Source organism: Streptococcus sp. NSSLK0004 (genome assembly GCF_059039125.1).
On record NZ_CM180142.1, the window covers coordinates 1,700,707 to 1,757,524 of the forward strand.

Here is a 56,818-nt window from a genome sequence, read left to right on the forward strand (position 1 = left end):
CCATGCTTACGAGCAATCGTTTTAACAACCAGTTTGAAAATTTGAATATTGTCACAAGCCTTAAGAACATCTGCATATTTGAAGTCGATTTCATGTTGCCCTACAGCAACTTCATGGTGACTAGCCTCTACTTCAAAGCCCATTTCTGTCAAGACGTTCACAATCTCACGGCGAGTATTATCGGCTAAGTCAGTTGGAGCTAGGTCAAAATAGCCTCCCTTATCATTAACTTCCAAAGTTGGGTTCCCAGATTCGTCCATTTTGAAAAGGAAGAACTCTGGTTCTGGTCCCAAATTGAAAGAAGAGAATCCTACAGCTTCCATGTGGCGCAAAGCCTTTTTCAAGTTCCCACGAGGATCTCCTGCAAAAGGTTCACCTTCAGTAGTGTAAATATCACAAATCAAACCAGCAACACGACCATTTTCATCACCCCAAGGGAAAATAGTCCATGTATCTAAATCCGGATAAAGATACATATCTGATTCATTGATTCGAACAAATCCTTCAATAGATGATCCGTCAAACATTGCCTTATTTGACAAGACTTTATCTACTTGTTCCTCAGTCGCCGGAATTTCAACGTTTTTCATAACTCCTAAAATATCAGTAAACATTAAACGAATAAACGTTACGTTTTTTTCTTGAATGTCGCGTTTGATATCCGCTACTGTATTGGCCATTGTATCTCCTTTTGTCTATTCCTAAAGTCAGTTGACTGACTAGCGAAAAATACTACTACTTGGACTAGAAAAGCGTCCTTGATTACGAAGCTCATCCTGGAGAATGCGTCGCACATCTTCATCCGTCAAAGTCTTTTCTTGCTCCTGCTTCAACTTGCGATTAGCATATTCCTTCTTGATTGCTGCAATATTTAAGCCTTCATCTAGAAAATCCTTTATCTCCAATAAAAGATCCATGTCATTCAAAGAGTAGAGACGCCGATTCCCCTCATTACGATTGGGATAAATCAGCCCATGTTCCTCATAATAGCGAATTTGACGAGCTGTCAAATCCGTTAATTTCATAACACTACCAATTGGAAAGACAGCCAACGATCTACGAAACTCTTTTTCTCTCATAGGAAGCTCCTTTCTGATTTCTATTATAGGCTATTTTTTTTCATCCGTCAATCATCGATGTCATGTTTTCTGACATGTTCTTGCCTTTGGAAGCGTTTTTTTAACTTATCAATGTCATAATTAACTAAAATCGCAACAAAAACACCAACGAAAGTTTCAAACACTCGCACAAATACATATTCTATGGCATTACCTGACGGGATAGATAAGGTGATAATCAGCATCGCCGATACACCTCCGATAATTCCTGCCTTATTGTTCATTGCCACATTGGTCATAATAGTCAGCATGACACAAATCGGTACACAGAATAAAGCTACCAGATAATGATTAGCAAACAGACCGTCAATAATGAAGAACAGCAGAGCATATAAGCCTCCTATGGAGTTACCCAATATGCGTGATGTACCAAAGTGTACACTTTGGTCAAAATCTTCCCGTAAGCTAAAAACAGCTGTCAAAGCTGCAATCTGAATTCCTTGCCAGCCAAACAGGCCGAAGAGCAAGATAACAAAAAAAACAGCTAGACCAGATTTGAGGGTTCGCATTCCCAATTTAAATTCTTTTGGATTAAATCGATATTTCTTAAACATATTTCTATTCTAACATGAATTAAATAAATCTCCGAAAATTTATCTGTTTTTATGATAAAAAAAAGGCACCTGACGGCACCTTCACATTTATAGAATTATTTTTCAGTCAAAGCTGCGAGACCTGGCAATACTTTACCTTCAAGAAGTTCCATAGATGCGCCACCACCAGTTGAGATCCATGAGAACTTGTCTGCACGGCCAAGGTTGATAGCTGCTGCAGCTGAGTCACCACCACCGATGATTGATTTCACGCCTGGTTGTTTCACGATAGCGTCCATTACACCGATTGTACCAGCTTGGAAATCTGGGTTTTCAAACACACCCATAGGACCGTTCCAAACAACTGTCTTCGCACCAGTCAATTCTGCATCGAATTTAGCGATTGACTTAGGACCGATGTCAAGACCAAGGAAGCCTTCAGAAACTGCTTCACCTTCTGTATCACGAACTTCAGTGTAACCTGCAAATGCGTTCGCTTCTTTTGAGTCAACTGGCAAGATCAATTTACCGTTAGCTTTTTCAAGAAGAGCTTTTGCAACATCCAATTTATCTTCTTCTACAAGTGAGTTACCGATTTCGATACCTTGAGCTTTGTAGAATGTGTAAGTCATACCACCACCGATAAGGACTTTGTCAGCTTTTTCAAGAAGGTTCTCGATAACACCAATCTTATCAGATACTTTTGAACCACCAAGGATTGCGATGAATGGGCGTTCTGGAGTTTCAACAGCTTCTTGGATGTAAGCAATTTCGTTTTCCAAAAGGAAACCAGCTACTGCTTTTTCAACGTTTGCTGAAATACCAACGTTTGATGCGTGTGCACGGTGAGCTGTACCAAATGCATCGTTAACGAAGATTCCATCGCCAAGTGAAGCCCAGTATTTTCCAAGTTCTTCGTCGTTTTTAGATTCTTTCTTACCATCAACATCTTCGAAACGAGTGTTTTCAACAAGGAGAACTTGTCCATCTTCCAAAGCATTGATAGCAGCTTCCAATTCAGCACCACGAGTAGCACCAGCGATGAAAGCAACATCTTGACCCAATTTAGCTGCCAAGTCAGCTGCTACAGGTGCCAATGATTTACCTTCTTTATCTGCTTCTTCTTTCACACGTCCAAGGTGAGAGAAAAGAATTGCACGTCCACCTTGCTCAAGAATATACTTGATCGTTGGAAGAGCTGCTGTAATACGGTTATCGTTAGTGATAACGCCATCTTTCAAAGGCACGTTGAAGTCCACACGGACAAGAACTTTTTTGCCTTTCAATTCTACATCTTTAACAGTCAATTTTGCCATTAGATAAGAACTCCTTAATTTAAATTTACCCTACCATTGTACCATATTTTCTGTATTTTTTCTTGTATAAAGATATTTTTTTCACAAATCTGCAAAAAGAACGAATGAAAAAAAGAGGCCGAAGCCTCTTCGATTTTCACTAAGGATTATTTAGCGATTTTTGCGAAGTACTCAAGAGTACGAACAAGTTGTGAAGTGTAAGACATTTCGTTGTCATACCATGAAACAACTTTCACCAATTGTTTGCCGTCAACGTCAAGAACTTTAGTTTGAGTTGCGTCGAACAATGAACCGAATGAGATACCTACGATATCTGAAGAAACGATTTGGTCTTCAGTGTAACCATAAGATTCGTTTGAAGCAGCTTTCATTGCAGCGTTAACTTCTTCAGCAGTAACATTTTTGTCAAGTACTGCTACCAATTCAGTTACAGAACCTGTTGGAACTGGAACACGTTGTGCAGCACCATCCAATTTACCGTTCAATTCTGGGATTACCAAGCCGATAGCTTTAGCAGCACCAGTTGAGTTAGGAACGATGTTTGCAGCAGCAGCACGAGCACGACGAAGGTCACCACCACGGTGTGGTCCGTCAAGAACCATTTGGTCACCAGTGTAACCGTGGATTGTAGTCATCAAACCTTCAACGATACCGAAGTTGTCATGAAGAGCTTTAGCCATTGGAGCCAAACAGTTTGTAGTACATGAAGCACCTGAGATAACTGTTTCAGTACCATCAAGGATGTCGTGGTTAGTGTTAAATACAACAGTCTTAACATCGTTACCACCAGGAGCAGTGATAACAACTTTTTTAGCACCGTTAGCGTGGATGTGTTGTTCAGCTTTTTCTTTAGAAGCAAAGAAACCTGTTGCTTCCAAAACGATATCTACACCGTCAGTAGCCCAGTCAATGTTTCCTGGCTCACGCTCAGCAGAAACTTTAACGAATTTACCGTTAACTTCAAAACCACCATCTTTAACTTCAACAGTACCGTCGAAACGACCTTGAGTTGTGTCATATTTCAACAAGTGTGCAAGCATTGCTGGATCTGTAAGGTCGTTGATACGAGTAACTTCAACACCTTCTACGTTTTGGATACGACGGAAAGCAAGACGACCGATACGTCCAAAACCGTTAATACCAACTTTAACTACCATGAATGATTTCCTCCTTATGAAAATCGAGTTCTATATTTTAAAAGGCAAGCCTTTTAATCCTTTTGTGAAAATTTTAACTTGTAAGCATACAGGTTACTTTTTCAACATTTTCATTATATAACTTATCCGCCAAAATAGCAAGACCTAGCTACTCTTTTTATAGAAAAAGGACCGGAAAATCCAGTCCTTAGGGGCAATTAAGCATTACCGCCGTTTTTCTTAATGATTTCATCTTGTACAGATTTTGGTACATCTTCGTAGTGGTCAAATACCATCATGAAGGTACCGCGACCTTGTGTTGCTGAACGAAGAACAGTTGCGTAACCGAACATTTCAGCAAGTGGTACATAAGCACGAACGATTTGTGTGTTACCACGAGCTTCCATACCATCAACGCGACCACGACGTGCAGTAACGTGACCCATAACGTCACCAAGGTTATCTTCTGGTGCAGTGATTGTTACGAGCATCATTGGCTCAAGGATAGTTGGTTGAGCTGACTTAGCCGCTTCTTTAAGGGCAAGAGATGCTGCCACTTTGAAGGCTGTTTCAGATGAGTCGACATCGTGGTATGAACCATCGTAAAGCTTCGCTTTAACGTCAACGATTGGGTAACCAGCAAGAACACCGTTAGCCATAGATTCTACGAGACCTTTTTCAACCGCTGGGATGAATTCACGTGGAACCACACCACCGACGATAGCGTTCTCGAACTCGAAACCTTTACCTTCTTCGTTTGGTGTGAATTCAATCCAAACATCACCGAATTGACCTTTACCACCAGACTGGCGTTTGAAGAAACCACGAGCTTGTGTAGAAGCGCGGAATGTTTCACGGTATGATACTTGAGGAGCACCTACGTTTGCTTCAACCTTGAATTCACGACGCATACGGTCAACAAGGACATCCAAGTGCAACTCACCCATACCAGAGATAACTGTTTCACCAGTTTCAACGTTTGTTTCAACACGGAATGTTGGATCTTCTTCAGCCAATTTAGACAGGGCGATACCCATCTTGTCTTGGTCAGCTTTAGACTTAGGCTCAACCATCAATTGGATAACTGGTTCTGGAACGTGGATTGACTCAAGGATTACTTTAGCTTTTTCATCTGTCAATGAGTCACCAGTTGTTGTATCTTTCAAACCAACCGCAGCGGCGATGTCACCAGCGTAAACAGTTTCAATTTCTTGACGGCTGTTTGCGTGCATTTGAAGGATACGTCCGATACGCTCGCGTTTACCTTTTGAAGTATTCAATACGTATGAACCGCTGTTAAGAACACCTGAGTACACACGGAAGAATGTCAAACGACCTACGAATGGGTCAGTCATGATCTTGAAGGCAAGAGCTGCAAATGGCTCTTCATCAGAAGCATGACGCTCTTCTTCAGCATCTGTATCTGGGTTAATCCCCTTGATAGCTGGGATGTCAACTGGGCTTGGAAGGTAGTCGATAACCGCATCAAGCATCAATTGAACACCTTTGTTTTTGAAGGCAGAACCACACAATACTGGGAAGAATTCAACGTTGATAGTTGCTTTACGGATAGCAGCTTTCAATTCTTCGTTAGCGATTTCTTCACCTTCAAGGTATTTCATCATCAATTCTTCATCAGTTTCAGCAACTGCTTCAACCAATTTTTCACGGTATTCTTCAGCTTGCTCAAGGTATTCAGCAGGAATATCTTCTTCAAGAATATCTGTACCAAGGTCGTTAGTATAGATTTCAGCTTTCATCTTGATCAAGTCGATGATTCCACGGAACTCATCTTCAGAACCGATTGGCAATTGAATTGGGTGAGCATTTGCTTGAAGACGCTCATGAAGTGTGCTTACTGAGTAAAGGAAGTCAGCACCGATTTTATCCATTTTGTTAGCAAATACGATACGTGGAACTCCGTACTCAGTTGCTTGACGCCAAACTGTTTCAGTTTGAGGCTCAACACCTGATTGTGAGTCAAGAACGGTTACCGCACCATCAAGAACGCGAAGTGAACGCTGTACTTCGATTGTGAAGTCCACGTGTCCTGGTGTGTCGATGATGTTTACACGGTGGTTGTTCCATTGAGCTGTTGTCGCAGCAGATGTGATAGTGATACCACGTTCTTGCTCTTGCTCCATCCAGTCCATTTGTGATGCACCTTCGTGAGTTTCACCGATCTTGTGGATTTTACCAGTGTAGTAAAGAATACGCTCAGTTGTCGTTGTTTTACCCGCGTCAACGTGCGCCATGATACCGATATTACGAGTTTTTTCTAATGAAAATTCGCGTGCCATGAGGTTTGTTCTCCTATATTTTTATTTTCTATTGTTTATTATACCACAGACCACATTTTAAGAAAAGCGAGTGGGCAAATCCCACCCGCTTAATTTCTTACTAATGGTGTGAAGTAGATGAGGAATTCTCAATCTTATTTGTGATGATTAAACAAAGTTCATTCATCTTAGATTAAATTCAGTTAACTTGCGTATATCCAATGTCGAACTGAACTCGAACGGCCTGCTGGCAACGAAAAAAGATAAATCTCATTGAATGCAAAAACATTTTGCTTCGATTTCCTATTTTTCGTCGGCAGGCACGTTCTCTGTATCTTAATCTTACCAGCGGAAGTGTGCGAATGCACGGTTCGCTTCTGCCATTTTGTGGGTGTCTTCACGTTTCTTAACTGCTGCACCAGTATTGTTTGCAGCATCCATGATTTCTTTCGCAAGGCGATCAACCATAGTGTGCTCACCACGGTTACGAGCGATTGTTACCAACCAACGAAGACCAAGTGTTGTACGACGCTCTGGACGAACTTCAACTGGAACTTGGTAGTTAGAACCACCAACACGACGTGCACGTACTTCAAGTACAGGCATGATGTTTTCCATTGCTGTTTCAAATACTTCAAGTGCATCGTTGCCAGTTGCTTCTTTGATTTGATCAAAAGCACCGTAAACGATTGATGCAGCAGTACCACGTTTGCCGTCCAACATAACACGGTTGATCAAACGAGTTACCAATTTTGAGTTATACAATGGATCTGGCAATACTTCGCGCTTAGGCGCTTGATTCTTACGACTCATTTATATTTCTCCCTTCTTACCCTTTTGGACGTTTTGTACCGTATTTAGAACGGCCTTGCTTACGGTCGTTTACACCTGCTGTATCAAGTGCACCACGAACGATATGGTAACGTACCCCTGGAAGGTCTTTTACACGTCCACCACGGATAAGCACAACACTGTGCTCTTGCAAGTTGTGGCCGATACCTGGGATATAAGCAGTAACTTCGATCAAGTTGCTCAAACGTACACGAGCGAATTTACGAAGGGCTGAGTTAGGTTTTTTAGGTGTCATTGTTCCGACACGAGTCGCTACACCACGTTTTTGTGGTGAAGAAACATTTGTTTGAACTTTTTTACGGCTGTTGTAACCAACGTTCAAAGCTGGTGAGTTAGATTTTTCTACTTTAGACTTACGTGGTTTACGTACCAACTGGTTAATTGTAGGCATCTACATTCTCCTGTATATTTTTTTATTTTTGGTGATAGGGCATTGGTGACAACCCCTATCTGTGTGTACTTTTGCAACATTTGTCAGCACGTCCCTGTACACTCTTGAGAGACCAAAAGTAAAAAGTACCGTTTATCATAATACCATAGACACGTATATTTGTCAAATAGATATGACTTTTTTGTATTTTTAATTTGCAGGGTCTTTTAAAACACTTTCTTGACTCTCTATTTTACTCCGCTCATTTTCTACCGCCATATCTGTTCGCTTCCAATCAAAATGGGTTCCGTTTACACTATAGGCATTGTAGCCCTTCCTATTTAGATAAGCTGCTGCTTGATTGGCATAGGTACAAAACAAACCTCTACAATAAAGAATAATAGGTTTATCGTACTGCAACTTTTCTAACTGCTCTTCTAATTGATTGAAGGGGATGTTCAGCGCACCGTCCACATGCTCTAATTCAAACTCACTCACAGAGCGTAAATCTACCAGTTGAGCCTGACTTGTAAAAACCTTGTTCTTTGCTTCATCTAACCCAATTGTCTGAATAGCTTCGTCCTGATTAAGATAACTTTTTTCAATCCAGTCCAGCATAGGAGATTGTTCTTCGCTAATGGAGTGAATATTGTACAGTAATTTCTCTACAGTCGGAGTAGAAATACTGTACCAAATATATTTTCCGTCTTTTTCAATCGTGACTAACGAGGCTTCTTTCAAAACTTGCAAATGTCTCGAAGTATTAGCTGTTGTCATATCTGTCATTTTTGTTAATTGCTCTACAGTCTTTGGTCCATGAATCAAGCGATGAAGAATCTCTAACCGCTTCTCACTTGAAAGAGCTTTGGCAATCCGAACATACTCTAAAAACACTTGATCCATATAATGACGTTCTTGGGTCATGCTTACTCCTTGTTGAAACTTTCTGCCTTTCATTATAGCACATATCAAAAATACTCTGCCAGTCAGAACTAGCAAAGTATTTTCAGGATGAAATTAGATATTCACTTTCTTGGCAACCATGTTCCCTAGCACACCTCCTGCTACGAGGACGACTAGGAAAATCCAACCCGACAAGGAATAATTAGCAATCGGAGTAAAGAGTGCTCCTACATTACAACCATTGGACAAGCGCGTTCCAAATCCCATCAATAGTCCACCTAAAGCGAAAAAGAAAGCTTGTTTGGGAGTGATTTTCAACTCAGACTTAGTTGCTTTACTAAATGTACCCGAGGTCAATAGGAAGATAATTGTCCCAAGCATGATTCCGAAATTTTGTGTGCTAATAGGATGTTCAAAGAATGGGGTTGAAAAAGCACCTTCTGGCATGAGACTAAACTCCGCTAAGCTACTAGCGTCAACTCCAAACAGCATCAAAAATTGGCCGAACCAGAGGCCATAAGGTGTACTTGCTCCCCAACCAGCTTTTGTTACCCCCATTAAAAGCGTGAAAAGTATCGCAAGAATCACCGCTGCCTTACGCAAGGACCAAGCTTTTACAAATAGGCGGTCATACCAATTAGTTTCTCCTGTCGGATCCGCCAGAGACTCCGCCACTTCCATGTCCTGAATTTTCTCACCAAAGTGACCTGTGTATGTGTCCGCCTGCTTCCGATGATTTTCGTATCGATAGGAGAACCAAATAACAATTCCACAGAGGAGACCTGTAAGAAGCAATGCCCCTAAATAACCATCTAAACCATCAAATTTGAACAAATCTGGAAGATAGACACCTCCATATAGTTTAGAACCAACTTCCGTTGTAAACCAAGATTTTGTAATCCAGCTAGCTGAATTCTGAATTGGAAAACCAACAAAAACACCAAAACAGAAAAATACTAAAGTAATCAACCCGCGGGGCAAAGCTGTAACTAAGTCTGTCAACACTCCGGAGGCACAACAGGAGGAGAAGGTCATCCCAAATCCAAATAGAACCCCTCCTAAAAGGAGGCCTAAATTAATTGGATTCACCCACAAATCATACGATGTTGCATCTGCATTAAACAAGAAAGCTGTACTTAGCAGAGTTGTAATAAAGAACATCATCATCATTGTACGCATCAGTCGTGTAGAACCTGTTCTATAAGCTCGATTGACACTACCCGCAAAGCCCGTATATCCTCGACTAAGTGTGTAGCCCAAGGCTACTCCTATAATAAGGCGGAAAAACAACATATTAGATGATAGCAATTTTGGTCCCAAGACCAGAATAGCTGCTACTAATAGAAAACCGCTATAACGTTCCACTTGTTTCATAAAAACTCCTTTTTATTGTGTTTATTCTTCGTAAAATGAAAATAAAGAAATCCTAAACCAATCCAAATTCCCAAAATCCCAAATGAATAGGGAGACAGCTGGCTCGGTGAATTGGGAAAGACGAGTAAGATGACAAATGCAATCCCTACCAGCATTCCCAGTAAACTTTGATATTGCTGCATCCGATTTCTAGCAAGCTTACTACTAATATAGCAAACATAAGCATAGGTTACTGCAGCCATCAAACTGGACAAATCAACAATATATAAAATCACACTTCTCCCCAATAAGGGCATAAGAACACTGATAAATGTTACAAATCGTAAGGCGTTTGTCGGTACCTGGTAGTGATTTTCTTTGGCAAAGTAAGCAGGAAGCAGGTTGTGAGTTGCCAGGGAGGACAGTACTCGGCTACTCCCAACCAGAAATCCGTTAATCCCACCAACTACTGCTGCAAAAAGTGCAATACATAAGCCAGAAAAACCAATCCAACCTGCATACTCCAGAATAGCACTTCCTGACGCCCAGACAAACTTAGTTGCCTGAATTGGAGAATAAGCCAACGCAGTAATCACATTTAACATATTGTAGATTAGCATTCCGACTATCGTTGCTAAAACTGTCATTTTTGTCGCAAAGCGATGTGGAAAACCAAGATCCGTCAAAACCTGAGGTACAATATCAAATCCCACAAAAAGGAACGGAATAATTGCTAATACTTTCAAAATCGCTGCGCTGTCAATATGAACATCTTCTACATAACTGCTTATGAATTGACCTCTGTTTCCAAAGAAAATCATATAAATAAAGCCGATGACAACGATGACTACAAGACTTGTAATCAATATCTTCTGTAAGTGCATAGACAGAGAAATTCCTTGTAGGTTAATCCAATAAAATACTAGAATGACCACTGTCGTAATCAACAAATCTGTCATATAAACAGGATAAGAAGCAACTGTGTAGAGATATCCATAGGAAACGCCTCCAACTAATTGTTTCAACACTAGAACAATCGCAGTAGCATTCAAAGGAATTAAGGTCAGATAACAAAAAGATAACGCCCATCCAACCAAAAAACCATGTCCACGCCCCATATGTGCAAGTACATAGGAAAACTCTCCGCCCCGCTCATGATGGTGCTCCATCATAACATGGTAGCCCATCTGAATAAAATAAATCAACACAGCTCCTAATAAGAAGGCAAGCGCTGTGTTAACAACCCCAGCTTCTGGTAGAAATTTATTTCCTGGGAGATAAAAAGCACCCCAACCAATAACAGAACCAATTACCAATGAAATAACATCTAATTTCGATAAAGTCTGTCTGGCATTATTCAAAATTATACCCCGTTACAATTGGTGTTCGATTGGTTGTCATATCCTTGAAATACTCATAATAACTCAAGGCCAAGAAAGATCCTTGAACATTGATAATATTTTCAAAACCATAACCTTTCAAAGCACGTATAGCATAGTAGCTGTTCCAAGAAGTCCGACAATGAATGTAAACTGGTCTGTCTTTCGGAATTTCATCTACTCGTTCGCGGATTTCATCTAAAGGAATATTCACCGCGCCGACAACATGAGACTTGTTAAAGGCTTCTCTGCCGCGAACATCCAAAATAAATGCACCTTCATCTACTAACCGACGCACACTCGTAACAGAGACTTGCTTGTAATCTCCATTGAGGTAATTTAGACCAACAATTCCAGCGAAATTAACCACGTCTTTTGCCGTTGAAAACGCAGGGGCGTAACACAATTCTAAGTCTTTCAAATCCTCAAGATAACCGCCAAAACTGATTACTGTTGCAATTACATTAATATTCTTAACAGGATTACCCTTGCTAATAGCTTGAGCTCCCAATATCTTTCCAGTTGGATACTGATACAATAATTTGAAATGCATTGGCGTAGCATCTGGCATTAAACCAACACGGTCATTTGGAATTACTAAAGCTACTCGATAATCTATGGCAGCTTTCTGGCAATCTTTTTCATTCAATCCTGTATTTGCGGCATTTAAGCCAAAGACACGAATACAAGACGAGCCAATTACACCACGATTCCGATTTTGTTTTCCTGAAATAGCATCTGCCACATTACGAGCTTGCTTTTGAGCCGGACCTGCGAGAGGTAATCTTGTTTTTTGTCCTGTGATGTGGTGTACTACTTCAATTGCATCACCGACTGCATAAACGTCTGGTAAGTTTGTTTGATAGCGATAATCCACTTCAATCGCGCCAGTTTCTCCTAACTGTATACCAGAATTGACAGCAAAATCAACGTCTGGTGTTACCCCAATGGCTAACACAACTGCTTGTGCAGGCAAACGGTCCCCACTACGTAGAACAACTTCCTCATTGGTAATTTCCACAACACTGTCTTCCAAAACAAGTCGAACACCATTATCGTACAATTCCTTATGGAGCATCTGGACCATGTCATCATCAAAAGGTGTCATAATTTGTGAACTAGCTTCAACAAGACTCACTTCCTTACCAGAATGACGTAAACATTCAACAGCTTCAACACCAATAAAACCTCCACCAATCACTACTATCTGTTCTACACTTGAATCATTGAGATAGTGATCAAGATTCCGCACATCCGACACATTTTTCAACGTAAAAACATGAGGAGCATCAATCCCCTTAATACTCGTTGGCCGAATCGCTTTGGCACCTGGTGACAGAATAAGGGCATCGTACCAGTCTTGAAATTCCTCGCCTGTATCAAGGTTTTTTACGACAACCTTGTGCTCATCTGCAAGAATTTCAAGAACTTCATGACGAGTCTTGGCATCTAGATTATAAGTTTTCTTAAAACTCTCGGAATTATAGAAAACTAAATCCTCTATATTTTCCACCTCACCACTAAAATAGTTTGGTAAGCAGCAATTAGAAAAAGAAATATCATAACCTTTATCGTAGATATGAATCTCACTTGTTTCATCAATTCTACGTAGACGAGCTGCAACAGATGCTCCTCCCGCGACGCCACCTACAACAATATATTTTTTTGCCATAGTTACCTCCTTTGTGATTTTTTTCTCAAACATATTCTATCACTCAATTGAATGTTTGTCAACGATTTCAAAATAAAAATGGCAGTCTCCCACCACTTGTTCACATAACTATTTTATTATTCTCCCAGTTGCCCAGGTAAGACCAATTTCTCCTTATAGGGAAAGGTTTTGTCGAAGTCTTCTAATGCCTCTTCATTCACTGCATAACCTGGCGGATCAGTAAACCACCAGTCCCTACCTTCTAGAGCTTCCGGCTGAAAGACCTTAACCAAGAAATAATCGGCTTCTGGATCCGCCTGATAGCGAATGCCAACTTCTTTTCCCTTGACAAAACCGAATCGACTGTAATAGTCCGGAAAACCAGTAATAGCCACCAATACCGCTCCGCTATTTTCCGCCAAAGCCAGCGAATGCTCTAAAAAAGCCTGACCATAACCACGGCCTTGCTGCTCTGGCAAAATGCTAAAGGGTCCAAAGGTCAGACTAGGAAGACTAGTATCATCTACTGTGATTTCTGACGCAACATAAAGAACATGCCCCATCAGCTTCAGCGACAAGATTGAGGTCCGACACCACATGACTCTGACCACGTAGCTGATGGACGATGAGGTGCTCCGTCGCACCGGGGTGGTAAACATTCCAAAAGGCCTCTCGAGTGAGTTCTTCAACCGCACGGCAATCCTTTTCTTCTTCTCTTCTAATGATGAGTGACATACTATCTCCTTATTAGCTATTCTATTTTTGAAATAGAGCAATATATTCCTCTAAGTAAAAAGAAAAGAGATTATCTCTCCTCTTTATTAACTGAAATAATAGCCAAGACTCCACTACCTGTATGAGTTGCGATAATTGGTCCCAATTCTGTCACAAGGACGTCTGTCACCTGTTCATCTTCTAGAAGACTAGTCTTGACTGCCTCAGCTGTCTCCAAGTCACCTGTGTAGGCTACCATGACAGTCGAATGGTCTAGGTTGGCAAGGGTCAAGCTCATCATTTCCTTGATACCTTTTTTGCGACCACGAACTTTTCCAATTGGTTCCAATTTCCCATCTGCATTAATAGATATTAAAGGTTTAATATTTACCAACCCACCAATAAGTGCAGCCGCTTTAGACAAACGACCACCACGCACCAAATGGTTGAGGTCATCAACTAAGAGATAGGTACGCAAACGTGGAACTAAATCTTCGATAAGCGCTTTGGTTTCTGCCAAACTCTTTCCCGCAGCACGTGCTTGAACAGCTTGCATGACCAAATAGCCTTCACCGATAGAAGCAGCCTTTGTATCAACAATCTCAATCACAGCATTTGGATAGTTGTCCAAAACCATCTCACGCGCAATAGTTCCACTCTGATAGGTACCTGAAAGAGCTGAAGAGAAAGCGAGATAAAGCACCTCTTGACCTTCCTTGGCAGCGGCTTCAAATACTTCTTCAAACTGACCAACGTTGACCTGACTAGTTGTCGGAAGGCCTCCAGTCTCCATTTTTTCAAGCAAGCTTGCGCTTGTCAAACGATTATCACCAACCGTTTCATAAGTTACACCATCTAGGTTAATGGTCAAACCAAGCACTGTTACCTCGTTTTCTTTTACCCAATTTACTGGCAAATCCGATGTTGAATCCGTTACAATTTTAAAAGTCACTCTTTCATTTCCTCCATCATTTCTTTTAAAGCTTGAAAATTTCCATCTGACCATGGATTAAGACGTGGGGTATAAAGCTCCACCTGGTCCACAAATTTGTCCAAGTCCTTCTTGATGACTCTGGTACGTTCTTCTAACTCACGCGCCGAAACCCGCAAAGCACCTTGCGAAAAAACAACCCATTGTTCGTTGAGGTCGCTGGTTGCGACTGAAACTTGCTTACGACGGTCACTATTAAGCTGAGCGCTGAGGCGCTCAATATAGCTATCAGCCGTTTCCTCCTCTTCAGTAAAAATAACCGAAACTCTAAACTCATCATACTGCTGACGAAGTCCTGGCACATGTTGGGCATCAAAGACACAGACAACCTCAATATTTTCAAAAGCTGCATAGTGGGACAAGAAGGTACGAAGCAAGGTCGTTCTTGCCGCGTCTAAATTTCCCTTCTTAAAATCCTGCTTGGTTGACTGCCAAAAGGCAATCATATTGTAGCCATCTACAATAAGCACTTTTTCTTTCATCTAAATCTTCTTCCGAAATACTTCGTACATGAGTACAGCCGCAGCCACACTGGCATTGAGAGACTGAACATGACCTTTCATGGGAATAGTAATCATCTCATCCACCTGCTTTTTGATATTACTGGAAATCCCTTTACCTTCGTTACCAATAATAAGAGCTAGTTTGCCAGCCGTATTCCACTTGTGGCTTGGGGTTCCGTTCATATCGGTACCAAATACCCAGAAACCAGCCTCCTTGAGCTTATCAAGGGTTTGGCTAAGATTGGTCACTCGGGCGATTGGCACATGGGCCACTGCACCTGTGGAGGTCTTAGCCACAACGGGCGTCACACCAACTGCTCGGTGCTTGGGAATGATAATGCCTGCCACCTGAGTCGCATCTGCGGTCCGTAAAATCGAGCCAAAGTTGTGGGGGTCTGTCAATCCGTCCAAGATGAGAATGAGAGGATTGTCTTCTGCTTCCGCCTTTTCTAAAATCACAGACAGGTCCTCATAAGCAAACTCGGATACCCGCAGGACAAATCCTTGGTGAACTGCACCTCCTGTCATATCTGACAAGGTCTTTTTGGGCGTCCAAGAAATCGACACCTTCTTTTCTGCCGCAAGTGCTTTTATTTTTTCAACATTTTTTCCGCGCAAATCATCCTGAATGTAGAGTTTGTTGCCTGTGTTGGCTTCCAAACTCTCCACTACAGCGTGCACGCCATATACGATATCATTTTGTTCCATGGATTTATTATAGCATATTCTTGCATAATCAAGTTATAAGTTTTCAAAAAAACAGACAAAGAGGACTCCTTGTCTGTCGCATCCTATTGTGAAACAAGCTGACTGAAATAATTTCTTAACTCAGCATTCGCCGTTTCTCTAAAATAGAGGGTTTGCTCTGGATTCCCTTGATTTTGCTCAGTTATCCATACTTGACCAAAACCATTGTGAATGGTAAAGAGATAAAGGTGTGAAGTTGGTGATGCTCCTACATTCTCTGTATCGGCATAAACAGCAACCAATGCGTAACGATTTGGGGATGAAAGGCCATTTTTTGACCAAACAAGATAGGGAGTTTCCCCGTTAAAATCCGGTTTCATCCCTTTAAATTGTGTACTATCTCCACTAGGATTTAAAAGAGAATTCGGAACTGTTACACCATAATAGTTTAGAGGCGTCTCTTCTGTATAACTCTGATACTTCTGATTCATTCGTGGCCCCCAATCACTGACGATATAATTGTAAAGTTGCTCACTCTTGCTTTGATTCCATAAAATCTCCTCTGCTACTGCACTTGGAGTCGTTTGGCTAGTAGACGAGGAACTGGAAGTTTGTGCAGAGTTTGAGGAAGATCTAGCAGTCACTTGGTCTGCAGATAAAATAATCGCAATCGTAGCCCCCTTCCTAACCTTGCTGCCACTACTTGGAGACGTCTGACTTACTAAACCGGACGTTACTGACGGATCTTCAATTTCTGAAATAGTGCCAATTTCTAAGCCTGCTTTTTCTAACTTAATCTTGGCCGCCTCCAAAGTCATATTAGAAACATCTGGCACTTCAATATTAGCAGATTGACTTGAGCTTGTGGTGGATTGCCTTGTCGAATTTTTAGAGACAGAAGACGTCACATCAGAAACAGAAGTCAATTCAGTTTCTATACTTCTCTGAGCAAAATAGGTAAAAATAAGGGGGAAGAGCGTTAGAACAGCAAAAACAGAAACTAATATAACTAATTTCCTACTCCTAGCCTTGTCTGAAAGTTCAACTTCCTGCGCCAATTCTCGCAGCATATCTTGCAACTCTTGATTTTGATTTTCTACCTGTTCTACATCGGTGTCCTCTCCGTTAGATTGTTCGGACTTTCTCCGTTCTTTTCGACTATACTGTGCGGAAGTAGTATCTTCAATAAGTTCATCCGGTGTATCATAAACTTGACTCGGTGCATACTTTCCAACTTCATAATCTAAAACGGATGATTCGTCCAGTTGTGACACCTGATTCTCCATCTGTTCAGAAGTCTCATCGGTTGTAGAATATACCTCTTGTTTCGCTCGAGGCATCGGTTTCTCCCAGTTACGTGTTCGACCTTTATATTTTCTATTAGATGGTTGCATACAATTCTCCTATTCAGCTAAAAGAAGGATATTTTTGTATATCCGTTGTAAATTGGCACGTTTCGTTGCTCCAAAACTTGTAAACACATCTACCCAGTACCAAATAACCAATAGGAGCATGCATAGGAGTACTGTAAGCATTATCCCAATACCTCCAGCAATCATAGAAGATTCACTGCCCAACGATGCAAACAAAGCTGGCAATAAAAGAAAGCTCGACAAATTGAAAAAGAAGAGCTTGGCAATTCCTGTAGCCACATCTCCGATATAGAATTTATCCAATCCTGTCCAACCTAAAAAAATCGCTAGTACCAGCGTGATAACAGGTGATTTTACCGGTACAGCCAATAGTGCATAGTGTTGTCGCTCAGGTAATAAATGTAATCTGTATCGTAACGTTTCTAATTCTGTTGTAGGAAGCGAGCTAGAATTGGCTGCAATAAAACTATCCACCGAACCTGTAAACATGTTTCATCTCCTTTTATAAGCTAAAAACCATATATAACATTATAACTCTTTTCCCAAGTAAAAACAATGTTCGCTGTGACATATATTCCTAGAAAATGAACTATTCTCTCTTTCTCAGCAAAATAAAAAATGACAGATAGTGACTCTGATAGCTGTCTAAAGTTTATACTCTTCTTAACCTCTCAACTTCCCCTCCCAATCAATCGCTCCAAGTTGATAGGCTTCTTGATGTAGGAGTTCTGCTATGGTTAACTTGTCTAATTCCGCATAGAAGGCATCTAGTCCTTTTTCAAGAACGGTCAAAATCTTACCCTCACTTTCTTGAACATGGGCTTGGTCATCAAAAATGCTATGGGAGAGGTGCTTGAACTGAATAGTATCTTCATGGAGTTTTAAGGCAAAAAAGACATCTTTTAGGCTAATCTCCTCAACAGACCTGCCCAGTTGATAGCCACCTGCCTTGCTGGCATTGGCAAGGACCAAGCCGGATTTAGATAGCTTCATCAGGATTTTCTTCAGATAAGAATCGGAAACTTGTAAGACCTGACTAAGGACATGGCTTTTGACAGGGCGGTGGTCTTCTTGTAAGGCTAGGATAATCAGTACATAGACTGCTTGTTCGACACTTTTGTTGATTTTCATTGGTCCTCCAAGGTGTGTTTGCCTGCTCTTAGAATGGTGGCATAGAGGGTTTTGGCCATTTTTCCTGCTAGGCGGTTGGCTAACTTTTGCCCGAATGGTGTGGGTACCTCAATCTCAATGGTCCAAGTCACCTTGGTTTGTCGCTCTGCTATTTTCTCAAAAGCAATCTCCGTGAAATCCTGACGGACAGCTGGGAATGAACGATTGACCTTGTAACAAATAGACTGGTTAGGCTTGACGGCAGTGATTTCTTCTCTATACCAACCTGCTATCATGATAATATCACGCTGGGAGCCTTTTGTCCACCTGTCACTTCCTCTCCACGCTGACCGAAATACAATGGGAGAGGCAATGAAATTTTCTGAATGTTAAAACCAAGTAAAGACTGTGTCTAAAGGGGCTGCAATATCTTGGCTAATGGTGACTCGTTCAACTGCCATTTACTTCACCATTTTGGAAACCAACTCGTCTGCCACTTCGGTCACCAAGACAGGTTTCATGTTTTTCACGAACAGACCAAAGAATTTGAAAATTGGAACCAGCTTGGCAAGAGTGTCATTTCGTCCATTGCCATAAACAACGGTCGGCTCAACCACTTCAGTGCGAATGCCGCTGGCACGGAGTTGGTCTGCGATGCGTTTTTTGCCGTCTAGGAAGGATTTTGGTCCCAAAAGACCACCAATAAAGCCCATAGCCTTGACTTTCTTGTCCTTGGCAATCTGCAACATAACCTGAGCTGGCTTGTCATTGACCGCTTCAAAGGCAGCTGGGTTGCTTTCTGGGCGACCAACAAAGTCCACGATGTAGTCAACCTGGTCTGGTAGGACAGCTGCCACTGCTTTATAATCTGACACATCAGCCGCAAGATTATGAATGCGAGCGTTGGCAAGCTGGTTTTTGCCAGAGCGTGAGATGACATAAAAGACAGCACTTGGGTCTTTTTTGAGCCATTTTTCTGTCACATTGCGACCGATATAGCCGTTCCCGCCGAGTAATACTACGCTTGTCATAATGACACCTCTTTCTTAGGAGTTTTATTATCCTTGGTTATCGGTATATATCCGAAGACTTTTTTTGTCAACGGTTTTGTTCAAAAAATTAGAAAAACATGATAAGCATCATTTGACAGTAGGTCTCCCCTATGGTATCCTTACGTCTATTAATTTGTCCGTACAAACGGAAAATAAAAGGAGATTATATGACACTTATTTTTGGAATTGTGGCAGGCCTGATCGCCTTTGCGATTGGTGGTTTGTGGTATGGTTTGATATTCCGTGATGCTTGGATTGAAGCCTCTGGCATTGATATGGCCAAGGTTGAAGCAGATCGTAAGACAGGAAAAAACGGTCAAAAGGAAATGGTGATTTCTTTGGCCATTGAAGTTGTGACTGCTGTCGTGACGATTTTCTTCATCAAAACTCTTGATGTTTCACCACTCCACGCAGCTGGCGGCATGGGCGTGATTGCAGTCCTTGCTTCATTGAAAAACTATGTCTTTGAGCAACGCCCTCTTAAACTCATCCTCATCAACGAAAGCTACAAATTGGTCTGCTACTTAGTAGTTGGAATCATTGCTCTATTTGCATAAACACAACCCTCCTAAAAGTAGGAGGGTTTTATGGTACAATAGAAGGAAGATTGATACAAAAGGAGCCTGTATGTCCCTCTCCCTACGAACTATTAAACTGATTTTTGCTACTGTCCTAGCTATTTACCTAGCGACTGCTCTAGGTTTGTCCTATGCCACAGCAGCTGGCATCATCGCCATTCTTAGTGTCCTAGACACCCGCAAGTCCAGCTTCAAAATGGCCCGCAACCGCCTCTTTTCTACCCTCCTGGCCCTCAGCATAGCCGTCCTCACCTTCGCCCTCTTTGGCTTTGGTATCTGGACCCTAGGCATCTACCTCGCCCTCTATGTCCCCTTGGCCTACCGTTTCAACTGGGAAGCTGGCATTGCACCTTCGACGGTCCTCGTCACCCACCTCTTGCTAGAGCAGGATATTTCTCTGACTTTTTTGGGAAATGAGCTGGCGCTTTTTCTGATTGGGGCGGGACTGGCACTTTTCTTTAACCTCTATATGCCCTCGCAGGATAAGAAAATCGAGGCCTATCACGACCAAGTTGAAGACCTGCTCAAACAAATTCTGCTCCGCTTTGAAGCCTTCTTGCTCAACGGCGATGGACGAAACGAGGCAGAATTAATTACGCAGCTGGATAAAATCTTGGATGAGGCCCTGAAAGTCGTCTATCTAGACCGTCACAATCAACTCTTCCAACAAACTAATTACCAAGTCCATTACTTTGAAATGCGGACCGCACAAAACAAAATCCTACGGACCATGGCAAGCAATATCAACAAGTGTTTACTAGAAGGGCGTGAAAACATCATCTTGGCCAGCCTCTTCGAACGAGCAGCTCAGCAACTTAGCCGCGAAAACTCTGCCAAGGAATTATTGCTAGATATTGAGCTGTTTCATGCAACCTTCCGCCAACGACCGCTACCTCAAACCCGAGAAGAATTTGAAACCCGTGCCACTCTCTTTCAACTCCTACATAACATGGAAGCCTTTATTCAACTTAAGGTCGAATTCTATGAGATTTATAATGAAGAAGAATCGTCAGTCTAACTTATGGTTCTTTTAGTTATTTATTTTTAGCAAAAACCGCCAGTTTTTGAACTGACGGCAGGTGTTTTATGAACAATTTTATACGATTGCTTGGCTTGTTTCATCATCAAAGAAGTGTGCTTTGTTGAGGTTAAAGGTCAAGCGAACTTTATCTCCTGGATTGTGGTAATCACGCGCATCTACACGAGATACAAATTCTGTATTTCCTACTTTAGAGTACAGCATTGTTTCTGCACCGAGAAGCTCTGATACAACCACTTCTGCTTCTACGATAGAAGATGGGTAAGTATCCAATTCCAACTGCGAAGCTTTAATATCTTCTGGACGGATACCAAGCGTGAATTTCTTACCAGCATAGCCTTTTTCTTCCAAGTGTTTACGACGGCCTTCTGGAAGATCTACCTTGAAACCATCTCCAACAAGTACACCATCTTGCAAGCTTACACTGAAGAAGTTCATTGCAGGACTACCGATGAAGCTAGCAACAAATTTGTTTACAGGTTTATTGTAAAGTTCTTCTGGGCTACCGATTTGTTCGATGCGACCAATTGTTCCTGTACCCGCTTCATTCTTAGTAGCAGACATGATAACGATACGATCTGCCAAAGTCATCGCTTCTGTTTGGTCGTGCGTTACATAGATAGTTGTTGCTCCGATACGCCGGTGAATTTTCGCAATCTCAGTACGCATAGAAACACGAAGTTTTGCATCTAAGTTTGACAATGGCTCGTCCATCAAGAAGACTTTAGCATCACGGACAATGGCACGTCCCATAGCAACACGTTGGCGTTGACCACCTGAAAGGTCAGCTGGTTTACGTTGCAAGAATTCAGTCAAGCCGAGAATTTGCGCTGCCTCTTCTACACGCTTTTTAATTTCATCTTTACTGTATTTACGCAATTTAAGACCGAAAGCCATGTTATCAAATACAGTCATGTGTGGATAAAGGGCATAGTTCTGGAATACCATGGCGATATCACGGTCTTTTGGAGCCACATCATTCATCAGAACGCCATCGATGTATGCTTCACCTTCTGTGATATCTTCCAAACCAGCAATCATACGAAGAGTTGTTGATTTACCACATCCTGAAGGACCTACGAATACGATAAATTCCTTATCCTTAATATCCAAGTTAAAGTCTTCCACAGAATAGTGCTCACTGTTTGGATATTTTTTATAAATGTTTTTTAAATTCAATTGAACCATGGTCAATCCTCACTTTCTTTGATGAATTCATTATAAATGAAAACGTTTTACTTTTCTATGTCAGATTGAACAAAAAGAAAACAATCTTTTGTACAAGTTGCACAAAAGACTGTTCTTGCTACTTCAATAGTTCGCTTTTCAAAAAGTTAACTAACCGTTCTGGATGTTCCGGTAAAAAAATCGCTGAAGCTAGTTTAGAACGGTGAGCTGTGTTCTCAAAAGCCACAACGCTTTTTCCCCTCTCTTTTGCCTTAGAAACAATATCGTAAACCTCCGCGTAATGGTTAATATCTAAATAGCAATCACAATAATTTAGTAATTTATCTACTCTAGCATCAATAATCTCTGGATAAACATGGACATTGTCATAATTCATTAAGGATTTTAGTTTAGGAGAAACCATAGTATAGGCTGCGATATGAAATTGAACCTCTGGCAAGTGGGTGATAATATAGTCTATCTGCTCCAACTGATCTGACTCAGTCAGAATAAAAGCATGTTTCTTATAGATTGTCATACCATCCATAGCCTCCTTAAAGCCAACAGTTTCCTGCCTTCTACCATCTAGTGAATTCAGGTCTAAACTAGAATAGTACCACCAGAGTTCTCTAAATCGTGCAACACTGTAGTCATTCCATGGCTTATCGGAGGTTAAAAAATGTACAATGGTAGGCGTCCAATCACCAATATTTTCATAAAGATAAGCTCTGTGATCATAACGGCTCACTACGTCATAGGTTTGATAATTGTACCGCTTATCCAATGCTATCCATTTATTTTCAGCAACTAGATTCAAGATGCTTTGATCTCCGTTTCTGACGGATGAAAATTTCTGCATTGCAACCTTGAGCAAGGTTTGTGTAAGCTCTTTACGACGCCATAGTTCAAGATTAAGCAACATAACTCCCGAATTAAAATTCCCTGCTTCATTCTTGTTAGGATCTTCAACTGCTGCTAGAAACATATCTTCCAAGTCTAACTCAAACAAGGTATCCAGCGGTCCATTAACAATAATATCTGAATCCAGGTAAAGCGCCTTTTGTTCTGCTACAAATTGCGGAATAAAAAAACGAAGCCAGGAACTAGACGGAAGAAAAGATTGAAGCGAGTTGACCGACTCATCAGCAATATAAACTGACTTTAAATTGGAACCTAGATGTTGCAATTGCTTGTTAACAAGTCTTACCCATTCAATCGGAACATCACCTTGATGGAATAAATAAAAATCAATATCTCGGTTATAAACAGATATAGACTTTATCGTTACTAATGCTTTTTCTAAGTAATTTTTATCCGTAGCTAAAACGATTGCTTTTCTCATAAGTAACTCCTATTAGACGTTCAAATCCATGATAACCATATAGCAAACAGCCAAATCTGTCAATTCCTTGAGCTGTAACCCCGTCCAATCAAACCACTTATCCAAGCGATACTGTAGTGTATTTCGGTGAATATAAAGAGACTGGGCTGCCTTGGTTATGACCGCACCTTCTTCCCAAAGGGCTTGAATTTCTTTTTCCAATTGCTGGTGAGCAATCAGGCTCGTTAACCCTTCTCCCAAAACAGGATAAAGTTGACCGGCCCAAAGATAAAGTTGACCAAAGGTAAGCAACCGTGATTGATGGTGGCTATTTCTCCAATGACGAAAGAGGGATTGTTCAGCTTCAATCAACTGTGGCCAAGAAGGTAACAATTTTGCAGGCCAAATTTGCCCCAAAAACAAGACAATTCTTAGACCAAAGTCAAACTCCATGGTGGCAAGGGTATCACGCAGGATTTCCTTAACATCCAAAAGGGGAGACTGGTGTAGGATAAACATATAATCTTGTCCATTTCCCGTATAATGCCCTTGAAGATTAGGTAGAAGTTTTGCCATCATATCAAGCCAAGCCAACTTCCCATCTTCATCAGATACATGGCCTATGTGTGCATGAATGACCTGCAGCTTTTCCAATGACTGAGGAAGTGGGCCTATTCCTTGAAAATAGCGCCCCCAAGGATGCCCCTGTTCTATACTTGGATCACTCAAGAGCATATCAATCAGTTCTAACTCCCGCTCTGTCAAATCTTTACGATCTAAAACAAACCAGGCATCATCGGCTAGGGGTAACTGTATACTAGCTACATTTTCTTTCTTTTCAAATGCAATTCTTCCCTTCGGAAAGAGGCGCTGCAATTGCTCTTTATTGGTCATCTGCCCCCCCCCTTTTTGTATTCTATACTTGTTGGCGCTATTGAAGGTCTTCCACTCGTTCAATACACCACTCTATTAACTCTTCCAACCGCTCAACTTGGTCTGTCATGTGTAAGTAGCCCAAAACAGCCTCAAAACCTGTTGACATTCGATAGGTCACCACATCTGCGTTCTTAGCCTTGGTGTGACTATGGCTATTTCTCCCCCGCTTGTAAATTTCTTCTTCTTTTTCGGTCAATAGCTGAGCTTCTAAGAGAGCTGAAATCAAACTTGCCTGTGCCTTGGCTGAGACATATTTGTTAGCCTCACCGTGTAATTTGTTGGGCTTGGTTAACCCTTTGAAAATCAAGTGCCGTCTGATATACATGGAATAGACAGCGTCCCCTTCAAAAGCAAGGGCAATACCGTTAATGAGATTGACATCTACTGCCTTAGTCACGTGTCCACCTCACACCGTCCTTGGTATCCAAGAGCTTGATGCCCTGAGCCGCCAATTCATCACGAATACGGTCAGCTGTCGCAAAGTCACGATTGGCACGCGCCACTTGGCGTTCTTCTATCAAAGCCTCAATCTCGCTGTCCAAAACTTCCTCTTCAAAGACAATGCCAAAAACTTCTAGCATTTTCCCAAAGGCTTCTTTGACAGCTTCATCATAGTTTCCAGAGTTAATCCATTTGGCAAAGTCAAAGATGGCTGTGATTCCATTTGCTGCATTAAAATCATCATCCATAGCTATCTCAAAAGCCGACAAGTGTTTAGCCAATCCTGTCTCATCTGATACACTCGATACTGGTTGGGTATAGGTATTTTTCAAGTATTTGAGATTGACTTCCGCATCCGAAATTGCCTTTTCTGTATAGTTGAGCGGACGACGGTAATGCTGAGTGGATAGGAAGAAACGCAAGACCTGTCCATCGATTTGTTCCAACATATCATGGGCTGTCAGGAAATTGCCCAAGGACTTGGACATCTTCTCATCGTTGATATTGAGCATGGCATTGTGCATCCAGTAGTTGGCAAAGGTTTGCCCTGTTTTGCACTCAGACTGGGCGATTTCATTGGTATGGTGAGGGAATTCCAAGTCCGCACCACCACCGTGAATATCAATGGTATCTCCTAAAATCTCAGTCGCCATAACCGAACACTCAATATGCCAACCTGGGCGACCAGCTCCCCATGGACTTTCCCAAGACACTTCGCCTGGCTTAGCTGATTTCCAAAGCGCAAAGTCAAAGGGATGTTCTTTCAGTTGACCTTCTCCCTCAACACGACCAGAAGCACCAGCCTCTAGGTCAGACAAGGTTTTATTGGCCAAACGAGCATAGTTTGCTGCCTTTTCCACACGGAAATAAACATCACCAGCCGCTTCATAGGCGTAACCTTTGTCAATCAAGACCTGCACAAAATCAATGATTTCATCCATATATTCGATGACACGTGGATTTTTTGTGGCAGGTTTAACACCCAATTTTGCCACATCTTCCTTGAAAGCTGCGATAAATTTATCTGACAGTTCCTTGGTTGTCATACCCGCTTCATTTGCCGCCTTGATAATCTTGTCGTCCACATCCGTAAAGTTAGAAATGTAAGTTACATCAAAACCACGGTATTCAAAATAGCGGCGGATGGTATCAAAAGCCACCACACTGCGGGCATTACCGATATGGATATAGTTGTAAACCGTTGGACCGCAGACATACATCTTAACTTTTCCTTCTTCCAAGGGCACAAAGTCACGCAAACTGCGGGTCATGGTATCGTAAATTTTAATCATGCTTTCTCCTACTTTTTCTTCCGCTTCATCCAAAGCAAGACCAGTCGGATTACCCAAAAGATTGCTAAGGCAACCCAGATATGACCAAGCCCATAGGAACCCCGACTATAATTTAAAACAGCCAACACAATGGCCAAAATCAGATTGACTGGATAGAGCCAGTCGCTTCCTTTAAATGTTTTCATTTGTTACTCCTTTTGCAATCGCCATGGCCACTTCAAAGAAGGTCATACTGTCAGCCGTCCGTTCTGCCCGACGGGCATCCCATTCATTCTTGTGGTGGTCCACATAGTCTGCCGTGTAGAAAAACTGATAGACCTTGGCCTGACGAAAGTTTGCCCAGGCCATGATAGCAGAAGCTTCCATATCGACCACCATGGCACCAGCGGCTAGGCGACGCTTGACCTTGGCAGCGGTTTCCCGAAAGAAAGCGTCCGTGGTCCAGGTCTTGGCCCGCACGTGCTCAATCCCTGCTTGGTCCAAGGCCTTTTCCATGGTTAATAGAGAAGCAGGGTCATAGCTGATTTCCTCGCTGGCAGGAGCGTAGTGGTAACTAGTTCCCTCGTCCCGAAGAGCAGAGCTAGGAAGGATAATCTTATCCGCAGCAAGCGACTTATCCAGCACACCGCAGGAACCAAGAACGATAAAATTCTCAAAACCACAGGCTTTCAGCTCTTCCAGATGACCAACTGCCATTGGAGCACCGATTACTGCCAACATGACCGCAACCTGCAGTCCATCTCTTTCCAAAATATACCAAGGATGACAACCATTTAGGGTCTGTAAATGACCACCCTCTCTGCTCTCAGCTAGCTGACTTACGCGGTCCACGATTTCCCCATTGAAGGAGAAAATCATGGTCTCACATACCTCACCGCCACCACGGATAGCCTTATCCGTCGGTTCAATGACTGCAGAAACCTCTTCAAATTCTTCTAGTAGCATATCAACCTTCTTTCGGGTCTAAGTAGACCACTTGAGTCTGCTTTGTAAAACCGATATTTTCATACAACCGTTTGGCGATGAGGTTGTCATCTTCGACGGCGATTTGAAAAAGGTTGTCGTTTTTCGTGATAAGGTCATTGATGACAGCTTTGACTAAGTAAGTGCCGTAACCTTTTTGTTGCTGGTCGGGTGCAATAGCTAAACCGTAAAGGTAGTTATCATCAGTCGAGATGTCTACTGTGCAAGACCCGATAACCGCTCCGCTATGTTCCAAAAGATAAAGCAAACTATCTGCATCCGCAATGGCTTCACGGGCGTAACGAAGCGCCACCTCGTAGTCACTATCAAAGACCTCTGCCTGGAAACGTGCAATATCGTCTGCATGGTGAGCTTGTGCCAAACTTACTGTGAGTCCAGCCTGTTGTGAGAACTGATAAGGCTCCCGCTCACGACCCATCCAAGTCTCAGTATCCGTATCTTCTACCAAGTCCCAGGCTATCGCAAGATCTGGGTGCTTGTCCAGAAAGACACGTTCGGTCTGAAAGGTCACACTAGCGATAGGATACTTAGCCGTCTTCGTCTGGTAGTTGGCATAGAGCTTTCGTGCTATCCCCTGTCTACGGTAGTCTGGATGCACGAGAATCGCCAGTTCCACATCCTCATCATCGGCATAAACAGTCAAAAGTCCTACCAACTGTTCACCTTGATAAGCCAAGAAAAAAGCTGGCATTTTAGGGTCAAAGTTGAGCATATTTGACAGGTAAGGGTCACGATAGGTGCCGTCATGGGATTGTACGGTGCTTATCAGAGTTTTTGCTGCGAATAACTGCTTGGGATTTAGAACATTAGTTGCTATTATCATGCTTACCTCTTATCTCTATAACTACTCACATAGGAAGGCTTTCCTACAAATGAGATGAATGGTGGCTGGCTTCTCTTAATTCTGCTAACTTGGTCGTGTAATGTTCACGGCCATCTTCCATGTCATGAATGACCTTCTCATCTTTTTGTCCATGTACACGGACGATTTTAGCCGGCATTCCGACAACTGTCACATCTGCTGGAACATCCGCTAGGACAACGGCAGCTGCACCCACTTTAGCATTCTCCCCAATCTCAATAGGGCCAATGATCTGGGCATGGGCAGAAACTAAGGCACCTCTTCGTACAGTTGGGTGGCGTTTTCCTGTATCTTTCCCCGTCCCTCCAAGAGTTACTCCATGGTAGAGCATGACGCCAGATTCGATAATGGAGGTTTCCCCAATGACTAGGCCTGCACCGTGGTCAATGAAAACTCCTGAAGCAATCTCGGCGCCTGGATGAATCTCAATATTGGTCCAAAAGCGCCAAAATTGACTGTGCATCCGAGCTAGTAATTTAAAGCCTTTCTTCCACATCCAATGGGACAGACGATGAGCAGCCAAGGCCTTAACACCTGGATAGGTCAAAAGGACTTCTAAGCTAGTCCGTGCTGCCGGATCTTTTTCTTTTACAATCTCAATGGTGTCCTTCCACCACCCCATAGTCACTCCTTCTAGCGAGAAGACAAGCCCACTAACGAACTTGTCTACTTACAAATTATTTTTTCTCTACTTTATGAAACTTAAATTCACCAAAGTTGTTATCTTTTTTCTCTTTATGGTCTTTGTGACGGCGTGGTTTATCTGAACGCTCCCGTTTTTCAGGCTCTACATAACCTTCTGGTTTTGGAAGAAGTGCCTTCATAGAAGCGTCAATACGTCCTTTATCATCAATCTTGATAACTTTGACATCGACAATATCGCCGATTTCAACTAGGTCTTCTGGTTTATTGACACGAGTCCAGGCCATTTCAGAAACGTGGACCAGAGCATCTGTCTTATCGAAGAGGTTGACAAAGGCACCGAATTTCTCCAAACGAACCACTTTTGCTTGGAAGACCTCGTCCACTTTTGCTTCACGAACAAGACCTGCGATGATTTCTTTGGTGCGCTCAATTGCAGCACGATCTGGTGAGAAGATAGCCACAAGACCGTCTTCGTCGATATCGATTTTCACGCCAGTTTCTGCAATAATCTTATCAATGGTTTCGCCACCCTTACCGATAACAATCTTGATTTTATCTACATCAATCTTGATAGTGTCAATCTTCGGTGCAGTTGGTGCCAAGTCAGGACGAACTTCTGGGATCGTCGCTTCAATCACATCAAGAATTTCAAAACGAGCTTTCTTAGCCTGTGCCAAGGCTTCTTCCAAGATTTGCGGCGTGATACCATCAATCTTGATGTCCATTTGAAGAGCTGTGATCCCGTCACGGGTACCAGCTACCTTGAAGTCCATGTCGCCGAAGTGGTCCTCAAGACCTTGAATATCGGTCAAGACAGTGTAGTTGGTACCGTCTGAAATCAGACCCATGGCAATCCCTGCAACTGGTGCCTTGATTGGCACACCACCAGCCATGAGGGCAAGGGTACCAGCTGTGATAGAAGCCTGTGATGAAGAACCGTTTGACTCCAAGACTTCTGCCACCAAGCGGATTGCGTAAGGGAAGTCTTCCAAGCTAGGCAATACCTGCTCAAGAGCACGCTCACCAAGGGCGCCGTGACCAATTTCACGACGACCTGGTGCACCGTAACGACCAGTTGAGCCAACTGAATATTGTGGGAAATTGTAGTGGTGCAAGAAGCGTTTCTTGTACTCATCATCCAAACCGTCGATGATTTGTGTTTCACCCATTGGAGCCAAGGTCAAGACAGAAAGAGCTTGCGTTTGACCACGGGTAAAGAGGCCTGAGCCGTGAACGTTTGGCAAGAAGTCCACTTCTGCATCTAGCGGACGAATTTCATCGACACGGCGACCGTCTGGGCGGACCTTGTCCTCTGTAATCAAACGACGAACCTCTGCGTGCTCCATGAGCTCCAAGATTTCATGAACGTCACGCATGATGCGGTCAAATTCTTCGTGTTCAGCGTATTTTTCTTCGTAAGCTGCGATGACGGTTTCACGCACCGCATTGGTCGCATCTTCACGGGCCAATTTTTCTTCAACCTGCACCGCTTTTTTCAAATCATCATTGTATGCTGCAACAATCTCAGCCTGCAATTCTGGATCCACTTGAAGAAGTTCCACATCTGCTTTTTCCTTGCCGACTGCTGCCACGATTTGGTTTTGGAAGTCAAGGAGTTCTTGAATGGCCGCATGACCTTTCAAAAGAGCTTCCAACATGATGTCTTCTGACAATTCTTTGGCACCAGATTCTACCATGTTGATGGCGTCTTTGTTACCAGCCACTGTCAAGTCGAGCAGTGACTCTTCCATCTGAGCCTTGTCAGGGTTGATGATGAGTTCACCATTGACATAGCCGACCTGCACACCTGCGATTGGACCGTTGAAAGGAATGTCTGAGATTGCCAATGCCAATGAAGAACCAAACATGGCTGCCATTGGAGCAGAAGCATCTGGATCGTAAGAAAGCACTGTGTTGATGACTTGGACTTCGTTACGGAATCCTTCCGCAAACATAGGGCGGATCGGACGGTCAATCAAACGAGCTGTCAAGGTCGCATCAGTTGACGGACGGCCTTCACGCTTCATCCAGCCACCTGGGAATTTCCCAGCAGCGTACATTTTCTCTTCATAGTTGACTTGGAGGGGGAAGAAGTCTCCCGTCGCCATTTTTTTGGACATAACCGCCGCAGTCAAGACTGTGGAGTCCCCATAGCGAACGACAACCGCACCGTTAGCTTGTTTGGCAACTTGACCTGTTTCAACGAACAATTTTTTGCCAGCAAAAACCGTTTCAAATACTTGTTTTGACATGAATTGTCTCCTATTTTCCTGAAAATTTTTTCTTGCGTGTTTTCTACAAAAGACAATCAAACAGACTTGTTTCACTCTCTTTTGCACAAAATCACGCATAATTCTTATTTTATCATATTTTAGGTAGAAATAAAGGCCTGAAACTATTTTTGACAAGAAAACATACTCATGATAAACTATTCAAAATAGTTGGAGGTAGAAAATGGAAACTTGCCATCTTGTAGTTCCTAGTTTAAAATGGAAGAATCAAATCTTAGCCTATAAAGAAGCATTTAGCAATGAACATCTTCATGGTGGTAGCAAACTGCAACAATTTGAAACAGTTGAGGAATGGCTAGAACACATTAAAGCTGTGTCATCTTATAGGACAAGTCATACAGAACGTTCTCCTTCTTCTACATTTCTTTGTATTCGTGAAATAGATCAACAGATGGTTGGCATTTGCACTATTCGCCACGATCTTAATCACGAGCATTTAAAGAATTATATTGGTCATATCGGCTATTCTATTCACCCAGAAGAGCGAAGAAAAGGCTATGCGACTGAACAACTACGACTTGCCCTACTGGAAGCTAAGAAATTGGAAATTGCCCAAGTCTTAATCACCGCTGCAGATTGGAATATTGCCTCTCAAAAAACCATCCTTGCAAATCGTGGTGTTTATGAGGATACCCGTATTGACCCTAATAGTAGCGAGCGTATGCTCCGATATTGGATTGAAAATTTGTAATATAAAAACCTCCAATGATACTAAATCGTTTGGAGGTTTTTTAAGTTACCGATTATTGAACTCTCAGACCAAATACTCGTTTTATATAAAGGTAAAATGAAATGGGTGTTTCACAAAATCCAACAAAGGGACATCGCTTTCATGGACATAGCCAACAACCATTTGGCGGTCGTCCTGAGGCAAGTCGACCAAACAAATTTCTAGTTCTGATTGATAGCGAAGAAACTGTTCATTAGCAAGAACAATATCTCCTCGTTTCCGATGTTTTGCTGGCCCTTGAATTGCATACCCTTTTAACTGATTCCTTGAATGGCTAGCACGTATGACATAGTCGCTAGCATCAATTCTATTTTCAAAATGCATTTCCTTCAATTGCTTTGGAACCTGTGCTGATAGAGCTATTATGCCTTTTGTCAGATATGAAAATCGTTCTAAGGAAGCACTTGATAAGGCATTATCCCCAATACATACATAATCACTTTCACAATACATCATACAATCGAGCGCAGATTGAATTGGATGAGATGCTCTATGTTCTTCAACGGTTGGAAGCCCTTCAAAAAGTGGAAATCGCTTGTTATCCCCAGGAATAAATGTGATGACCTTTAGTCCATAAGAGTGTAACCGACTATTTAGGTCACGAACACTATTCCTTCCCAAACCTGTATAGGGCTTAGGATAATAATTATGACATGCCAAAACTCTTGTTTTCTCAACACCATTTTCCATCATCTTTCTCAGAAGGTCATCTGACAATGTAGATGCATTTAAGACAAGTAAAAAATCTTCTGACAATGATTTCATGACTTCAATAGTAATTCCATCATCAATCCTAAGTGCTTTAATACCGAGCTTTTTAATCCCTTCTTTCCCATATCGCTTCAAACTATCTTGATTGATATCCACAATCAAGGTCAGCCCTTCTCGTTGACATTTTGTTACTATATGACGAATTTCTTCGTCTCCCTTCTCTTCTTCATTTATATTAAGCGAAGAGAAAACAAAGGAAAATCCTGCATTTTGATATTCTATAAACCACTTTTCCGAATCAGCAAATGAGTTAGATAAATAGAGTGAAAAACCGAAACGACTGAAGAAATCATTAACTTCCATATACGGTCTCAATTCTATCTTCATCCACACCAAAGAACCAAGTTAGTACAAAACCACCTACATATGCAGCCAGCATCGCTATAACAAATTGCAGTTGGCTTCCAGGTACCATGATTAACAGTCCAAACAAACCAGAAACTCCTTGAGATACAGTCCCTAAATGGAATAACACTGCCAAAATTCCGCCAAAACCTGAACCTAAACAAGCGGTTAGGAAAGGTTTGCCCAAAGGCAAAGTGACGGCGTACATCATCGGTTCACCAATTCCCAAGATTCCGACTGGAATAGAATCTCGTGTTAGTTGTTTCAACTTTTTATTTTTTGTTTTCAAAAAGAGTGCTAAACCAGCCCCGACTTGTCCACCACCTGCCATCATCAAAATAGGCAAGAGATAATTTATACCACCTGTTGGCCCAGACGGATCATTCAACAAAACATGTATTGGAGTCAATGCTTGGTGTAGTCCAACTGATACCAATGGTAAGAAGCCTGCTGACAAAATGTACCCACCTACTATACCTAGCTTCTCATATACAAAATTTAATCCACTATAAATAGCTGTGGTTAACACTTCTCCAAGAGGCTGAATGACTAACAAAGCAACCAGTCCACCCAATATTACTGTACAAAGAGGAGTCAAAAAAGTATCTAAAAAACTTGGCATATATTTTCGGATATTTCTTTCTAGAAATGCAAAGAAAATTCCAACAAATAGAGCCGCTAGCAAACCGCCTGCACTAGGTGAGAATGCCTTGTCCACAAAAGGTAATAAAATTGATTTGTCATCCACTACTGTCAACAAAGGCATTGAAGGAACCGCCACAGACATAGCTCCGGCCATTGCTCCCAAAATCGGACTTCCTTTAAATTCTTTCGCCGCATTCATTCCAACATAGATTGGCAAAAAAGTAAAGAGTCCCCAACTCATAGTCCTAATACATTGATACCACCATTCCATTGCAAAAGCATTCCCGGTTGATACATTAATGACATTTGTAATCCCATTTATTAAACCTGCCGCAATTATTCCAGGTAATATAGGTATAAAAATATTCGCAATTTTTTGCAAGAATCGTTGAACTGGCTTGTCGTACTTCTCTTTATTTATCCTTTTATTTGTAGCAGCAACATCCGCTGTTGTGTAATCTTCTTCAACACTTCCCAATGATATACCTGTCAGTTCTGAAAATGCTTGGCCAACCTTTGTCACTGTTCCAGGCCCAAAAACAATTTGAAGTGTATCTGCCTCAACAACTCCCAAAACACCTTCTATGTTTTTAAGATTATCAAGGTGAACCAGCTTGTCATCTCGTAACTGTAAACGAAGTCGTGTCATACAAACTGCATTCCCTAGGATATTTTCCCTGCCACCAACATTTTCAAGAACTTGCTTTGCAACATCTTTCGTATTTTTCATTTTAATTCTCCTTATCCAAAATTGATTGAATTGCGAATGAAATGTGATTATGATAGTTTTCCAGAAGTTTTTTTGCTTCTATTTGATCAAGTTGACTCAACTGCATCAAGATGGCTAATTTCACGTCTTGGTTGGCTTGTTGAAAAATATGTTCCGCCTCCATCTCTGTACAGCCAGTTGTTTCACAAATAATTCTTTTTGCTCGTTGAATCAATTTTTGATTGGTCGGTTGCACATCTACCATGAATCCTCGAAAAACTTTTCCTAGTTGTATCATCGAGGTGGTAGAAATCATATTCAGAATCATTTTTTGAGCTGTCCCAGCTTTCATTCGACTAGATCCCGTTACAACCTCTGGTCCAACTAATACTTCAATCGGAGCATCTACCAATGGGGAGATTTCCGCATCTTGTACACAGGAAATACTGGCCGTCTTAGCTCCAATTTCACGAGCATATGTGACTGCCTCAAGGACATATGGAGTCCTGCCCGAAGCGGCAAGCCCGATAACCACATCCTTAGCCGATATACCAATTTGTTGCAGATCCTCTACAGCAGCTACTCGGTTATCCTCTGCACCCTCTTTGGCGGCACGTACAGCCCCATTTCCTCCAGCAATCAGTCCTTGTACTAACTCTGGAGAAACTCCAAAAGTCGGCGGACACTCCGAAGCATCCAAAACTCCTAGCCTTCCTGAGGTTCCCGCTCCGATATAGATCAGTCTGCCATCCTTTTTCAAGCAGTCAACGACTATTTCTATTACTGCATTAATTTGTGGCAATATGCGTTGTACAGCTAAAGCAACCAGGCCATCTTCACGATTAATGTAGGCGGTGATTTCCCCAATAGACATTGTCTCAATAGCAAATGAGTCTGGATTGGACTGCTCTGTATTCAATCGTTCAATATCCATCTTATTCTCCTTTCTTTTTTTGTAAACGTTTGCTATAATCGTATTATACAACTTATGTATTATTATTTCAATGTTTTTTAGAAATAAAAGTAACTTTGTAACAGACTATGTTAGAAGGGAATCATTATGAATAGAAATATTTTAAATCACTCGATAGAGAATTTAACCCCTACCGAAAACAAATTATTGGATTATATTGAAGAGAACATCCATCGTATTGAAACAATGAATATCTATCAATTAGCCGATAACGCCGGAGTATCAACAGCTACAATCAGTCGAATCAGTAAAAAAATGGGCTATTCTAACTTTAATAAGTTAAAGATAGAAATAGCCAAATCGAAATATGATGATTTACTTAATGCTCACTTCACGCCATCAGATTCGATTGACGTTATTTCTACTAAATTAATTCATTCAATAACAATTTCAAATCAACAAACCGTCAGTTTTCTAAACTTGGAAGAATTAGAAGCCGCCGTAACATTATTACAAAACGCTTCTCGAATTTATTTATTTGGAGTTGGGGCATCAGGTATTGTTTGCAGTGACTTTTACTACAAGCTGAGTAGAATTGGTAAAACATGTATTTTTGCGCATGATACACATATTCAGATGGCCAATATTGCAACCGCTAGAAACGGTGACTTAGCAATCGGAATTAGTTATAGCGGAATGACAAAAGAAGTCGTAGAACCACTTCGTTTTGCAAAAGAAAATGGGGTTTCGACGATAACTATCACAGGAACTGGTAAGAATCAATTAGCAGATTTAGCCGATATTACATTTAGAATCCCACGACATGAGCATGAACTTCGAGTCGGGGCTATTACATCACGAAGCAACTCACTTTTCCTAACCGACTTGCTTTACCTAGCACTTATCCAGAATCATAAGCAAGAAGTCACAGCTATCTTAGAGCAAACAAAACATCTTACACAAGCAATCAGGTAGACCACCTGACGCCCCCTACAAAAGCAAATCCCCTAGGCACCATTGAATCTTTTATTGAAGCAAGCAATCCATATGATAGTGAAAAAGACAAAAAACACAGCTCAGTATATAAGATACTGTGCTGTGCTTTTTTCTATACCTTCTAATTAACGACGGAGTCCGAGTGAGTGAATCAATTCACGGTAACGGTTAACGTCTGTGCGGCGTAGGTATGCCAACAAGTTACGACGGCGACCGATTTTTTTCATCAAACCACGGTAAGTTGCGTGGTCTTTTTTGTGTTGTTTGATGTGGTCGTTAAGGTGGTTGATTTCCCAAGTAAGTACTGCTACTTGAACTTCAACTGAACCTGTGTCGCCTTCATGACGAGCATATTGTGCCATGATTTCATTTTTTTTCTCTTTTGAGATTGCCATGATATGTTCTCCTTTGTTTTTGAGCCTAATCCGAGTGACAGGTTGGCGACCTGTAACCAAGAAAAAGCTAGATTTGTCCTTTTGGACCTCATTCATTCTATCAAGGAATTCAGTTTTTGTCAACTGATTTGAGAACTAGCTGAGCTGCTCTGCTAGTTTTCCAAAAAAAGCCAGCCGGAGCTGACTTTCTGCTTGTATATCATCACATTTACTCAGCCTTTTCTGCCTTTGGCAAGATAAGGTTGAGGACGATGCCGACAATGGCTGAGAGGGCTGTACCTGAAAGGGTGATGGCACCGATGTTGAGAACTGCTCCACCGAGGCCTAAAACAAGCATAGAGCTTGCGATAATCAGGTTGCGGACTTGACCGAAATCAACACGGCTTTCAATCAAAACTTTCAAACCGTTTGAGGCGATAACACCGTAGAGCAAGATAGACATCCCACCAAGCACTGCACTTGGAATGGTGGAGATAAGGGCTGTAAATTTACCCAAGAATGAGAAGGCAATGGCAATCAAGGCTGCGTTACGGATAACGGACACTGATGCGATACGGGTCATACCGATAACCCCTGTATTTTCACCATAAGTCGTGTTAGCAGGTCCACCGATAAAGGCAGATACGGCAGTCGCCACACCGTCACCAATCAAGGTACGGCTGAGACCAGGATCCTTCAGGAACTGGCGGCCACAGATTTGGCTTAGAACCGTGTGGTCTCCGATATGCTCTGCGATGGTCACCACTGCGATTGGCAAGATGGCAATCATTTCTGGACCGAAGTAGAAATTGTAGGATTTGAAAGCACCTGTTTCAAATGGTAGGTAGAAACCTGGCAATTCAAACCAAGCTGCTTCCAGAACAGGTGTAAAGTCAACTAGTCCGAGGAAGATAGCAATCACATAACCACCGATGATAGCAATCAAGAAAGGAACAATCTTGGCGAAGCCTTTCCCTTTGGTATTGACAAAAGCCGCAATCAAGAAGGTTGCAATCGCCACTACGACGTTTTTCCAGTCACCGTCTGCAACGAAGCCTGCCGAGGTTACCGCAGAGTTGGCAAGGCCAAGACCGATAACGATAATCATCGGACCGATGACAACTGGTGGCAAGAGACTGTCAATCCACTTGGTGCCGATAACTTTAACAAGTGCAGCAATCAGCACATAAATCAAACCAACGAAGAGAATGCCTGTCTGAGCTGCCGACACATCACCGCCCATTTCCTTAATGGCGAGGGCCATAGCTGAGATGTAGGCGAAGGATGAACCCAAGTAAACTGGAACTTTAAACTGGGTTGCCACTTGGTAAATCAAGGTTCCGACACCTGATGCAAAGAGAGCCACGGAAACTGGCATACCGAGAATCAGCGGCACCAAGATTGTCGCTCCAAACATAGCGAACACGTGCTGGAAACTCAACAAAATCCCTTGAAGCGGTGCTGGTTTCTCATGGACATCAAACAAAAGATTGGCTTTTGTACTCATAAATCTCCCATTCTGGGTACACAAAAAGACCCAGACTTTCTAAATATACATAGTCATAGGCCCTTAATGAATTATCCTGTTGTCTTTCTCACCTCACGGGATGAGTTTAAAAACCTACGCTTTTGGTATTGTAGCACAAAGTGGTAGTTTTTGGCAAGGAATTTTCGAGACTTTTTAGTATTGTTCGGGAAAATAGCAGAGCGGGGGAGCGAGTTCTATGCTGCCAGGTGATTACTGCTATTTATCCGATTCCTTCTCCACTTTTCGTAAGATAGCATCATCATAACAAGATGGACTTGGAAAAGTTATCACAATAAAGAAAAGGACTACCTAATTTAGGTAATCCTTAATATAAATTTTTCTATTTATAATAGACCATTTCTGAGCCATCTTTTATTCGAAATTACTCCTACAAATAAACTTAGAACAATTAAAATTAGTATATAAGGTATTACAACAACAAAGTCATATAGTTTAATAAACTCTCCTTTAGAAAATACTTTTTCAACTAGAACATATAAATAATTAGATGCATCAAAAATTGCAACGAATTTGAAAAAACCTCCTACGGCAACAAGAATGATAGATAATATCCAATAAAATAGCGATACTCCTAACGAGATTAACAAATTTGAAAATATTAAACTAATTGTGCCAATAATCAAGATATATTGAAGAACAATTACTGAAAACATCAATAAAGAAAATATAAAATGGAAACTACTAAAATTAAGTAATAATGCTGTTAAAATATTAGAAATAAAAATTGAAAAAACAAATTCAAATAAGAGTACTGTCACTTTTGTAAAAAAGAATTTTAGTGAATTGTTACCCGAGAAGAAGTTGAATAAAATTGTTTTATCAGCATAGTCCTTATTAAAAAAATAGACAATTACAAAACCAAATAACAAAAAACCAAACTGGGTAAAAACTGTGTAAGTACTGAAATAAAAATCACCTATACTAAGTTTACTAACTTTATCAATCCCAACAGGTAAAATATAACCCAAAATATAAGATAAAATAACAGAAGAAAAAATATAAAGTAATGTCTTATTTCTAAACGACTTAATAAATTCCGTTTTTAACATATTAAATTTCTCCTATATACCACTTTATTGCTTCGTCTGCTGTTGAAATTCGGTATAATCTTTGATTATCAATAATAAAATAATTTCCATGCAATGTTCTAATGTCACTCAAATCATGAGAAATATTTATAATAATTTTTTCTGGATGTTTTTTACTATATTTTTTTAAAAAAATATGAATTTCATTAACAGTAGCTTTATCAAGTGCATTAGTAATTTCATCAAGAATAATAATTTCTTTATTCCTAGATAATAAAATATATAATTTTATTTTCTGATTTTGTCCATCACTTAATTTTTTTAATGGAATATTATTTGGCACATTTTCTAAACCTAGTAATCGATAAATCTCAGTTGACAAAGACCAACTTACTGTTTTTATCACATCATTTAGCGTCAATTCCTTGGGTAAATTTGAATAACTCGAAATAACCAATGTTCTATTCGGAATATTCTTTGAAAAATATCCTCCCCTATTTAAAATAAAATCTTTGGCAAGTTGAGATTTCCCAGAACCATTTCGTCCAATTACATGATTTATTGTCCCTTCTTCGAAATATAATTCTGAGTCTTTCAATAAAACTTTTTTCCCGATTACCAGGTTATAATTTTTTACTATCATCACTCATCCTCCAAAATCTTACCTGCTTCAGAAAGCAACCTGTCCAAAAATTAACAATTAGTTAGTGTGCAGAACCTGCGATCCATCTATTTTTTGAACTTTTAACAAAATACCATAAATCGTTTACATTATCCAATTCATTTTTTTTAGTTAAAACCTTTTCAAAATTCATATCACTAAGTACAGTTTTTGTTTCACGTTTGATATTTTCTGATTGTTTCATAAATTTTTCCTCCACAATATGCAGGACAGGTTACTCACTGAAACAAGTAAAATTTTAGTTATAAACTCCAAATAAACCAAATAGTATATACAATAGCCAATAAAATATTTACTGTTTTTATTATTTGAATGAAACAACTATTTTCTTCAAAATTTTTCTTTTCTTCAATACCTTTCAACGATAAAATGACTTTATACCCGTCTGAATTCATTATAGGCAAAGAATTAAATATAATATCAATTGACATATATTTTGCTAAATATACCAAAAGAATATTATTTAAAATAATACCCAATAGAAATACAACTCAGCAATATTCTTAAAGTACAAGTCATCTTTATTTATTTTATTCGCACGTCCAACTGGTGAAGCAGGTACAACTGTAATTTGAACCCCAAAAATACTCTCTCCTAATTGTTCCAGTAAACCAATCCCTTTATTAGTTTTATCAGCAACCATATTCACTGCTACTTCCATCTTGAACTCCCTAACAATCGTAAGTAGTCTCCTAATATTTTCTACTGGAATATACTTAGCATGGTAATCATCAAAACTAATCGTTAGATATTTTAACCCTGCTTCAGTTAATTCCGTTAGAATTCTTCGAGTAGTGCGATCATTAGTAGCCCAAAATCCATTTGAAATCAATGTAACTTCTTTGCCGACTGAAGAAAGTCTTTTTGTAATTTCTAATACTTTCGCTTTCCTTAATAATGCTTCTCCACCTGTTAATGATACTACTTTTACATCTTCATGATTTTCAGCATACTGAACAATTTTTTCAATTTCAAAATCAGTTAGATAATAATCAGAATTTGGCAGACACCCAAAGCAACAATGAGCACATTTCGCATTACATTTCTGTGTTAAATTTAAAACTATACTTTTCATAAGAATGTCCCTCTAATTTCATTACTTAGTTATAGGAATAATAGTAGTAACCACATAGCTTTTACCTCCACTTATTTATGCAACTATATTACCAGTGGTATAAATCATATTGATTTTTTGTTGCAAATCATATATACTGGTTGCAAATAAGTTACATAGGAGAGTTATAATGAATTTCGGCCAGACAGTTGAATTTATTAGGCATCAAAAAAATTTTTCAATAAAACAGATTTGTGGTGACTATTTATCCAGACAAACTTATTACCGTTTTGTAAAAAACGAAATTGATATCTCCTCAAAAAAACTTTTTTACATTCTAAACAATTTAAATGTTAATGTAGATGAATTTCTTTTTATTAGTAATAATTTTCAGTCACCTCAAGAATTCCTTGATATGGAGAACTTAAAACTTCACTTTGAAAATAAGAATACCCAAAAATTAAATACGCTTTTAGATGATTACTCTACAAAATCGACAATTAAAGAACAAGTTTTTCATGCACTTATTTCAGTACTAATTGGTCGATTGACAAATAAGCACTTTGAAGCAGAAGAACAATTTTTGAAAACTTACCTTATTAATATAGAAACATGGACTCACTATGAGACCGTTCTATTCAATAATTCCATGTTCATTTTTGACAACAACTTTATTGAACTCGTATTTTCTAAAGTCAATTATAATCTGAATAAATACTCGACACTTAGATATTATGGGAACGAATCAATAAGAATGTTTATTAATATGATTATTCTCTATATTGATAGACAAGATTTGCGACGTGCAAAATCAACACTAGAAACTATAAAAAATTTAAAAATAAATGATGATTGTCTCTATGAAAAAAGTTGTATATTATTTTTTGATGAAGTTTTAAATTTTTTAGAAAAAAAATCTACTGACTTGAAAATTAGCAATTCAATAATTTCTTTCTTCAAAACTGTAGGAAGCACTTCGATTGCAAATATGTTTGAATTATATATAGAAAATTTAGTAAGGAATTTTCCTATAAATCCTTGATATATAAAAAATCTAGTTGGTTAACATTAACCAACTAGATTTTTCTTTTTTTCTCCTGTTTTCTATACTTAAAACACCCAAACCAATTATGACAATATTAAAACCAGTATAGAAGGTGGTAAAACTCCAAACTCCATTAGCTGCTAAATCTTCTGTATAGAGGTATCTCTCGGTAAAGAAGAGGTAAATTCCATAGATTTCAATAAAGACTAATCCACTGATGAGCTCGATAAGAAACAAAGTACCTGAAACTTTCACAATCTGATAAGGGATAAGAAATATCAGTCCTATTGCTACGATGATCAAAAGGCTTTGTAGAATTTGCTCCAACATCTTACACCTCTTTTTAGGATAACTGCTTATAATACTTATAGTAAACTATAAGTCAATTGCTTTATGTAGGTTTATTACTAGAGGTTATACAAAAACAGACAGAAATCATCTGCCTGCTCTGCTTTTTTCCCTTAAAACTTACCAAGATTGGTCAAGTCTTTTTTCTCTGGCATGACTTCCTTGTTGTCCCAGTGCTCGACAATCTTACCGTCTTTGAGGCGGTAGATGTCAAAGTGGGCGTAGTCCTGACCTGCAATCCAGATTTTCGAATAAGCCACGACGTAGTCACCCTGTCCCATCACCTTGAAGACAAAATCGTAGTCGACAGCCTTATCGACCAGATAGTCCTTATAGGCCGCACCGCCTTGGGCGATTTCTTGGTTGTGCTGAATCAGGTCCGCTGCCACATAATTGTCAAACTTCTCGATTTCCCCATTTTGAAGAACATCGACCAAGAAACGACGGACGATTTTCTTGTTGTCCTCAGTCTTGTCTAGGTCCGTCAATTCAAAGGCAGCGTAAATCGGGTCTGTTTGGCCAATGGTTTTTGGATAGGCATCAATGACATCCCAATGCTCGACGATACGACCATTTTCATCTGAACGGAAAATGTCCGCCGTCACCCACTCAGCCTCACCGTCATTGAGTTTCTGGTGGACATGGACAAAGACGAAATTTCCGTCTTCAATGGCACGAACAATATTTATTTCCCGCTTGGGATTGCGTTTGAAAAAATCCGCAAAGAAAGCCGCAAAGCCCTCTTTCTCATCAGGAACACCCGTACTGTGCTGAGTGTAAGTGGCTCCCATATAGTTTTCATGAACTTCCTTGATTTCCCCGTCGCGAATGCCACGAAGGTAAAGATTTTTAGCATTTTCTAGTTGATGTGACATAGTATTTTCTCCTATTTTAGTAGATTTTCTTTCTCGAGGTATTCCCTGGCCACCTGCTCTGCCGACTCGCCTTCCACATCGACCGCATAGTTCATCTGGGTCATTTCCTCGGTCGATATTTTGCCCGAAAGAACCCCCAAAACTTGCTCCAACTCAGGATAGTTCTCTAAGGTTTCTTTGGTCAATAGCGGAGCGGCCTGATAAGGTGGGAAGAGCTCTTTGTCGTCTTCCAGGATTTTCAGCTTGTAAGAAACAATCTTGCTATCCGTTGAGTAGGCATCAACTAGCTGCACATCTCCATTTTTAATAGCTTCGTAGCGAAGGGCAGGCTCCATGGTTTTGACATTGAGGTTTAGGCCGTACAGATTGGTCAGACCGATATTCCCGTCCTCTCGGTCATTAAACTCCAAAGAGAAGCCTGCGACAGCAGTCTGCTGCACTTTTGCCAAATCCGAAATCTTTTCAAGACCGTTTTTCTGAGCATAGTCTTCCGTCACAGCTAAGGCATAGGTGTTTTGAAAGTCTGTCGGAGCCAGATAAACCAGGCTATCCTGCTTCAAAATCGCTTCTTTTGCGTAGGTATAAACCTCCTCAGGATTGTTGGACAGGTCGGACGGTGGACTAGTCAAAAGAGTGGTCGTAATGGTACCAGTGTACTCAGGGTAAATATCAATCGAGCCTGATTTGAGGGCTTCATAGAGAAAGCTGGTCTTGCCAAAGTTTGGCTCCAGCTCCACCTCGATATCCGTCTGGTCTTCAATCAAGAGTTTATACATATTGATGAGGATTTCAGGCTCTGCCCCCAATTTCCCAGCGATGACTAGCTTTTTCGATGACGATTGGTTGAGCGGAACATAGCTAGCTCCGACTGCCAAAAGTGTCACTAAGAGAGCCGCCAGAATAGTACGAGGCTTCTTGTCCTGTAAGAACTTGATGACCGAGCCAAAGAGGACAGCCAAGACGGCTGATGACACCGCCCCAATCAAAATCAGGGCCGAATCATTGCGGTCAATTCCCAAGAGGATAAAAGAGCCCAAACCGCCCGCACCGACCAAGGCAGCAAGCGTTGCCGTTCCAATAATCATAATGGACGCCGTCCGAATGCCAGACATGAGAATAGGCATAGCTAGAGCCAGCTGGAACTTACGCAGTTTTTCTAGCTTGGTCATCCCAAAAGCTGTCGCAGCCTCCTCTAGCGAGGGATCGATTTCCGAAAGTCCGGTCAAGGTTCCCTGCAAAATGGGGAAAATGGCGTAGATGACTAAAGCCACTACTGCAGGCAAAGTACCGATACCCATAAAGGGAATGAAAAGTCCCAGCAGTGCCAAGGACGGAATGGTCTGGAAAACGCCTGTCACCTGCAAGCTCCACTCGGTCAACTTTTTCTTGTTAGACAAGACCAAGCCAAGCGGCACCGCAATGGCAATGGCGATAATTAAGGCCAGAAGGGAAATCCGCAGGTGCTCAAAGAGGGCTGTCAGCCAGTCCGCCTTGCGTTCCAGAAAGGTTGTTACCAACTGTTCCATTAGGCACCTCCCCGATTTTTCATAAATTCAACAACAAAGTCATTAGCAGGCTGGTTGCGAAGCTCATCAGGCGTGCCCAACTGAACTACCTCACCTGCCTTCATCAAACAAATACGGTCTGCCAGCTTAACCGCTTCGTCCATATCATGCGTGACGAAAACCGTTGTCATCTTAAATTCTTCATGCAAGTCTTTGATTAAGTCCTGCAACTGCCCCTTACTAATAGGGTCTAGGGCTGAGAAAGGCTCATCCATCAGCAAGACCTTGGGATTGGCAATGATCGCTCGCAGAATCCCAATCCGCTGCTTTTCTCCACCAGACAAGTCCTTGGGCAAACGGTCCAAATAGCTGTCCGGATCCAAACCAACCTTGGTCAAGAGTTGTCTGGATTTTTTCAAGGTTTCTTCCTTGTTCAAGCCCTTCATCTCAGGAATGAGAGCGATATTTTCAGCCACTGTCATATTTGGAAATAGAGCAATCTGTTGCAGGACATAGCCAGTTTCCAAGCGTAGCTCACGCAGGTCAAAGTCTTTCAGCCGCTTGCCCTGAATCCGAATATCTCCGTCTGTCTGCTCAATCAAGCGGTTAATCAATTTCAGCGTGGTTGTTTTTCCGCTACCGCTTGGTCCAATCAGGACAAAGAACTCCCCTTCTTGAATGTCAAAGGTCAAATTCTTCAAGATTGGCCCGCTGACCTGACAGGTCAAGGACACATTTTGGTACTCAATCATCATTTTCTCCTCCTAAAATTTCCGTCAAGGCCTGTCCATAGCGACCAAAGAGGTCTAGTAACTGCTCCTGTTCTTCCAAGCTGAACTGGGACAGGGCTGTTTTTTCCGCCTCTTCCAAGGGGTCCAAAATCCGACTGGCATAGACACGGCCTTCCTCGGTCAATTTGAACTTCTTATACCGTTTGTCTGCTGGATTTTCCTCAAAAAAGACATAGCCCTTATCAAGAAATTTCTTAATGGTGGCATTGACCACCTGCTTACTAGAGTAAGTCTTCTTACTGACCAAATTCTGTGTCACACCTCTGGGATAATAATAAAGCCACATAAGGATCGATAAGCACTTGCCGTTTAGCCCCTGTCGCCTTGCATAACCCTCGTAGAGCCCGACCTGCTGGTCAAAGATACGGGCCAAGTTCTTACTCCGCTGTCTCAATTCTGTCATCATCTTCCTCCCTATTCAATACAATCACCTTACCTAAAGCCTCCGCCCCCTCTAAATAGCGGTGAGCCTCCTGTATGGTATCCAAACTAAAAATTTTCTCAGGCCCAACTGGCACCTGATAACGAGCTAGGTAGTCAAACATCTCCTGCAACTTGTCCTGATTGACATTGCCCGAATAAAAAGTAGTCAAATAGACATTCTGCCGCAACTGCTCAATGGGGTCAAAGTCCTCCAGATACCACTTGCCACCCAGCTGCCCCGTCGAGCAGATGATACCACCCTCCTCCAGATGAGCCAGGGAATCCGCTAGAGTAGCAGGACCAACCAGCTCAAGAATCTTGCTGAAGGTCAGGTCCGTCTGCAATCGTCCCTCTTTTTCTAGGATGACTTGGCTGAAACCAGAGGCCAACAGTTGATCGGTCTTTTCTAGCTTGCGGACAGAAGCGTAGATAGTCAGGTCTGGAAACTGGCTCCGCACCAATTTGACAAAGGCCTGTCCAACCCCGCTAGCCCCAGCACGCACCAAGATTCGATCTGACGCTTCCAGCTTGAGATTTTTCATGGAACCGTAGGCAGTGTAGTAGGTTTCAGGGACGCTAGCTAGCTCCGCCCAGCCCAAATCAGTCTGGACAGGGTAGAGAATTTGATTAGGGACCAGAGCGTACTCTGCGTAACCACCGTCAAAGGCCCGCCCCAGCTCGCCCATGATAGATACAACCTTTTGTCCGACTGGTAACCTGTCTGGCTCTGTTGTTTTCTCAATGACGCCGACCAATTCAATCCCCAAAATCCGTGGAAATACTACACTTGGTGACAGACCCTGTCTAGTAAAAATCTCCGAATGATTGATACCAAAGCCTTTGATTTTTACCAAGGACCAGCCTGTTTTCACCTGCGGTTTGGCAATTTCTTTTACTTCCAAAACCTCTGGCCCACCAGCCTGTGATACTACAACAGCCTTCATAGGCATCCCCCTTTGATTAGTCAAACTTTTTTACTATTATATCAGAAAAAGAAAGATAGTCAATATTTTTGACTATCTACTTCCCAGTAATTCTAAGCTGTTTTCTATTTTTAAGACTTGAGCTCAGCCTCTTTTATCAAACTGATTTCATTTTGACAAACTACTTATTTTTCCTTCAAGACAAGATTCAAGACAAGTGCAGCCAGGGTCCCTGTTGAAATACCTGATGAGAAGACCATTTGAAGAGCCGACGGAAGATGACTCAATAATTCTGGACGAACGGTCACTCCAATCCCCAGCGCAAAGGCAATGGAAATAATCAAAAGCTCTCGGTCTCCAATTTTAATCGTTGCAAGAGTCTTAATCCCTTGGGCTGCAACCAAACCAAACATGATAATCCCAACACCACCAAGAACAGGCTGCGGCATGATGGAAATCAAAGCTGATAATTTTGGAAAGACACCAAGTAAAGTAAGAATAATACCCGCAAGAATCATAACATGACGACTAGCAACTTTTGTCAGAGTAATGAGACCAACGTTTTGTGAGAAAGCTGTATTTGGACCAGCACCAAAGACACCGGCAATCAAGGAACCAACACCATCTGCTAACACACCGTTTGCTGCCCGCTCAGAAGAAATCTTTTGATTTGAAGCTTCTCCAATGGCCATCATAATTCCGACTGTGCCAATCAAGGAAACAACATAGGCTGGAATGAAGGCTAAAATAGAAGATAAATCAAATTTCACACCGTAATGAAAAATCTTTGGCAAAGCAAACCATGCCGCATCTCCTACCGCTGCCATATCAACCTTCCCAAGAAAGATACATAAAATGTAACCAAAAACCATCCCAAAGAAGACTGATGCAGTCTTCAGCATTCCTTTACCATAGTGATTTAAAGCCAATGTGAAGACCAAAACGATAAAGGCAATGCTAATATTTTCAACCGAAGCATAGTCGGAAGCACCAGCTCCACCAGCAGCCCAATCCATACTTACTGGCATCAAGGTGATACCAATAAGGGATACAACTGTTCCTGTAATCAAGGGAGGGAAGAACCGCATCAAGGGCTTCACAAAGCGGCTAAGAACAATTTCAACCAGTGAACCAGCAATCGTCGCACCTACAATACCTGCAACCCCAAGCTGACTGCCAACGCTGATTGCTGGATTGGCAAAGGTAAAGTCCGTCCCCATCATACCAGAGACACGTGAACCAATTGGCCCCAAACCTTTAGATTGCAAAATGGTGGCAATCCCAGCAACAAAGATAGAGGCTGATACCATAATAGAAGTATCTTCTACCGATAAGCCCAAGGCACTTGCAACGACAAGAGGCACTGCGATGATGCCTGCAAAAGCTGCTAAAATATGCTGAAAAGCAAGCAAAACAGCCATCCCTTTTGGTGGTTGTTCATCAATTCCATATAGCATTTCCGACGGACGGGCATTTGTTGTTTTCTGAGACATTATTTCTCCTTCTTTATTCCTAAACAATGGTATTAGTCTATCAGAAAACGTTCTTTAAATCAATACATTTCCTACGCTTTTTTTAAAAATATTCGTATTTTGTTTATTTTTGCACAATATTTATTTTATTTTTAAATTAAAATTCGGTTATTGTTTTATTTATAACAAAAACATGCTATAATACACAATAGTACAGATTGGAGGATAGAATTAATATGAAAGCTTTAGAAACACGTATTTTAAAAGATGGACAAGTCTTAGGAGAAAATATCTTAAAAGTTGATTCATTCTTAACCCACCAAGTTGACTTCCAGTTGATGAAGCAGATTGGTCAGGTCCTGGCCGACACCTATCGTTCCAAAGGAATTACAAAAGTAGTAACCATCGAAGCATCTGGAATCGCACCAGCCTTGTATGTCGCTGAAAGTCTTGGGGTGCCAATGATTTTCGCAAAAAAACATAAGAACATCACCATGACGGAAGGAATCTTAACCGCTGAAGTCTACTCATTTACGAAACAAGTGACCAGTACTGTCTCTATCGCCAGTAAATTCTTATCACCAGATGACACTGTTCTGATTGTGGATGATTTTTTAGCGAATGGACAAGCTGCCAAAGGACTCATCGATATCATCCAACAATCCGGAGCAACAGTTGCTGGAGTTGGGATTGTCATTGAAAAATCCTTCCAAGATGGCCGCCAGATTCTACTGGAGACAGGCATTCCTGTAACTTCATTGGCACGAATCGAAAAATTCCAAGATGGAGAAGTTATCTTTTTCCCTGCGGATGCATAAGAAAAAACGACCCCACGGTCGTTTTTTAGTGAGCAAGCACTCACATATATCCATAAAATTCCTTACGAACCACTGCCGAGTGCACCCAGTTAATAAGAGTTGTAAAGTCAAATACTGGCAGCCCCGTATCACGATGAAGAGCTGCTGCATAAGGAGGTAGGTCACTACATTCTAATAAGATAGCTCCAATTTCTGGATGATTTTTTCGTAAATCTTGGACGACCGCAATGAGATCCGCCTTTAAACGACCATTATCCAAATAAGGCTTGTTGTAGCGAATAGGAGCAAACGACTCAAGGCTACCGATTTCTTGAACGATGCAATCCTGTATATCAGCATTAGCTTTTGCGAAAAATTCAGCATTCGCCCCTTCACCATCAGCTACCAAAACTGCGATTTTCTGTTCTGGTTTGAGTCCCATTTTTATCAACGGAATTTGGAGGACACTAGAAAGATATACCGGAACGGCCACTGCATCCCGTACTTGCTCCTGAAAATGATTAAAGTAGCCACAGGCACCGACAATGGCTCGTACACCCTTTTTCTCCAGCTTTTTTGCCGCCTCAATGACCATATCCAATAGCTTCTCCTCACCATTGAACAAATCTTCTATTTCCAATACGATATCTTCATAGACGACTGGAAAAGAGAAAGTAGTCGCATTGGCCACATTGCCTGGCAACTTGACATAGTTAAAGTCAATGGTAATAATCCCGATAGAAAAGCCTGCCACAGAAGCATCCTGCACCCGATAAAACTGATCCTGCTGATCCGCATTCTCAATACTTGCTCTAAAATGTGTCATTTATACCTCCCGTTTTCGAAAGCAACCTGTCTCCAAGTAAGTTAGCGTCTCTTCCTTGCTTAAATGAGCCAAATCTAAATCCTCTAAGGTTAAACCTTCTTCAAAGAATTTCCGACCTGTCATGACAGAACCTAAAACAATCATACTATCAATAACTGGTGTAGGCACTCCATATTTCTTCCCTAATTCATGATAGATATGACATCCAACAGGAACATCCTCTGTCACATAGCGATCCTGAATAGTGAAAGGACCAGTTCCATAAGCCATCGGAAACTGTTGATCAAAAGGAACAATACAATCATCTCCCATATATTCTGGCCCTAAAATACTAGTCCGTGACAAGAAATTTTCCTTTGGATAGCGAAGCAAATCAACACCAATCGCCTCGGCCAACTGTACTTGTTCTAAGTAAAACGCATATTGTACTTCTGCTACTGACTCACTGTAGGCATGAGAATAGATAGAATATTGGAGCGGATCATTTCCACCGAAAATCCGACCAAAATTCTCCATCACGCTAGCCCCCAAAATCGTACCAGGACAATGTAGGACTGGATTGACATTGCTAAAACCAACATCCAAAACAGTCTGGCCACCTGTCACACCGTCCCCTTCCGTAATCGCATCAAAGGCCCCAATCGCCCGTGAACTTTCTAGGAAGATGTCTTGGTCGGTCAAAGGCAGAGCTGCACCCCGAAGCGTAATAGCCCGATATTTTAACTCAATTTTTGGCGTCATGACCCCGCCCTCCCTGACAATCCGAGCTCCGTAAGGGGCACTGGTCCAGCCACCAACAATAACCTGCTTCTGACAACCCAACTCTCTCATCTTCTTACGAAGTTTCAAACTGCCAAAATTATCCGGAATGATATGAACAATCATCCCATCTTCTAAGACAGGCACCAAGGCTTCAAAAAATTGGTCATGGGCAATGGACGGCACCGCCACAATGACAATCTTGGCTCCTGCTACAGCCTCTTCAATGCGGTCTGTCACTAGGTCAAAAAAGGCACGTCCGCTACGCTCAAAACCGTAAAGACTATTTTGTCCACCTGTCAAGGTGACCCCTGTCTTGTCCAGATTTTTTAACGTCTGACCTGCAAATTCTGGCAACTCAAACAAGTGGACACGATTCCCAGCTAACTTAGAATCCGCTCCTACAGCCTTTCCAACTGCACCCGCTCCCAAAATCGCAATCGGTGCTTGCTTCCATTCTTCTATCGTCATCTTCTTCTCCATTCCTTTGTTTCCTTAAGTATAACAAGCCTTACAAGTCTCGTCTAATATCAATAAACTATTCAAGGATATAAGAAAAAACTATCGCTGAAACGATAGTTGTTACCACAAAATAGTTAACTTATATCCCTACACCAAATATCTCTAGGCTAGCCAGTTCCTCTGCAGTTAAACGACGGTAGCTCCCCAAAGCTAAGTCCTTATCTAACACCAAAGGCCCCATGGATAAACGTTCCAAATCCATTACCGTCTTGCCACAAGCTTGTACCATGCGTTTGACCTGATGAAATTTCCCTTCTCGGATAGTGATGTCAACTAACGAAGTCTGTTTGATCTCATCTGTAGACAGGATAGTCAATAGGGCAGGCTGACAGGTAAAATCTTTCAGCTCAATCCCTACCGCAAATCGCTCTACATCCTCCTGAGTCATGACCCCATCAACCTGAGCACGATAGATTTTATCCACATGTTTTTTGGGAGAAAGCATGGCATGGGCTAACTGCCCATTATTGGTCAAGAGCAAAAGACCGTGCGTATCGATGTCTAGACGACCAACTGGAAAAACTTCCTTATGGCGTGCAGTGTCATCTAGCAAGTCCAAAACAGTCCGATGATTGGCATCTTCGGTTGCAGAAATGACACCTTTTGGTTTGTTCAAGAGATAGTAGACAAAGGTTTCATGACTTAACACTTGCCCCGCTACTGCAATCCGGTCTTGCTTTTCATTAATCTGCTGTTTGGGAGAGGTTTCAACTTGACCGTTAACTGTTACTTGCTTGTTTTTCAGAAGTTTCTTGACTTCTGTCCGACTGCCGACACCACAGTCCACTAAAAATTTATCTAATCGCATTGTACTTTCTTTTCCATTTTGATATATTCTGCTTGCTTTTCTCTTTCTGTAAATCCAACAGCTCTAAAAAGAGTCTGAGCAATTTGGTTAGAGAAGGCTACTGTCAGTTTGAGGCTATCTGGCTGATACTGCTCCACTATGTAGTCTTCAATAGTTTGGTAGAAAGATCTGCCATTTCCCAGACCTATCAAAGAGGGTTTCATCCCCAAACAAATGTCAACTGTCGCACCATCTTGGTCAATACAGAAATAACCCATAAGGGCGGCATTGCGGATAACTGCAAAATAACGTTCCCCACGCGCCTCTGATGAAATCAACTCTGCATAGGCTGCCGAATCGACAGAGAAATTATAGACATCCAAAGGAGGTTGGTAGTGCCATTGGTTAGCAATTTCTAAAGCCAAATCCTGGGGCAAGGGCATGATGTAAAAATAATCCATCTTCCGAAAATTTTTAGCTAAGTTTTTAATCCGTCGGTTTTGGGTGGCGTGATTATCTGTCTGATAGACATAATCCACATAGCCCAACTGATAGGAGGGAATCATGTCCTTAAAAATCAACTGGACATCTTCGGGAAAGCGTAGCATCAATTCATTCAAACGGTTATTCTCTAGCATAAGACCATTATACCAAAAAGAGGCTGGGCAATACATCCATGATGGCTCCGCCCTCACCCACAGAATAATGAAAACGAACATAAAGCCCTCACTAGGTGTATAATCTTAGTGAGGGCTTTGTGGTTGACGACTTAATGATTCTAATAATCGAGGGCAAAACTGATCCACTCTACTGACGAGCACCCCAAAATATGCGATAGGCATGAGTATAAAAATACGACAAAAATTCGGTAGATAAGCTCTCTAATTTTTAGAAGGAGGGAATTATCATGGATGTTCTCTATCAATCTTGTGCAGGTATTGATGTCCATCAAGCCAATATCGTTGTCTGTATCCTACACGGACCACTCACCTCAACTCGTCCAAAGCGTGAGATGGCTACGTTTGATACAACGACTAAAGGCCTACGTGCTTGCCACGATTTTCTCAGTCAATTTCATGTGGAAGCTGTTGGTATGGAAAGTACAGGTGTTTATTGGCGACCTGTCTGGCATGCTCTATGTGATGACTTCAAGTTGATACTCGCTCAACCAGCCCACATGAAGGCTATTCCAGGTCAGAAAACCGACAAGAAGGATGCTCACTGGATTGCCAAATTAACACGAATTGGTCTGCTTCCTCGGAGTTTCGTTCCCGATGAAACCATTCAAGAATTGAGGGAGTTGACCAGACAACGAAAACATTATGTGGAAAGTCGCAATCGAGAAACAAACCGTATCCATAAAATTCTTCAATCAGGTGGTATCAAGCTAACAACCTATATCGAAGATATAATGGGACTATCTGGTCGCAATCTCCTTCAGCTACTGGTTGATGGGACGCCTATCACACCTCGCATTGTCCATCAATCAGTTTACACCAGCTTGAAGAAGAAAGTACCGCAGCTTATGGAAGCCTTGGATGGCTATTTTTCTGACCATCACCGCTTTATGTTAAAGCAGTCATTGGAGATTTATGATTTTTATCAGAAGCAGATTGGGTTGTTGGAAGAGCGAATGAATGTCTATCTATCACAATATGAAAACCATGTAGAAATATTGGATTCCATCCCAGGCATTGATGTCATTACAGCCTCCGTTATTATTTCTGAGGTTGGTGTTGACATGAGTCAGTTTCCTACTGCTGGACATTTAGCTTCTTGGGCTGGACTTTGTCCAGGTAATAATGAGAGTGCGGGTAAAAAACGAAGTACCAAGATTCGACACGGAAATTCTTATTTGAAGAAATGTTTATGCCAAGCCGCTTTCGCCGCCAGGAACCAAAAAGGTAGTCCTCTAGCTGAACGATTTTATCAGATTCAAAGTCGGCGTGGTTCACAAAAAGCAACAATTGCCCTTGCACATCAATTATTAAAAATAGCTTATATCCTCTTACAAGAGCAGATAACGTATCCTGAATTTTTAGCACAGAAAAAGACTACTAGGGACGAGCTAGTAGCCTAACATAAAAAATTTTTTCACTTTGATTATATCATAGGGAGGGAGTTTTTGCATTCTTTTGAGTTTTCGTATAAAAAGTCCAGCGCACTTCTCAGAATTCGTGTCAACATCTCAGCGCAGTGGTTGATTGGCAGATTTGTTCGTGTTTTACACTCCAAATCTGACCTAATCAACTGGCGGGGGGTGGGAAAACGAACTCTTTCTGGGCTAGTCGAGTTCTTTCCCACTCCCTATTTCTTCAATCGTACTTGTTGGTAAATCAAACCAATACTAATCAAGGCACAGCCGATGGCATAAATCCCAAAGGCACCTGTCGATGTCGGATTGAGTTTTTCTAGATAAGTCGGCAAAATGGCAGATGTCGCACCACCGATATTGCAACCCATCAGGACGATTGTCATAACCGCATTGAGCAAGGTCTTAGGTGTCCGATCCGTTACCTGACTAAAGACAATGGTCAGAATAATACTATAGAAAAATCCTGAAACCATACCACCAAGACCTAGTATCCACAGATTGTCCGCAAAAGCAATACCAACAACTGCAAGACCAAAAACCACATAGGAAACCGCTAAAAGCCAGCCCTTCAAGCGACCAACCAAGCTGCTAAAGACCGTCCCTGCCACAATCCCCATGACTTGCATAAGACTGAGAATCAGACTAGCCTCTTGTGCCGTACCGATGCCCTTTGCCAATACAATTTGCGGGATACGAATGGTCAAGAAGGTATTGACATTGATAACAAAGAAAGCTAAAAATGCTAGATAGACCCCCATCCTCCACATAGCACCTTCCAATTTGATCTTAGACGCATTCTCATCTGTCTTGACCTCCATGCGAGCAAGAAACTCCTCTTTTGGGACAAAAAGAAGAAAGAGGGCCAAAATGACCAAGGCAAAGAGATAGACTAAGAAGGCAGATTGCCAACCAAACTGGGTCAACCAACCAACAAGAAGGGTGAGCCCTGCACTTCCCAGCACCTCTGCTGAACCACGCAAACCAAGCATTTGCAAACGCTCTTGTCCTGTGAAAAAATTACCAATAATATTGATAGCACGTGCATTAATCAAACCTATCCCTAGACCTAACAAAATCCGTGCAAGAAAAATCAAGGGATAGGCAGTTAGAAACATAGGCAAAGCCCCACCGATTGCTAGCAGCAACAGCCCTGCAATGATAATGTTGCGTTCCGACAAGAATCGGACAATAAATCCATTTAGCAAAAGTGCAACCATGATAGCTAGAGAAGTCACCGTTATCAAGTTTTCCACCTGACTAGCCACGATTCCTTCCTGAGCAAAATATTCAATCATCTGCGGAATAGCTGGTGATACTGCAAAGGTGGATACTAACATTGTCGATAAGGCTAGCAAGCTCACCTTTTCTAGAGTTCGTTTCATTTTTCTCCCTTTCAACGTTCGTCTTTTACCAGTATAACAGATTTGAAGGAGAATGGATAGGGAAGTCTGGCTTTTATTATCACCTATTTCATGCTATACTTATCTAGAAAATACCTAAAGGAGAGAACTATGTCTGTCATTGAAAACTTAACCAAACCAGCCCATCTGATTGATATGGATGACATTATTCGGGAAGGACATCCGACTTTACGTCAAGTAGCTGAAGAAGTTCAACTACCCTTGTCTGATCAAGAAGTTATCCTTGGTGAGAAGATGTTGCAATTCCTCAAACATTCACAGGATCCTGTCATGGCTGAAAAAATGAGACTTCGTGGAGGTGTTGGACTCGCTGCTCCGCAATTGGATGTTTCCAAACGTATCATCGCAGTCCTCGTTCCAAACCCTGATGATGAAGACGGGAACCCACCTGCCCAGGCCTATGCCTTGGAAGAAATCCTCTACAATCCTAAGATTGTGGCCCATTCTGTCCAAGAAGCCGCTATCGAAGGAGGAGAAGGTTGCCTGTCCGTTGACCGCGAAGTGCCTGGCTACGTTGTCCGCTACGCCCGTGTGACTGTTGAGTATCTGGACAAAAATGGTGACCAGCATCGCATCAAGCTCAAGGGCTATAATGCCATTGTGGTCCAACACGAAATCGACCACCTCAACGGTATCATGTTCTACGATCGTATCGACCCAGAACACCCGCTGGCCGTTAAAGAAGGTATGTTGGTAATTGAATAAAAATAAAGCTGACCGAATTGACTCCGGTCAGCTTCTTTTTTCGAAACAATCATATACCTTATCTGATTTGATTAGAAGGTACAACACTAAAAAAACAAACTCCCTTTCAGAAGTTTGTCCTTTCTATTTAAAACTGGACTGGTTGCCCAGTCTTATAAGAGCATCTCTTAGATCGCCCATTCACCATCACGGAAGATTGGCACACGGGTACCGTCTTCACGGATACCGTCAATGTTCATCTTATTAGAACCAATCATGAAGTCCACATGGACATCTGAACGGTTAAGACCGGCTTCTTTGAGCTCTTCTTGGCTCATTTCTGTACCACCCTCGATAGAGAAGGCATAGGCTTGACCAATCGCCAAGTGGTTTGAAGCATTTTCATCAAAGAGAGTGTTGAAGAAAGTCACACCTGATTGAGAAATCGGGCTCTTGTCTGGCACAAGGGCAACTTCACCAAGACCACGCGCACCAGCGTTATCAAAGACCAATTTCTTCATGACTTCGTCGCCTTTTTCAGCAGTCACATCAACAATTTCACCATCTTTGAAGGTCACTTTGATTCCTTCGATGATATTACCATTGTAGCTGAGTGGTTTTGTAGACGTTACATAACCATCTGCCACACGGTAGTCTGGTGCTGTGAAGACTTCTTCAGTTGGCATATTGGCAATAAAGTGTTCACCTTGGGCATTGACCGAACCAGCCGCTTCCCACAAGTGGTTTTTCGGCATACCGAGAACAAGGTCAGTTCCTGGTGCTGTATAGTGCAATTTGACAAACTGCTCGTCGTTAAGGACCTTAGCTTTAGCCACCAAGCGTGCCTCGTGCTCTTCCCAAGCCTTGATTGGA

62 protein-coding genes (2 of these 62 running past the window's edge) are annotated in these 56,818 nt (G+C 41.6%); 8 read left to right on the forward strand and 54 right to left on the reverse strand.

What is annotated here, in order from left to right:
• The 21 genes from glnA to AC4CS8_RS08845 form a co-directional block, all read right to left on the reverse strand.
• Positions 1-680 carry the 5' portion of a type I glutamate--ammonia ligase gene (gene glnA / locus AC4CS8_RS08745; protein ID WP_493892818.1) on the reverse strand. Its footprint begins 667 nt before the window's first position, so the window shows 680 of its 1,347 coding nt (coding positions 1-680); it begins with the start codon at positions 678-680; its stop codon lies beyond the left edge, outside the window.
• Positions 681-719: 39 nt separating this feature from the next.
• Entirely contained in the window at positions 720-1,079 is a 360-nt protein-coding gene (locus tag AC4CS8_RS08750; RefSeq protein ID WP_493892819.1) for a MerR family transcriptional regulator, read from the reverse strand.
• A 47-nt stretch (positions 1,080-1,126) separates the two neighbouring features.
• A complete protein-coding gene (locus tag AC4CS8_RS08755) occupies positions 1,127-1,672 on the reverse strand; it encodes an FUSC family protein (RefSeq protein WP_493892820.1) in 546 nt (181 codons plus the stop codon).
• Positions 1,673-1,767: 95 nt separating this feature from the next.
• Positions 1,768-2,967 (reverse strand): phosphoglycerate kinase, encoded by a 1,200-nt coding sequence (locus tag AC4CS8_RS08760; RefSeq protein ID WP_493892821.1) that lies wholly within the window; start codon positions 2,965-2,967, stop codon positions 1,768-1,770.
• Between the two features lie 146 nt (positions 2,968-3,113).
• Complete coding sequence (gene gap, locus AC4CS8_RS08765; RefSeq protein ID WP_024397990.1) at positions 3,114-4,124, reverse strand: type I glyceraldehyde-3-phosphate dehydrogenase; 1,011 nt, start codon at positions 4,122-4,124, stop codon at positions 3,114-3,116.
• Positions 4,125-4,321: 197 nt separating this feature from the next.
• On the reverse strand, positions 4,322-6,403 hold the full coding sequence (gene fusA, locus AC4CS8_RS08770; RefSeq protein ID WP_493892822.1) for an elongation factor G: 2,082 nt from the start codon (positions 6,401-6,403) through the stop codon (positions 4,322-4,324).
• A gap of 321 nt (positions 6,404-6,724) precedes the next feature.
• On the reverse strand, positions 6,725-7,195 hold the full coding sequence (rpsG, locus tag AC4CS8_RS08775) for a 30S ribosomal protein S7 (protein WP_029178040.1): 471 nt from the start codon (positions 7,193-7,195) through the stop codon (positions 6,725-6,727).
• Between the two features lie 16 nt (positions 7,196-7,211).
• On the reverse strand, positions 7,212-7,625 hold the full coding sequence (gene rpsL / locus AC4CS8_RS08780) for a 30S ribosomal protein S12 (protein ID WP_222290947.1): 414 nt from the start codon (positions 7,623-7,625) through the stop codon (positions 7,212-7,214).
• A 189-nt stretch (positions 7,626-7,814) separates the two neighbouring features.
• The gene (locus AC4CS8_RS08785; RefSeq protein ID WP_493892823.1) at positions 7,815-8,528 is read right to left on the reverse strand and encodes an ArsR/SmtB family transcription factor; all 714 of its coding nucleotides are present in this window, start codon (positions 8,526-8,528) and stop codon (positions 7,815-7,817) included.
• A gap of 93 nt (positions 8,529-8,621) precedes the next feature.
• Positions 8,622-9,881 (reverse strand): YeeE/YedE thiosulfate transporter family protein, encoded by a 1,260-nt coding sequence (locus AC4CS8_RS08790; RefSeq protein WP_493892824.1) that lies wholly within the window; start codon positions 9,879-9,881, stop codon positions 8,622-8,624.
• On the reverse strand, positions 9,878-11,221 hold the full coding sequence (locus AC4CS8_RS08795) for an APC family permease (RefSeq protein WP_493892825.1): 1,344 nt from the start codon (positions 11,219-11,221) through the stop codon (positions 9,878-9,880). The genes AC4CS8_RS08790 and AC4CS8_RS08795 overlap by 4 nt, the downstream gene beginning before the upstream one ends.
• Positions 11,214-12,911, reverse strand: a complete 1,698-nt coding sequence (locus AC4CS8_RS08800) for an FAD-dependent oxidoreductase (RefSeq protein ID WP_493892826.1) — start codon at positions 12,909-12,911, stop codon at positions 11,214-11,216. The genes AC4CS8_RS08795 and AC4CS8_RS08800 overlap by 8 nt, the downstream gene beginning before the upstream one ends.
• 116 nt (positions 12,912-13,027) lie before the next feature.
• Complete coding sequence (locus AC4CS8_RS08805) at positions 13,028-13,549, reverse strand: GNAT family N-acetyltransferase (RefSeq protein WP_493892827.1); 522 nt, start codon at positions 13,547-13,549, stop codon at positions 13,028-13,030.
• Between the two features lie 146 nt (positions 13,550-13,695).
• A complete protein-coding gene (locus tag AC4CS8_RS08810) occupies positions 13,696-14,556 on the reverse strand; it encodes a DegV family protein (protein WP_493892828.1) in 861 nt (286 codons plus the stop codon).
• Positions 14,553-15,077 (reverse strand): NYN domain-containing protein, encoded by a 525-nt coding sequence (locus AC4CS8_RS08815; RefSeq protein WP_493892829.1) that lies wholly within the window; start codon positions 15,075-15,077, stop codon positions 14,553-14,555. Before AC4CS8_RS08815 ends, AC4CS8_RS08810 begins: the two co-directional genes overlap by 4 nt.
• Positions 15,078-15,806, reverse strand: coding sequence for a 23S rRNA (guanosine(2251)-2'-O)-methyltransferase RlmB (gene rlmB, locus AC4CS8_RS08820; protein ID WP_493892830.1), 729 nt, complete (start codon positions 15,804-15,806; stop codon positions 15,078-15,080). It abuts the gene before it with no gap.
• Between the two features lie 83 nt (positions 15,807-15,889).
• On the reverse strand, positions 15,890-17,179 hold the full coding sequence (locus tag AC4CS8_RS08825; RefSeq protein WP_493892831.1) for a DUF4767 domain-containing protein: 1,290 nt from the start codon (positions 17,177-17,179) through the stop codon (positions 15,890-15,892).
• Positions 17,180-17,188: 9 nt separating this feature from the next.
• Positions 17,189-17,647, reverse strand: coding sequence for a TM2 domain-containing protein (locus tag AC4CS8_RS08830; protein WP_493892832.1), 459 nt, complete (start codon positions 17,645-17,647; stop codon positions 17,189-17,191).
• A gap of 174 nt (positions 17,648-17,821) precedes the next feature.
• Entirely contained in the window at positions 17,822-18,289 is a 468-nt protein-coding gene (locus tag AC4CS8_RS08835; protein WP_493892833.1) for an RrF2 family transcriptional regulator, read from the reverse strand.
• Positions 18,286-18,642 carry an SRPBCC family protein gene (locus AC4CS8_RS08840; RefSeq protein ID WP_493893884.1) on the reverse strand — a complete coding sequence of 119 codons (357 nt, stop codon included), beginning with the start codon at positions 18,640-18,642 and terminating at the stop codon, positions 18,286-18,288. The genes AC4CS8_RS08835 and AC4CS8_RS08840 overlap by 4 nt, the downstream gene beginning before the upstream one ends.
• A gap of 87 nt (positions 18,643-18,729) precedes the next feature.
• On the reverse strand, positions 18,730-19,299 hold the full coding sequence (locus AC4CS8_RS08845; RefSeq protein ID WP_493892834.1) for an NAD-dependent epimerase/dehydratase family protein: 570 nt from the start codon (positions 19,297-19,299) through the stop codon (positions 18,730-18,732).
• 188 nt (positions 19,300-19,487) lie between these two features.
• Here AC4CS8_RS08845 and AC4CS8_RS08850 point away from each other — a divergent pair, with 188 nt between their 5' ends.
• Both AC4CS8_RS08850 and AC4CS8_RS08855 read left to right on the forward strand, forming a co-directional pair.
• Positions 19,488-19,877 (forward strand): DUF1761 domain-containing protein, encoded by a 390-nt coding sequence (locus AC4CS8_RS08850; protein WP_493892835.1) that lies wholly within the window; start codon positions 19,488-19,490, stop codon positions 19,875-19,877.
• A gap of 70 nt (positions 19,878-19,947) precedes the next feature.
• Entirely contained in the window at positions 19,948-20,916 is a 969-nt protein-coding gene (locus tag AC4CS8_RS08855; RefSeq protein ID WP_493892836.1) for an aromatic acid exporter family protein, read from the forward strand.
• A 78-nt stretch (positions 20,917-20,994) separates the two neighbouring features.
• On the opposite strand, the gene AC4CS8_RS08860 is transcribed toward AC4CS8_RS08855, so the two are convergent.
• From AC4CS8_RS08860 to pnp, 10 genes are all read right to left on the reverse strand, one after another.
• Positions 20,995-22,125 (reverse strand): ABC transporter ATP-binding protein, encoded by a 1,131-nt coding sequence (locus tag AC4CS8_RS08860; protein WP_493892837.1) that lies wholly within the window; start codon positions 22,123-22,125, stop codon positions 20,995-20,997.
• Positions 22,126-22,243: 118 nt separating this feature from the next.
• A complete protein-coding gene (locus tag AC4CS8_RS08865) occupies positions 22,244-23,446 on the reverse strand; it encodes a glycosyltransferase family 8 protein (RefSeq protein ID WP_493892838.1) in 1,203 nt (400 codons plus the stop codon).
• A gap of 12 nt (positions 23,447-23,458) precedes the next feature.
• Positions 23,459-24,319 carry a helix-turn-helix domain-containing protein gene (locus AC4CS8_RS08870; RefSeq protein WP_493892839.1) on the reverse strand — a complete coding sequence of 287 codons (861 nt, stop codon included), beginning with the start codon at positions 24,317-24,319 and terminating at the stop codon, positions 23,459-23,461.
• Positions 24,320-24,356: 37 nt separating this feature from the next.
• Positions 24,357-24,758: a Mini-ribonuclease 3 gene (locus AC4CS8_RS08875; protein ID WP_493892840.1), complete on the reverse strand. Its 402-nt coding sequence runs from the start codon at positions 24,756-24,758 to the stop codon at positions 24,357-24,359.
• The gene (gene cysS, locus AC4CS8_RS08880; RefSeq protein ID WP_493892841.1) at positions 24,751-26,094 is read right to left on the reverse strand and encodes a cysteine--tRNA ligase; all 1,344 of its coding nucleotides are present in this window, start codon (positions 26,092-26,094) and stop codon (positions 24,751-24,753) included. Before cysS ends, AC4CS8_RS08875 begins: the two co-directional genes overlap by 8 nt.
• Positions 26,095-26,102: 8 nt before the next feature.
• Positions 26,103-26,279, reverse strand: a complete 177-nt coding sequence (locus AC4CS8_RS08885; RefSeq protein WP_493892842.1) for a hypothetical protein — start codon at positions 26,277-26,279, stop codon at positions 26,103-26,105.
• The gene (locus AC4CS8_RS08890; protein WP_493892843.1) at positions 26,266-27,039 is read right to left on the reverse strand and encodes a nucleoside phosphorylase; all 774 of its coding nucleotides are present in this window, start codon (positions 27,037-27,039) and stop codon (positions 26,266-26,268) included. The genes AC4CS8_RS08885 and AC4CS8_RS08890 overlap by 14 nt, the downstream gene beginning before the upstream one ends.
• A gap of 1 nt (position 27,040) precedes the next feature.
• Complete coding sequence (locus AC4CS8_RS08895) at positions 27,041-27,901, reverse strand: GNAT family N-acetyltransferase (protein ID WP_493892844.1); 861 nt, start codon at positions 27,899-27,901, stop codon at positions 27,041-27,043.
• 43 nt (positions 27,902-27,944) lie between these two features.
• Positions 27,945-28,562, reverse strand: a complete 618-nt coding sequence (gene cysE / locus AC4CS8_RS08900; RefSeq protein WP_332429874.1) for a serine O-acetyltransferase — start codon at positions 28,560-28,562, stop codon at positions 27,945-27,947.
• Positions 28,563-28,617: 55 nt separating this feature from the next.
• Positions 28,618-30,837 (reverse strand): polyribonucleotide nucleotidyltransferase, encoded by a 2,220-nt coding sequence (gene pnp, locus AC4CS8_RS08905; protein WP_493892845.1) that lies wholly within the window; start codon positions 30,835-30,837, stop codon positions 28,618-28,620.
• Positions 30,838-31,039: 202 nt separating this feature from the next.
• On the opposite strand from pnp, the gene AC4CS8_RS08910 reads away from it, so the two are divergent.
• A complete protein-coding gene (locus AC4CS8_RS08910) occupies positions 31,040-31,567 on the forward strand; it encodes a GNAT family N-acetyltransferase (RefSeq protein ID WP_493892846.1) in 528 nt (175 codons plus the stop codon).
• A gap of 81 nt (positions 31,568-31,648) precedes the next feature.
• On the opposite strand, the gene AC4CS8_RS08915 is transcribed toward AC4CS8_RS08910, so the two are convergent.
• Genes AC4CS8_RS08915 through murQ form a run of 3 tightly spaced genes read right to left on the reverse strand, consistent with a single transcriptional unit; the run spans position 31,649 to position 35,010 of the window.
• Positions 31,649-32,680 (reverse strand): MupG family TIM beta-alpha barrel fold protein, encoded by a 1,032-nt coding sequence (locus tag AC4CS8_RS08915; protein WP_493892847.1) that lies wholly within the window; start codon positions 32,678-32,680, stop codon positions 31,649-31,651.
• A complete protein-coding gene (locus tag AC4CS8_RS08920) occupies positions 32,670-34,097 on the reverse strand; it encodes a PTS transporter subunit EIIC (protein ID WP_493892848.1) in 1,428 nt (475 codons plus the stop codon). The genes AC4CS8_RS08915 and AC4CS8_RS08920 overlap by 11 nt, the downstream gene beginning before the upstream one ends.
• A 1-nt stretch (position 34,098) precedes the next feature.
• The gene (gene murQ, locus AC4CS8_RS08925) at positions 34,099-35,010 is read right to left on the reverse strand and encodes an N-acetylmuramic acid 6-phosphate etherase (RefSeq protein ID WP_493892849.1); all 912 of its coding nucleotides are present in this window, start codon (positions 35,008-35,010) and stop codon (positions 34,099-34,101) included.
• Positions 35,011-35,136: 126 nt separating this feature from the next.
• Between murQ and AC4CS8_RS08930 the strand changes: the two genes are divergently transcribed.
• Positions 35,137-35,964, forward strand: coding sequence for a MurR/RpiR family transcriptional regulator (locus tag AC4CS8_RS08930; protein ID WP_493892850.1), 828 nt, complete (start codon positions 35,137-35,139; stop codon positions 35,962-35,964).
• A gap of 146 nt (positions 35,965-36,110) precedes the next feature.
• On the opposite strand, the gene rpsO is transcribed toward AC4CS8_RS08930, so the two are convergent.
• The 7 genes from rpsO to AC4CS8_RS08965 form a co-directional block, all read right to left on the reverse strand.
• Positions 36,111-36,380, reverse strand: coding sequence for a 30S ribosomal protein S15 (gene rpsO, locus AC4CS8_RS08935; protein WP_002938849.1), 270 nt, complete (start codon positions 36,378-36,380; stop codon positions 36,111-36,113).
• Positions 36,381-36,588: 208 nt separating this feature from the next.
• Complete coding sequence (locus AC4CS8_RS08940; protein ID WP_493892851.1) at positions 36,589-37,866, reverse strand: uracil-xanthine permease family protein; 1,278 nt, start codon at positions 37,864-37,866, stop codon at positions 36,589-36,591.
• A 365-nt stretch (positions 37,867-38,231) separates the two neighbouring features.
• On the reverse strand, positions 38,232-38,957 hold the full coding sequence (gene yydJ, locus AC4CS8_RS08945; RefSeq protein ID WP_105117321.1) for a YydJ family epipeptide exporter permease subunit: 726 nt from the start codon (positions 38,955-38,957) through the stop codon (positions 38,232-38,234).
• A gap of 1 nt (position 38,958) precedes the next feature.
• Positions 38,959-39,579: a YydI family epipeptide exporter ATP-binding subunit gene (gene yydI, locus AC4CS8_RS08950; RefSeq protein ID WP_105117320.1), complete on the reverse strand. Its 621-nt coding sequence runs from the start codon at positions 39,577-39,579 to the stop codon at positions 38,959-38,961.
• Between the two features lie 61 nt (positions 39,580-39,640).
• Entirely contained in the window at positions 39,641-39,802 is a 162-nt protein-coding gene (locus AC4CS8_RS08955) for an epipeptide YydF family RiPP (RefSeq protein WP_493892852.1), read from the reverse strand.
• A gap of 58 nt (positions 39,803-39,860) precedes the next feature.
• Positions 39,861-40,049, reverse strand: a complete 189-nt coding sequence (locus tag AC4CS8_RS08960) for a hypothetical protein (RefSeq protein ID WP_493892853.1) — start codon at positions 40,047-40,049, stop codon at positions 39,861-39,863.
• A gap of 32 nt (positions 40,050-40,081) precedes the next feature.
• Positions 40,082-40,693: a radical SAM protein gene (locus AC4CS8_RS08965; RefSeq protein ID WP_493892854.1), complete on the reverse strand. Its 612-nt coding sequence runs from the start codon at positions 40,691-40,693 to the stop codon at positions 40,082-40,084.
• A 169-nt stretch (positions 40,694-40,862) separates the two neighbouring features.
• Between AC4CS8_RS08965 and AC4CS8_RS08970 the strand changes: the two genes are divergently transcribed.
• Positions 40,863-41,714 carry a helix-turn-helix domain-containing protein gene (locus AC4CS8_RS08970; RefSeq protein WP_493892855.1) on the forward strand — a complete coding sequence of 284 codons (852 nt, stop codon included), beginning with the start codon at positions 40,863-40,865 and terminating at the stop codon, positions 41,712-41,714.
• A 12-nt stretch (positions 41,715-41,726) separates the two neighbouring features.
• Here AC4CS8_RS08970 and AC4CS8_RS08975 read toward each other — a convergent pair whose 3' ends face one another.
• The 7 genes from AC4CS8_RS08975 to AC4CS8_RS09005 form a co-directional block, all read right to left on the reverse strand.
• A complete protein-coding gene (locus AC4CS8_RS08975; RefSeq protein WP_493892856.1) occupies positions 41,727-42,047 on the reverse strand; it encodes a DUF5966 family protein in 321 nt (106 codons plus the stop codon).
• A 131-nt stretch (positions 42,048-42,178) separates the two neighbouring features.
• Entirely contained in the window at positions 42,179-42,940 is a 762-nt protein-coding gene (locus AC4CS8_RS08980; RefSeq protein ID WP_493892857.1) for a nuclear transport factor 2 family protein, read from the reverse strand.
• Positions 42,941-42,951: 11 nt separating this feature from the next.
• Positions 42,952-44,466, reverse strand: a complete 1,515-nt coding sequence (locus tag AC4CS8_RS08985) for an ABC transporter permease/substrate-binding protein (RefSeq protein ID WP_493892858.1) — start codon at positions 44,464-44,466, stop codon at positions 42,952-42,954.
• Positions 44,466-45,197 (reverse strand): ABC transporter ATP-binding protein, encoded by a 732-nt coding sequence (locus AC4CS8_RS08990; RefSeq protein WP_318819332.1) that lies wholly within the window; start codon positions 45,195-45,197, stop codon positions 44,466-44,468. The genes AC4CS8_RS08985 and AC4CS8_RS08990 overlap by 1 nt, the downstream gene beginning before the upstream one ends.
• Positions 45,190-45,639 (reverse strand): MarR family transcriptional regulator, encoded by a 450-nt coding sequence (locus AC4CS8_RS08995; RefSeq protein ID WP_172094785.1) that lies wholly within the window; start codon positions 45,637-45,639, stop codon positions 45,190-45,192. The genes AC4CS8_RS08990 and AC4CS8_RS08995 overlap by 8 nt, the downstream gene beginning before the upstream one ends.
• Positions 45,614-46,603, reverse strand: a complete 990-nt coding sequence (locus tag AC4CS8_RS09000) for a zinc-binding dehydrogenase (protein ID WP_493892859.1) — start codon at positions 46,601-46,603, stop codon at positions 45,614-45,616. Before AC4CS8_RS09000 ends, AC4CS8_RS08995 begins: the two co-directional genes overlap by 26 nt.
• A 164-nt stretch (positions 46,604-46,767) precedes the next feature.
• Positions 46,768-48,075 (reverse strand): nucleobase:cation symporter-2 family protein, encoded by a 1,308-nt coding sequence (locus AC4CS8_RS09005; protein ID WP_493892860.1) that lies wholly within the window; start codon positions 48,073-48,075, stop codon positions 46,768-46,770.
• Between the two features lie 215 nt (positions 48,076-48,290).
• Between AC4CS8_RS09005 and AC4CS8_RS09010 the strand changes: the two genes are divergently transcribed.
• Positions 48,291-48,872, forward strand: a complete 582-nt coding sequence (locus AC4CS8_RS09010) for a xanthine phosphoribosyltransferase (protein WP_493892861.1) — start codon at positions 48,291-48,293, stop codon at positions 48,870-48,872.
• Between the two features lie 40 nt (positions 48,873-48,912).
• Here the strand turns inward: AC4CS8_RS09010 and AC4CS8_RS09015 are convergent, their stop codons facing one another.
• From AC4CS8_RS09015 to AC4CS8_RS09030, 4 genes are all read right to left on the reverse strand, one after another.
• Entirely contained in the window at positions 48,913-49,677 is a 765-nt protein-coding gene (locus tag AC4CS8_RS09015; RefSeq protein ID WP_493892862.1) for an aspartate/glutamate racemase family protein, read from the reverse strand.
• The gene (locus tag AC4CS8_RS09020; protein ID WP_493892863.1) at positions 49,678-50,907 is read right to left on the reverse strand and encodes an NAD/NADP octopine/nopaline dehydrogenase family protein; all 1,230 of its coding nucleotides are present in this window, start codon (positions 50,905-50,907) and stop codon (positions 49,678-49,680) included.
• 130 nt (positions 50,908-51,037) lie between these two features.
• On the reverse strand, positions 51,038-51,766 hold the full coding sequence (locus AC4CS8_RS09025; RefSeq protein ID WP_493892864.1) for a pseudouridine synthase: 729 nt from the start codon (positions 51,764-51,766) through the stop codon (positions 51,038-51,040).
• On the reverse strand, positions 51,757-52,383 hold the full coding sequence (locus tag AC4CS8_RS09030; protein ID WP_493892865.1) for a GNAT family N-acetyltransferase: 627 nt from the start codon (positions 52,381-52,383) through the stop codon (positions 51,757-51,759). Before AC4CS8_RS09030 ends, AC4CS8_RS09025 begins: the two co-directional genes overlap by 10 nt.
• 269 nt (positions 52,384-52,652) lie before the next feature.
• On the opposite strand from AC4CS8_RS09030, the gene AC4CS8_RS09035 reads away from it, so the two are divergent.
• Positions 52,653-53,825, forward strand: coding sequence for an IS110 family RNA-guided transposase (locus AC4CS8_RS09035; protein ID WP_248044936.1), 1,173 nt, complete (start codon positions 52,653-52,655; stop codon positions 53,823-53,825).
• A gap of 227 nt (positions 53,826-54,052) precedes the next feature.
• On the opposite strand, the gene AC4CS8_RS09040 is transcribed toward AC4CS8_RS09035, so the two are convergent.
• Positions 54,053-55,222: an MFS transporter gene (locus AC4CS8_RS09040; protein ID WP_493892866.1), complete on the reverse strand. Its 1,170-nt coding sequence runs from the start codon at positions 55,220-55,222 to the stop codon at positions 54,053-54,055.
• 129 nt (positions 55,223-55,351) lie between these two features.
• Between AC4CS8_RS09040 and def the strand changes: the two genes are divergently transcribed.
• On the forward strand, positions 55,352-55,966 hold the full coding sequence (gene def / locus AC4CS8_RS09045; RefSeq protein ID WP_493892867.1) for a peptide deformylase: 615 nt from the start codon (positions 55,352-55,354) through the stop codon (positions 55,964-55,966).
• Between the two features lie 167 nt (positions 55,967-56,133).
• Here def and AC4CS8_RS09050 read toward each other — a convergent pair whose 3' ends face one another.
• A protein-coding gene (locus tag AC4CS8_RS09050) for an aminopeptidase (protein WP_024412870.1) crosses the window boundary here: on the reverse strand, positions 56,134-56,818 show its 3' portion. 557 nt of this gene lie beyond the right edge of the window; the window shows 685 of its 1,242 coding nt (coding positions 558-1,242); the start codon falls outside the window, past its right edge; it ends in the stop codon at positions 56,134-56,136.

Excerpts from the sequence above, each read along its gene's own strand:
- AC4CS8_RS08815 (WP_493892829.1), bottom strand. The coding sequence starts at position 15,077 with ATGAAAGAAAAAGTGCTTATTGTAGATGGCTACAATATGATTGCCTTT.
- AC4CS8_RS08970 (WP_493892855.1), top strand. The coding sequence starts at position 40,863 with ATGAATTTCGGCCAGACAGTTGAATTTATTAGGCATCAAAAAAATTTT.
- AC4CS8_RS08805 (WP_493892827.1), bottom strand. The coding sequence starts at position 13,549 with ATGTTTACCACCCCGGTGCGACGGAGCACCTCATCGTCCATCAGCTAC.
- AC4CS8_RS08895 (WP_493892844.1), bottom strand. The coding sequence starts at position 27,901 with ATGATAATAGCAACTAATGTTCTAAATCCCAAGCAGTTATTCGCAGCA.
- AC4CS8_RS09030 (WP_493892865.1), bottom strand. The coding sequence starts at position 52,383 with ATGCTAGAGAATAACCGTTTGAATGAATTGATGCTACGCTTTCCCGAA.
- AC4CS8_RS09040 (WP_493892866.1), bottom strand. The coding sequence starts at position 55,222 with ATGAAACGAACTCTAGAAAAGGTGAGCTTGCTAGCCTTATCGACAATG.
- AC4CS8_RS09005 (WP_493892860.1), bottom strand. The coding sequence starts at position 48,075 with ATGTCTCAGAAAACAACAAATGCCCGTCCGTCGGAAATGCTATATGGA.
- AC4CS8_RS08755 (WP_493892820.1), bottom strand. The coding sequence starts at position 1,672 with ATGTTTAAGAAATATCGATTTAATCCAAAAGAATTTAAATTGGGAATG.
- AC4CS8_RS08785 (WP_493892823.1), bottom strand. The coding sequence starts at position 8,528 with ATGACCCAAGAACGTCATTATATGGATCAAGTGTTTTTAGAGTATGTT.
- AC4CS8_RS08830 (WP_493892832.1), bottom strand. The coding sequence starts at position 17,647 with ATGTTTACAGGTTCGGTGGATAGTTTTATTGCAGCCAATTCTAGCTCG.
- AC4CS8_RS08995 (WP_172094785.1), bottom strand. The coding sequence starts at position 45,639 with ATGACAGAATTGAGACAGCGGAGTAAGAACTTGGCCCGTATCTTTGAC.
- AC4CS8_RS08790 (WP_493892824.1), bottom strand. The coding sequence starts at position 9,881 with ATGAAACAAGTGGAACGTTATAGCGGTTTTCTATTAGTAGCAGCTATT.
- AC4CS8_RS08965 (WP_493892854.1), bottom strand. The coding sequence starts at position 40,693 with ATGAAAAGTATAGTTTTAAATTTAACACAGAAATGTAATGCGAAATGT.
- AC4CS8_RS08800 (WP_493892826.1), bottom strand. The coding sequence starts at position 12,911 with ATGGCAAAAAAATATATTGTTGTAGGTGGCGTCGCGGGAGGAGCATCT.
- AC4CS8_RS08825 (WP_493892831.1), bottom strand. The coding sequence starts at position 17,179 with ATGCAACCATCTAATAGAAAATATAAAGGTCGAACACGTAACTGGGAG.
- AC4CS8_RS08985 (WP_493892858.1), bottom strand. The coding sequence starts at position 44,466 with ATGGAACAGTTGGTAACAACCTTTCTGGAACGCAAGGCGGACTGGCTG.
- AC4CS8_RS09020 (WP_493892863.1), bottom strand. The coding sequence starts at position 50,907 with ATGACGATAGAAGAATGGAAGCAAGCACCGATTGCGATTTTGGGAGCG.
- AC4CS8_RS08890 (WP_493892843.1), bottom strand. The coding sequence starts at position 27,039 with ATGCTACTAGAAGAATTTGAAGAGGTTTCTGCAGTCATTGAACCGACG.
- yydI (WP_105117320.1), bottom strand. The coding sequence starts at position 39,579 with ATGATAGTAAAAAATTATAACCTGGTAATCGGGAAAAAAGTTTTATTG.
- AC4CS8_RS08860 (WP_493892837.1), bottom strand. The coding sequence starts at position 22,125 with ATGGTTCAATTGAATTTAAAAAACATTTATAAAAAATATCCAAACAGT.
- AC4CS8_RS08920 (WP_493892848.1), bottom strand. The coding sequence starts at position 34,097 with ATGAAAAATACGAAAGATGTTGCAAAGCAAGTTCTTGAAAATGTTGGT.
- AC4CS8_RS09035 (WP_248044936.1), top strand. The coding sequence starts at position 52,653 with ATGGATGTTCTCTATCAATCTTGTGCAGGTATTGATGTCCATCAAGCC.
- rpsG (WP_029178040.1), bottom strand. The coding sequence starts at position 7,195 with ATGAGTCGTAAGAATCAAGCGCCTAAGCGCGAAGTATTGCCAGATCCA.
- AC4CS8_RS08870 (WP_493892839.1), bottom strand. The coding sequence starts at position 24,319 with ATGACCAATAAAGAGCAATTGCAGCGCCTCTTTCCGAAGGGAAGAATT.
- AC4CS8_RS08835 (WP_493892833.1), bottom strand. The coding sequence starts at position 18,289 with ATGAAAATCAACAAAAGTGTCGAACAAGCAGTCTATGTACTGATTATC.
- AC4CS8_RS08980 (WP_493892857.1), bottom strand. The coding sequence starts at position 42,940 with ATGTCACATCAACTAGAAAATGCTAAAAATCTTTACCTTCGTGGCATT.
- AC4CS8_RS08915 (WP_493892847.1), bottom strand. The coding sequence starts at position 32,680 with ATGGAAGTTAATGATTTCTTCAGTCGTTTCGGTTTTTCACTCTATTTA.
- AC4CS8_RS08910 (WP_493892846.1), top strand. The coding sequence starts at position 31,040 with ATGGAAACTTGCCATCTTGTAGTTCCTAGTTTAAAATGGAAGAATCAA.
- AC4CS8_RS08990 (WP_318819332.1), bottom strand. The coding sequence starts at position 45,197 with ATGATTGAGTACCAAAATGTGTCCTTGACCTGTCAGGTCAGCGGGCCA.
- pnp (WP_493892845.1), bottom strand. The coding sequence starts at position 30,837 with ATGTCAAAACAAGTATTTGAAACGGTTTTTGCTGGCAAAAAATTGTTC.
- AC4CS8_RS08930 (WP_493892850.1), top strand. The coding sequence starts at position 35,137 with ATGAATAGAAATATTTTAAATCACTCGATAGAGAATTTAACCCCTACC.
- AC4CS8_RS08760 (WP_493892821.1), bottom strand. The coding sequence starts at position 2,967 with ATGGCAAAATTGACTGTTAAAGATGTAGAATTGAAAGGCAAAAAAGTT.
- def (WP_493892867.1), top strand. The coding sequence starts at position 55,352 with ATGTCTGTCATTGAAAACTTAACCAAACCAGCCCATCTGATTGATATG.
- AC4CS8_RS08955 (WP_493892852.1), bottom strand. The coding sequence starts at position 39,802 with ATGAAACAATCAGAAAATATCAAACGTGAAACAAAAACTGTACTTAGT.
- rpsO (WP_002938849.1), bottom strand. The coding sequence starts at position 36,380 with ATGGCAATCTCAAAAGAGAAAAAAAATGAAATCATGGCACAATATGCT.
- gap (WP_024397990.1), bottom strand. The coding sequence starts at position 4,124 with ATGGTAGTTAAAGTTGGTATTAACGGTTTTGGACGTATCGGTCGTCTT.
- rpsL (WP_222290947.1), bottom strand. The coding sequence starts at position 7,625 with ATGCCTACAATTAACCAGTTGGTACGTAAACCACGTAAGTCTAAAGTA.
- cysS (WP_493892841.1), bottom strand. The coding sequence starts at position 26,094 with ATGATTAAAATTTACGATACCATGACCCGCAGTTTGCGTGACTTTGTG.
- AC4CS8_RS09025 (WP_493892864.1), bottom strand. The coding sequence starts at position 51,766 with ATGCGATTAGATAAATTTTTAGTGGACTGTGGTGTCGGCAGTCGGACA.
- AC4CS8_RS09015 (WP_493892862.1), bottom strand. The coding sequence starts at position 49,677 with ATGACACATTTTAGAGCAAGTATTGAGAATGCGGATCAGCAGGATCAG.
- AC4CS8_RS09010 (WP_493892861.1), top strand. The coding sequence starts at position 48,291 with ATGAAAGCTTTAGAAACACGTATTTTAAAAGATGGACAAGTCTTAGGA.
- AC4CS8_RS08855 (WP_493892836.1), top strand. The coding sequence starts at position 19,948 with ATGTCCCTCTCCCTACGAACTATTAAACTGATTTTTGCTACTGTCCTA.
- AC4CS8_RS08960 (WP_493892853.1), bottom strand. The coding sequence starts at position 40,049 with ATGTCAATTGATATTATATTTAATTCTTTGCCTATAATGAATTCAGAC.
- fusA (WP_493892822.1), bottom strand. The coding sequence starts at position 6,403 with ATGGCACGCGAATTTTCATTAGAAAAAACTCGTAATATCGGTATCATG.
- AC4CS8_RS08940 (WP_493892851.1), bottom strand. The coding sequence starts at position 37,866 with ATGAGTACAAAAGCCAATCTTTTGTTTGATGTCCATGAGAAACCAGCA.
- murQ (WP_493892849.1), bottom strand. The coding sequence starts at position 35,010 with ATGGATATTGAACGATTGAATACAGAGCAGTCCAATCCAGACTCATTT.
- AC4CS8_RS09000 (WP_493892859.1), bottom strand. The coding sequence starts at position 46,603 with ATGAAGGCTGTTGTAGTATCACAGGCTGGTGGGCCAGAGGTTTTGGAA.
- rlmB (WP_493892830.1), bottom strand. The coding sequence starts at position 15,806 with ATGGAACAAAATGATATCGTATATGGCGTGCACGCTGTAGTGGAGAGT.
- AC4CS8_RS08885 (WP_493892842.1), bottom strand. The coding sequence starts at position 26,279 with ATGAAAACATTTAAAGGAAGCGACTGGCTCTATCCAGTCAATCTGATT.
- yydJ (WP_105117321.1), bottom strand. The coding sequence starts at position 38,957 with ATGTTAAAAACGGAATTTATTAAGTCGTTTAGAAATAAGACATTACTT.
- cysE (WP_332429874.1), bottom strand. The coding sequence starts at position 28,562 with ATGGGGTGGTGGAAGGACACCATTGAGATTGTAAAAGAAAAAGATCCG.
- AC4CS8_RS08975 (WP_493892856.1), bottom strand. The coding sequence starts at position 42,047 with ATGTTGGAGCAAATTCTACAAAGCCTTTTGATCATCGTAGCAATAGGA.
- AC4CS8_RS08865 (WP_493892838.1), bottom strand. The coding sequence starts at position 23,446 with ATGAGAAAAGCAATCGTTTTAGCTACGGATAAAAATTACTTAGAAAAA.
- AC4CS8_RS08845 (WP_493892834.1), bottom strand. The coding sequence starts at position 19,299 with ATGACAAGCGTAGTATTACTCGGCGGGAACGGCTATATCGGTCGCAAT.
- AC4CS8_RS08850 (WP_493892835.1), top strand. The coding sequence starts at position 19,488 with ATGACACTTATTTTTGGAATTGTGGCAGGCCTGATCGCCTTTGCGATT.
- AC4CS8_RS08750 (WP_493892819.1), bottom strand. The coding sequence starts at position 1,079 with ATGAGAGAAAAAGAGTTTCGTAGATCGTTGGCTGTCTTTCCAATTGGT.